Genomic DNA, 56,209 nt, shown 5'->3' with positions numbered 1-56,209 from the left:
CACTTCCTTGCTGGTCGCGTGGGTGGGAACGGCCGAGCGTTGGAGAGACTAGGCGCGACGGTGCATGAAGTCCATGTAAAAGTGCAAAATTTCGACAGAGATCGCGCAAGTACGTCGGATCGACGGACCTGCCCGGGTCAGCCCCCGGCGCGCAGCTCCAGGCCCGCCGGGATCGCCGCGAAGGTGCGGGCCAGCCGGGCGGTCAGGCTGCTCCGGTCTCCGCGGTCGGTCGAGTGGACCCAGTCCCGGGCGGACACGCTCCAGGCGGTGATGGTCAGTTGGGCGAGTACCCGCAGGCGCAGGTCGTCGGCGGGCAGGTCCAGCCGCTCGGCCAGCCGGGCGATGATCTGCTGCTCGACCTCGTTCCGGTAGTGCGCCATGTACGAGAGCAACGCCGGTGTGCTGCGGACCAGTTCGCGGGTCGCCGCGTAGCGCTCGTCCCAGTCCGGGTCCAGTGCGGCGGTCACCTCGGCCAGCACGCCCTGCAGCTCGGCGAGGACCAGTCCGGTCAGTGGCCGCTCGGCCAGTGCGGCCAGGCAGGCCGACCAGAGCTCGACCTCGGCCTCGATCGCCACCGCCTCCTTGGCCGGGAAGGTGCGGAAGAACGTGGACTTGGAGACCTCGACCGCGTCGACCAGCTCCTCCAGCGTGGTCGCATCGAAGCCCTGCTCACCGAACAGGCGCAGGGCCGCGTCGGCCAACGCCCGGCGGGTGCGCAGCTTCTTGCGCTCACGGAGCGGCAGCGAGCGGTCCTGGGGGCGCGGGGCGGCGGTCATGGCGACACCCTATCCGGCGGCGACCCTCGGGAGCGGTAGCTCCTGAGGCTCGAAAGCGACCTATTGCCAAATGAGACCGAGTGCCAATATGGTCCGAGCACACCGACAACGAGGGGGCGTCATCATGGACGACCGACTGCAGGAGCTGTTCGACCGCAACGAGATCACCGACCTGATCTCCCGTCAGGGCCGCTGGCTGGACGAGGGGGTGACCGGCGACGGGCGCGATCTGTTCACCGAGGACGCCGTCGCCGAGACCCCGGGCGGTCTGGTCCAGGGCGTGCACCGGCTGGTCGCCCAGGCCAGGCACAACCACACCGAGGACACCCGGACCCAGCACTCGATCACCGACGTGCTGATCGAGCGGGACGGCGACCGCGCCTCGGTCCGGGCCAACCTGCGGGTGGCCTTCGCCCCGCTCACCGGCCCCGACGGCCCGCGCTTCATGGGTGGCGTCTACCGCTGGGAGGTCGTCCGGACGCCGCAGGGCTGGCGCTTCGCCAAGGTCCAGGCCACACCGGTCTGGCGGCACGGCGACTGGAACGAGAGCAATCTGCCGTCTGCCGTCCGGGCTACTGCTCCGGCAGCGTGACCGCGTCGACCACGTCCCGCAGGTCGTACCGGCGGCGGTGGGCCGTGCGCTGCCGCTCGGCGCCGCCGCCGTGGCCACGCAGCTCTGTCCACAGGCTGTGGACGGTCGCGGTGTCCCCGGCGGCGGCCAGGCCGGGGGCGATCCGGCGGAGCAGGCGTTCGACCAGCTCGACGGCGGGGGCGGGGGTGCCGGTGGTCAGGTCGACCCCGGCGCCGGTCAGGCCGTCCCGGGCGGCCCGCCAGTGCGCGGCCCGGAGCAGCGGATCGGATACCTGGGGCGGCCGGACGCCCCGGGCGGCCTCGGCCAGCAGCACGGCGGCCAGTGCGCGGGCCAGCCCGGCCAGCAGGACGACCACCCCGGGGTCGGCGTTCACGTCGCAGACCCGGATCTCCACGGTCGGGAAGGTCTCGGAGGGCCGGGCGTGCCAGTAGGCCATCCGTCGGTCGAGCAACAGCCCCGTCTCCACCAGCCGGTCCAGCAGCGCGTCGTACTCGGCGGCGTCGGCGAGCAACGGGGTCGGCCCGGCGCCCGGGAACTGGGCCCAGCGCAGTGTGCGCCAGCCCGCGTAGCCGGTGTCCCGGCCGTCGTGGAAGGGCGAGTTGGCGGCGATCGCCTGCAGCGTCGGCAGCCAGGGACGGAGGTGGTTGGCGAGCTGGACGGCGCTCTCCCGGTCCGGCACGCCGAGGTGGATGTGACAGCCGGCCACGCCCGCGCCCTGGTCGCCGTGCACCAGCGGCCCGTACTCGGTGACCATCCGCCGGTACCGGTCCTGGTTGCTGACGTCGAGTCGGGTGACGGAGGGGATCACCATGGTGCCGGAGGCCACCGCCCGGCAGTCCGCCTGCTCGGCCGCGGCGGCGATGCCCGCGCGCAGCCGGCGCAGTTCACCGTGCAGCTGGTCCAGGGTGTGCACCGGTACGGTCCGGGTCTCCACCATGGTCGGGAACAGCTCGCAGCCGACCTGGTCGCCGAGCAGTTCGGCGGCGGTCTTCAGGACGGTCGGCGCGGCCCCGACGGCGGCCCGGCTGTACCGGTCGGCGAGCAGGAACTCCTCCTCCACCCCGATGGTCGGCACCTGGCCCGCATCGGATTCCGACATCGTCCACCGCCCGTTTCCGCGCTTCCGCCGTCGCTGGGCAGTCTGCCCGGCTGTCGGTGGGCGAACCACCGGACACGCCTGCCCGATCGGGTGGAGCCGGAGCTCAGTGGCGGTTGCCCAGCGCGAACAGCAGGATCACGAACCCGGCGAAGGCGTGCGTACCGGCGATGTAGATGGAGGCCCGGACCAGCATCTGGCGGCGCCTGCTCTTCTCGTCCCGGACGGCGGCGCTCCGGACGGGCTCACCCTGGACGACATCACCCTGGACGACGTCGCTGCGAACGGCCTCGCTCATCGTCGGGCTCCTTCGGGTCGCGGCCGGGTCTCAGATCCCGAGTGTACGGGCGCGGGCGGCGGCCCGGTCGAGCAGCCGGTGGACGTCCGCCTGCCGGGTGGCCGGGTCGTCGTTGTACTCGTCGGGGGAGCTGACGGGGTGTCCGCTCGCGTGCAGCACCTCCATCACCTGGATCCGTGCCCGGCGGGCGTCCCCGGGCGAGCCGAAGCCATGGGCCAGGACGGCGGCCTGTGCGCCGAGCAGGCAGACCCGGCCCTCGGCGTCCCACATGGTGCCCTGCACCCAGCCGGCCGCGGCCAGGTACCGGGAGGTCAGCGACAGGTGCCCGGCGATGCCCACCACGGTCGGTGCCGGGGGCCTGCGCAGCAGGCGGTCCAGCAGGGTCGGGGCCGGCGGGCGGTGCTCCGCGTACCAGGGCTGCCGGATGCTGCCGAGCGGGCAGACGTAGGGCAGGTCCGGGCGGACCGGCGGCGGGACGGTGGCGAGGTACGCCTCGATCTCGGCGACCAGGCCGGAGCTGTCGAGGGTGAGCAAGGGCGGGGGAATTAACTGCTTATGGGGTGATTTCACCCTTTCTTGATACCCGACGCGTCCGCGCCGTGCCACGGCCGACGCGCGGGTGGCCCCGTTGCGGAGGAATCGGGAATCCGGCCGTTCGCCGTGGGTGGGCGCGGGTAGCGTGCTGGTATGTGGATCTCCTGGGTGACCGTGCCGACGCCGCTGCCGAGCGGGCCGCTGCGGCTGGCCGTCACCGAGCAGGGAGTGGCGGCGGTCTCGTACCACGGCGACGCGATCACGGGTGTGCCCGGCCGGGTGGGGATACCGGAGTGTGCGGACGAGAGCCGGGCCGGGCTGGTGCGGGCCCGGCTGGCGGAGTACTTCGAAGGTCGGCGGACGGAGCTGGAGCTGCCGATCGACTGGCGGTTCACCACCGGGCCGCATCGCACCGTGCTGCAGACCCTGACCGCCCAGGCCGGCTACGGGCAGACCCTCACCTACGGCGAACTCGGCGCCCGCAGTGGGGTGTTCGAGGACTTCACGGACGGTGGATGGACGGCGGCCCGGACGGTGGGCAAGATGATGGGCGCCAATCCGCTCTGCCTGCTGGTGCCCTGCCACCGGGTGGTCGCCTCGGACGGCATCGGTGGCTTCGGCGGCGGGCCGCGCGGCCTGGAGATCAAGCGCTGGCTGCTCACCCTGGAGGGCGTGCTGCCGCCGACCCTGGACTGGAACGGCCCCGGCTGACCCGAGGCCGGCCCGGCCCCGCGTGTCAGACCAGTGCGGCCATCGGCTTCGGCTGGTGCACGGCCGCCACCGGCAGGGGCAGGAGCTCCGGCTCGGGCAGGGTCTCCGGCTGGCGCGGCGCTGCACCGAGTGACGGCAGGATCGGCTGGATGGCGGCCACCAACGCGTAGTCCTCGCCCAGCAGTTCGTCGGCGGGCGGCAGTGCCGGCAGCCGGCCGAGCGCCAGCTGGACGGCGGCCAGCGGCAGGTTGAGCCCGCACAGCCGCAGCTGGTGCAGACCCCCCGAGGGCCGGGTGTTGATGTCCAGCAGCACCGGCACTCCCCGGTGGTGGCGGAACTGCACGTTGGAGAGGTAGGCCATCCCGAAGGTCTCGATCAGCCGCCGGGTCGGCTCCAGGTACACCGGGTCGACGGTGAAGCTCCGGCGGCGGCTGCGCTTGCTGCGGCCGACGGCGGCCAGCAGCCGGCCGTCCGGGTCGGCGAGGCAGTCCACCGAGACCTCGGGGCCCTCCAGGTAGGGCATCACCAGCAGGTCGACCGGCTCGGGGGCGGCGGCGATCGCGTCAGCCAGCTGGTCGAGCTGCACGCTGCCGCTGGGCCAGCCGGCCAGCTGCCCCAGCTGGAACGGCTCCCGGGTGATGGTGCGGAAGCCCTCGCCGCCCGCGCCGCTGGCCGGCTTGAGGCAGGGCTGCTCCCCGGCGTACTCCAACTCCTCCACCGCGCGCAGCAGTTCGTCGGCGGTCCGGACGTGGTGCCAGCTCGGCACCGGCAGCCCGGCGGCCGCCATCGCGACGTAGCCGTCCACCTTGCTCTCGAAGGTGGCGATCGCCTGGGCGGGCGGGCAGATCAATTCGGTGCCCCGGGCGGTGAACTCGGCGCGGCGCCGCGCGATCGCGAGCTGGTGCAGCCGGGGGAGGAAGACGTCGATCCGGTGCCGGTCGCAGAAGTCCAGGGCGAACTCCACGTACGCCTCGGCGGACAGGCCGTCCGGCTCCAGCAGGCCGTGGTCGGCGGCCGCCAGGACGGGGGAGTCGGCGTCCACGTGGGTGGCGTAGACCTCCACCGGCGCCGCCCGCAGCAGGTCAATGAAGAAGACGTTCTCGGCGTAGGTGCGGTTCAGCCAGACGCGGGTGGGGGCGATCAACAGAGGTCTCCCTGGAAAAGGGCAGCAAGAAGAGTGGGAGGGCGTCCGGCAGAGGATGGCCGATCGGCCTTGACTGCGCCCTTGAAGTGGCACCTTAGCGCTCTCGGCCGAACGGATGAACGGGGGGTGGCGGCCGATCCGCGGCGTCAACCGGGGGAATCGCCGGGCTTCCGTCAACTCACTTGAATTGCTGGCCAGTTGGCCTGGTGGTCGACAGGTTTCCGGGATGTGAATTCTTCGACGGTCCGAGTGCGACGGCGTACGCGATGCACAGAAACGGCGTAGTCGGAGCGAGAACGTCCGAACAATCACTGATTCGGGTGAGCCCGGTGGCATTTGTCGATCAGCTGAGCCCGGCCGGCCGCCACTATGAACCACGCAACGCGATCCGTCCATCATGCCCGCATCGTGCTCGCGGAGAGGCCTTCGATGTCCATCGAAACCAATGTCGGTATCCCCCACCAGGGCGGGGAGTCACCGGCCGCGGCCGGTGTGCGCCCACAGAGCCTCGGGACCGAGGCCGCCCGACAACTGGCGACCACCACCAAGTCCGCCCCGCAGATGCAGGAGATCAGCGACCGCTGGCTGCTCAAGGTGCTGCCCTGGGTCGAGGTCGCGGGCGGCGCCTACCGGGTGAACCGGCGGCTGAGCCACGCCGTCGGCCAGGGCCGGGTGGGATTCGAGCAGACCGGCTCCGAGGTCCGGGTGGTGGCGCCGACGCTGCGGGAGATCCCGCTGCTCCGCGACTTCCCGGACGACCGGCTGCTGGTCGAGCTGGCGGGCCGGTGCACCGCCCGTACGGTCGCCCCCGGCGAGCTGCTGGCGGAGGCCGGGCAGCCGGTCGACGAGGTGTTTCTGATCGCGCACGGCAAACTCGACCGGCTGGGCGTCGGCAGGTACGGCGAGACCACGGTGCTCGGGATGTCGGCCGACGGCGACCAGCTGGGGGACGAGGCTCTCGGGCAGTCCGACCCGCTCTGGCCGTACGCCGTCCGGGCCGTCACGGCGGGCACCGTGCTGGCGCTGCCCCGGGCGGCCTTCCAGGAGCTGGCCGGGCGTTCCCCCGCGCTGCGCGAGCAGCTCGAGCGGTATGCGGCGGGCGCCCGACAGGCCGTCAACAAGTACGGCGAGGCGCAGATCGAGCTGTCGGCCGGCCACCGGGGTGAGGTCGAACTGCCGAGCACCTTCGTGGACTACGAGCTGCGGCCGCGCGAGTACGAGCTGAGCCTGGCTCAGACCGTGCTCCGGGTGCACACCCGGGTCGCCGACCTCTACAACGGGCCGATGAACCAGACCGAGCAGCAGCTCCGGCTGACCATCGAGGCGCTGCGCGAGCGCCAGGAGTACGAGCTGGTCAACAACCCCGAGTTCGGCCTGCTGGCGACCGCCGCGTACGAGCAGCGGATCTCCACCCACTCGGGGCCGCCGACCCCGGACGACATGGACGACCTGCTCAGCCGGCGCCGGAGCACCCGGTTCTACCTGGCGCACCCGAGGGCGATCGCGGCGATCGGCCGGGAGGCCAGCAAGCGCGGCCTGTACCCGGAGGCGGTCGAGCTGGACGGGCAGCGGGTGACCGCCTGGCGCGGGGTGCCGATCCTGCCCTGCAACAAGATCCCGATCAGCAAGGGGCAGACCACCTCGATCCTGGCGATGCGGACCGGGGAGAACAGCGAGGGGGTGATCGGGCTGCGGCAGACCGGTCTTCCGGACGAGTACGAGCCCGGTCTTTCGGTGCGGTTCATGGGGATCGACGAGAAGGCGATCACCTCCTACCTGGTGAGCACCTACTACTCCGCGGCGGTGCTGGTGCCCAACGCGGTCGGTGTGCTGGAGAACGTCGACATCGCGCACCGGGGCTGACCGCACCGGAGCCGGCGGTACCGAGGCTGCGGGCGGTCCGCGCGCAGCCACTTCATCTGGGGGAGGACGGACATGGGGATCTTCACGATCGAGCGGGACAGCCGCGAGGGGGCCGAGGCCATCGAGGTGCTGGCCCGCTCCCGGGCGGTGGTGGACCCGGTGCTGCGGGCGGCCGTCGAGTCGCTGCCCGCCTCGATGCGGCGGGTCTCGGGGTACCACTTCGGATGGTGGGAGGCGGACGGCGTGCCGTCGACCGCCGGTTCGGGCAAGGCGATCCGGCCGGCCCTGGTGCTGGCCGCGGCCCAGGCGGTCGGGGCCACCGGGCCCGCTGTGGCGGTCCGGGCGGCGGCCGCCGTCGAGCTGGTGCACAACTTCACCCTGCTGCACGACGACGTCATCGACCGGGACGACACCCGGCGCCACCGCCCCACCGCCTGGCGGGTGTTCGGCGTCACCGAGGCGATCCTGGCGGGCGACGCGATGCACTCGCTGGCCCTGCGGGTGCTCGCGGAGGACGAGCACCCGGCCGCCGCGACGGCGGTCCGGCGGCTGGCCGACTGTGTGGTCGAGCTCTGCGAGGGCCAGCAGGCGGACTGCGCCTTCGAGCAGCGCGACGACGTCACCCTGGCCGAGTGCCTGGCCATGGCCGAGGCCAAGACCGGCGCCCTGCTCGGTAGTGCCTGCGCGATCGGTGCGCTCTACGGTGGCGCGGGGGAGCAGGCGGCGGCCGCGCTGGACGCGTTCGGCCGGGAGATCGGGCTGGCCTTCCAGCTGATCGACGACCTGATCGGCATCTGGGGCGACCCGGCGGTCACCGGCAAGCCGGTCGGCGCCGACCTGGCCGCCAGGAAGAAGTCCCTGCCGGTGGTCTTCGCACTCGCCTCCGGCAACCCGGGCAGTGCCCGGCTGGCCGAACTCTACGCACTGGAACGCCCGTTGACCGCCGTCGAGCTGCGCGAGGCGGCCGCTTCGGTGGACCAGGCCGGCGGCCGGGCCTGGGCCCAGAGCGAGTCCTGTGAGCGGATGGCGGCCGCGATCGCCCACCTGGCGGACGCCGTCCCCGACCCGTCGGCGGCCGACGACCTGCTGGCCCTCGCGGAGCTGGTCACCCGACGGGCGTACTGAGCTCCTGCGTCGTGGGCGGCACCGCTCAGGTCGAGCAGTGCCGCCCACCGCCGTTCAGCCCTCGGACCGACCCAGTGCGGTCAGCAGCTGCTGCTCCTTCGCCCGGTCGATCCCGAGCTCGGTGCTGCCCTGCCGGTAGGGGGCGTCGGCGGGGCCACGCTGCTGGATCCAGGCCCAGGTGTCGGCGACCGTGTCGGCCAGCGGGCGGGTGCGCAGTCCGGCCGCCGCGGCCTTCGCGGCGTCGGCGGTCCAGATGCCCGCCCAGTCGGGCGAGGTCGGGCTCCAGAGCGGCAGCTCGGTCCACGGCGACACCGCCGCCTCGGTGAGCAACTCGTCCGGCGCCCAGGCCAGTTCGGCCCCGCTGCCGGTGGCGGTCACACAGGCTTCGAGCATCCCGCGCATGGTGCTGGTGCCGGGCAGCGCGGTGGTGACGTACCGTCCGGCGTCGCCCCGCTCCAGCAGGTCGAGCCCGAAGGCGGCGAAGTCCCGGGCGTCGATCAGCTGGAGCTCGCGCTCCGGGTCGCCACCCGCGAGCACCCTGCCGCCCTCGGCGATCCGCTCCAGCCACCAGGGCAGCCGGCCCACGTTCTCGTACGGGCCGATCAGCAGGCCGCAGTTCAGGATCAGCGACCGCTCGGGCCCGAACACCTCCAGTACCGCCCGCTCGCAGCCGGCCTTGAGGTGGTTGCCGGGCGGCTGGTCGGCCGGGGTGTCGGCGGGGCAGGGCTGGGTGGCAGTGTCCTCGTCGACCGACACGGCGGGCCAGTCGGTGAAGGCGTGCACGGAGGAGACGAAGGTGTAGTGCCCGGTATGGTCGCGCAGCGTCCGGGCGGCCAGCGAGACCGCGTACGGCTGCTGCCCGGCACTGTCCACCACGGCGTCCCAGTGGCGGCCGTCGACCAGCCGGGCCAGGTCCTCGGGGGAGTTGCGGTCGCCCCGGACGGCTTCGACGCCGGGCTGGTCGGGGCCGGAGAGGCCGCGGTTGAAGGTGGTGACCCGGTGGCCACGCTGCAGGGCTTCGGACACGTAGGCGCGGCCGAGGAAGGACGAGCCGCCGATCACGAGGAGGTTCATGCCGTTCAGCCTGCGCCGCTCGGGCTGCCACCGGAAGCGAGGTTCGCCCTGGGCAAAGCGGGTTCGCCGAGAGCTGACGCTCCGTCCGACATGCCGGTCGACCATGGGCGACATAGCATCCGTTCCGTATGGTCTGTGACGTTATGTCCGATCTGGGGAGTGCGGCAGCATGGGAAACCCGGTACTGGTGGATCCGGCGACGGTGCGCAGGACGGCGGCGGAGGGCTGGATCTGGGGATTCAGCCTGTTGGAGAACTACCGCACCCTCTACCCGCAGGCCGTCGACCAGGCGGATCCGCGGTACGTCGGCGGCTTCGGTGTGTTCCGGCACTACCCGCAGCCCTCTACCCCGGCCAACACCGACGTGGTCACCCCGAACAACGACACCCCGTACTCCTGGGCCTGGCTCGACCTGCGGGCCGAGCCGTGGGTGATCGAGGTCCCGGCCGTGGACCGCTACTACGTGATCCCGCTGCACGACCTGGACACCCCGTACGTCGGCTTCGTCGGCACCCGCACCACCGGCGGGTCGGCCGGCCGCTACCTGGTCACCGGGCCCGGGCACCGGGACGTCCCGGCGGACGGCTTCGACGGGGTGCTGCGCGCCGACACCGAGCTGGTCGGCATCGTCGGCCGCACCTACCTGGCCGGCCCGGAGGACGTCCCCGAGCTGGAGCGGATCCAGCAGCAGTACGCCCTTCGGCCGCTCAGCGCGCACCGGGGCGCCGAGCCGCCGCCCGCCGCTCCCGAGCCGGTCTGGCCGGTCTGGCGGGAGGAGATCCGGGACACCCTGGAGTTCTTCGTCCTGCTGGACTTCCTGCTCGGCTTCTTCCCGGCCCGGCCGGCCGGCACCGCCCTCCCCGCCGAGCTGGACCTGCGCCGCCGACTGGCCGAACTCGGCATCGGTGGCGGGGACTTCGAGCCCGCCACGCTGACCGCCGAGCTGCGCGAGTCGGTCACCCAGGGCATCGCGGACGGCCGGGCGGAGCTGGAGCGGGCCGCCGCCGGGACGGTCGGCAACACCGGCCTGTTCGGCACCCGGGCCGAGCTGGGCGAGGACTTCCTGAAGCGTGCGGTCGGCGCCTACAAGGGCCTGTACGGCCTGCCGTCCGCCGAGGCCTGGTACGGCGGCTGGGTGGCCGACAGCGAGGGCAACCGCCCGCCGAACGCCTCGGACCGCGACTACGTGCTGCACTTCCCGCCCGACCGGCTGCCCCCGGCCCGGTTCTTCTGGTCCGCCACCATGTACGGCCTGCCCGACCGGCTGCTGGTGGACAACCCGCTGCAGCGGTACTCGATCGGCGATCGCACCCCGGGTCTGGTGTACGACCCGGACGGCGGCCTGACCCTGCACGTCCGGCACAAGCGCCCGGCCAACGCCGAGCACAGTGCCAACTGGCTGCCCGCCCCCGACGGTCCGTTCAGCATCGTCATCCGGCTCTACGGCCCCGACCAGCGTGTCCTGGACGGGACTTGGACCATCCCGCCGCTCACCCCGCGCGAGCCGGAGGTGGTCGGGGCATGATCGAGGCCAATCTCGAAGCCCTGGCGGCCGACGCCTACGTCTACGGCTACCCGATGGTTTTCGACCTCACCATGGTCGACCGGTGCCGACGACAGGGCATGGGCAGCCTGCCCGCCACCGACTTCAACCGCTTCGGCCACGCCGACCGACTCGCCACGGCCGGGACCGAGTTCGTCTCCGTGAACAACGACACCGTCTACTCGGTCGCCCAACTCGACCTCTCCGGCGGCCCGTTGGTTCTGGACGTGCCGGACACCGACGGCGCCTACCTGGTGCTCCAGTTCGTCGACGCCTGGACCGACAACTTCGCCTACCTGGGCCGCCGGGCCACCGGCACCGGTGCGCAGCGCCGCCTGCTGGTGCCCCCGCACTGGCACGGCACCCCCGAGCCCGGGCTCGAGGTGATCGAGTGCCCGACCACGGTCGCCACCGTGGTGGGCCGCAACGCCTGTGAGGGGCCGGCCGACCTGCCCCGGGTGCGCGAGCTCCAGCGCCGACTGACCCTGACCCCGCTGGAGCCGGGCGGGGTGTACGCGGGCCTGCCCGAGCCCGACCCCGAGGTGCCGGAGCAGCTCCGCTTCCTGGAGCAACTCCGGCTCTGGATGGCACAGTTCCCGCCTGCCGCGCCCGATGTCGAGTACCAGCAGCGGTTCGCCCCGCTCGGTCTGCTGGACGTCGGCGCCTCGCCCTACCGCAACCCCGCCCCCGACTGGGCGACCGCGCTGGCCACCGGCCTGGCCGAGGGCCGCCGCCGGGTCGAGGAGGCAGGCCGCCCCGACCCCGACCTGCCGGGCGGCGAGTGGGTGCTGAACCTGCACCTCTTCGACTACAACCTGGACCACTTCGGCCCCGGCACCCTGGACGACCCGCAGTGGCGGATCCCCGACCGCCGGGCCGCCTACCTGACCCGCGCGGTCGCCGCCCGGACCGGGCTCTGGGGCAACCACGCCTACGAGGCGGCGTACGCGATGACTGTCCAGGACGCCGAGGGGAGGACGCTCACCGGCGCTCGCTCGTACACCCTGCGCTTCGAGGAACCGCCGCCGGTGGACGCGTTCTGGTCGCTCACCATGTACGACGCCACCGACTACTACCTGGTGGCCAACCCGATCGACCGCTATTCGATCGGCGACCGCACGCCGGGCCTGGTGTACGCACCGGACGGCTCGCTCACCCTGGTGGTCCAGCACCGGCGGCCGGAGGACCCGGCCGAGGCGGCCAACTGGCTGCCCGCCCCCGAAGGGGACTTCCGCCCGGTGATCCGGCTCTACCAGCCGGGCGCCGCCGTCCTGGACGGTACGTACCGGCTGCCGCCGCTGCAGCCGCGCTGACCGTACTCTTCGCCTCGCTGTAACACCCCGCAGCCTTCACCGCGTCAGACAGGTGTGAGCAGGTGGCAGCAGGCGGGGGAGTGGTGAGGGTGGGAAACCGGAGCGGGCGCGACCGGGACGAGCGGTACCTGGAGTTCGCGGCGGCAGGCGCGGGCCAGCTCTACCGCTCGGCCTGTCTGCTGACCGGCGGGGACACCCACCTCGCCGAGGACCTGGTGCAGGAGACCCTCGGCCGGATGTACGCGCTCTGGCGCCGCTCCGGCTGGCTGCTCGGCGGCCGGTCGATCGACAACCCGGCCGGGTACGCCCAGCGGGTCCTGTTCCGCACCTACCTGAGCCACCAGCGACGGCGCAGCAGTACCGAGCGCCCGACCGGCGAACTCCCCGACCGGGCCGGGCCGGACGGCGACGACGGCACCCTGCGGCTGACCCTGCTCGAAGCGCTCGCCCGACTCTCCGCCCAGGACCGGGCGGTGCTGGTGCTGCGCTACTGGGAGGACGTCAGCATCGAGCAGACCGCCGAGATCCTGCACTCCAACTCCGGTGCCGTACGTACCCGGAGCTCCCGCGCGCTGGTCCGCCTCCGCGCTCTGCTCGGCGACTCGCTGGCCGAGCTGGCCGGGCACTGAGCGCCTGTTCCGACTGCCGGGCCGCCAGGGCCGGTCTGACCCTTCCGAGAGACGGTGATCCGTGATGTCCGAACACTCCGACTTCGAGGGCGAGTTGACCCGGGCCCTGCGCCGGGCCGGTACGGCCTTCGAACCCGACCAGCACGGCCTCACCCTCGGCGGAGCCGCCCGGGGGCGCCGGATGCGCCGCCGGTCGTTCACCGTGACGGGTGGCGCGGCGGCCGTGCTGCTGCTGGCGGCCGGCACGGCGGCCGTCGCGGGACTGCCCGGCGGCGCCGCCCGCCCGGTGCCCCCGGCGTCCAGTGCCTCACCGTCCGCACCCGGTCTGACGGCCCCGCAGCTGGTCGCCGCGCTGACCTCGCACCTGACCGGTCTCCAGGTGCTCGACTCCGAGGCGATCGACACCGCCGAGTCCGTGCGCACCGGGCTGCCGCCCAGGCTGTCGGTCACCGTGGACGACGGCCGGGGCCGGGCCTTGGTGACGGTCACCGTGAACCGGCTGCAGGCGCAGGAGGGCCACCGGTCCAAGACCGACTGCCCGGCCGAGCCGTCCGCGACCGAGATCTGCGAACAGAGCCGGACGGCGGACGGCGGCACGCTCACCCTCCGCCGCGACCAGCTGCCAGGCGGGGACCCGAAGCGGATCTGGTCGGCCTCGTTGGACGCTCCCGACGGGCGGTGGGTGAACGTCAGTTCGTACAACTTCGCCAACATGGTCGACCAGAACACCACCCGGGCGGAGCCCCCCCTGACGGTGGCTCAGCTCGGGGTGATCGCCGCCGACCCGGTCTGGCGTCCCGCCTTCGAGGCGATCCCGGCGGGTGGGCTGACCCAGGTCGTCCCGCCGCCGGTGCTCGCCGGGGAGCGGATCGCGGCCATCGTCCAACCGCTGCTCCCCGCCGGGGCGGTGGCCGACCAGCTCAGGCCGACCGCCGACAACCTGCACCTGCGGGTGAACACGGGCGGGGTGGACGTCCACCTGCGGGACTGGCGGAAGCCGCCGATGGGCACGCCGGCCGACGAGTTCGCCGGGGCCGAACGGCTGGCGGACGGCACCCTGCTGCTCGCCAGGACCGAACCGTTCGGCGGACCGAGCTACCGCAACGTGGTTGTGCTGCTCCGTCCGGACCGGCTGCGGGTCACGGTCTCGGCGCTCAACCCACCGGTCGTCGAGGGCCGGACGCCCGTCTCCACGCCGGTGCTGACGCTCGACCAGGTCCGCGCCCTGGCCCTCGCGGTGGTGGCGGAGGCGGCCCCGCTGCCGTAACCCGGTCACGGGGTCTCCGGGGCGGCGGGGGAGGCCGGGGCCGAGGCGGACGGCGAACCGGTTGGAGTCGGGGCGGGGGTGGAGGTCGGGCTCGGGCCGGGCTCGGGCGAGCCGGTCGGGGTGCTGCTGGGCGAGGGGCTCGGGGAGCCGCTGGGCGTCGGCGACGGGCTGTCGCTCGCCCCGGGGGTGGGGGACTGGGACGGGATGCCCCGGTCCGAAGGGCCGCCCTCCAGGGTGACCACGGCCTGGGACGGGGGCAGGGCGATCCGGGCCCGCCACTGGTGGTCCGGGGCCCGGGACTGATCGACCGTCACGGTGACGGTGATCCGCTGGGCCGGGGCCAGGGTGCCGGAGTCGCGGCTCAGCCGCAGCCAGTCGGCGTCCACCTCCGCGTGCCAGTGGATCGTGGTGCCACCGGAGTTGACCAGGGTGATCACCGTCCGCTCGCCGAACTCCTGGGCCCCGACGGTCAACTGGCCGGGAGCCGCAGGCACCACCTCGGCCGGGGCCTCCGGCCTGGGGGTGGCGTTGCCCAGCCGGGTGGCACCGTGTCCCGGCACCTGGACCGCCGGGCCCAGCACGGACGGCAGCAACGTTTCTGCGCCCGTGGTGACCGAACCGGCCAGCTCAAGGCCGTGCTCCGAGCCGACCGACGGCACCTCGCGGACCGACGGCCCGGCGGACGGCTTCGCAGGCGTCTCCACCCGCACCGAGGAGACCGCCGCCGCCCCCGACACACCGTCATCGCTGCGGTGCGCGCCCCAGAGCGCCACCACCGGAGCCGTCAGCACCGCCGCCAGCACACCCGTGGTCACCACCCGCTGACGCACCGCCAGACCACCGAGCCGACTCGGCGCCCGGTGCCGGGGGAAGCCCCGCTGGTCGAACCGGAGCGCGCCCTCCTCGGGCCCGGCCGGCCGCCGGGACACCATCCGGGCCCGCAGCTCCTCCGGCGCGGGCAGCAAGGGCAGCCCGGGCAGTGCCGCCAGACCGCGGCCCAGCTCGCCGGAGACCCGCTCCGCCGTACCCCGGCAGGTCGGGCAGTCCACCAGGTGGCGGACCAGCTCGCGGCGCAGCGCCGGGCCGAGCACCCACTCCCGCCAGCTCTCCGCCCCGGCCCCGCCCAGCTCGGCCAGCACCGGGCAGCTGCCCACGCCGAGCACCAGCAGCGCGACCCGGGTCCGCCACACCTCCGCCTCGGCGGCGGCCAGCAGCTCGTCACCCGCCACCCTGGACAGCCCCAGCACGGCGGCCACCTCGTCCGGCCCGAGCCGGTGGCGCACCGCCAGCTCCAGCGCCTCGCGCTGCTCCGGCGGCGTCCCGGCCGCCTCCGGCCAGGCCAGTGAAGCCAGCTCCCGCCGCTGCTCAGGCCCAGGGGCCGGCTGGCCCTGGGCCAGCCGCTGCAGACAGCAGTGCCGCGCCAGCGAGTACAGCCAGGCCCGGCGCAACGCCGGATCGGCCAGCCGTTCGCCGTGCCGCAGCGCGAGGTCGCGCACCTCGCGGACCGCCGCAACGGTGGCGCCGTGCTCGCAGAGAACGGAGAGACAGTACGTGAACAGCCCGTCGGCGTACTGGTCGTAGGCCGCCGCCGTGGACGTGGGGGAAGTCGTCACCCGTCCGACGCTAGGCACCCGGCCGAACGACGGGGCTGATTCGGGCCCCTTGTACTTCTTTCGGGTAACAACACCACCCGACCGAGAACCTTTGGGAGGTACCCACTCCGAGCCCCGAAGTACTTGTCGGTGCCAGCCGCTACGGTGTGCCCCATGGCTGCCCGCACCAAGACCACCGCCAAAGCTCGCCCGGCGTACCGCTGCACCGAGTGCGGCAACCAACTGCCCAAGTGGGTCGGCCGCTGCCCCGAGTGCAACGCCTGGGGCACCGTGGAGGAGTACGGCGCGGTCCCGATCCGGACCACCGCCGCCGGCCCGGTCAGCACCCCCGCGATGCCGATCGGCCAGATCGACGGCAAGGTCGCGACCGCCCGTACCACCGGCGTACCCGAGCTCGACCGGGTGCTCGGCGGTGGCCTGGTGCCCGGCGCGGTGGTGCTGCTGGCGGGCGAGCCCGGTGTCGGCAAGTCGACCCTGCTGCTGGACGTGGCGGCCAAGGCGGCCAGTGACCAGCACCGCACCCTCTACGTGACCGGAGAGGAGTCGGCCAGCCAGGTCCGGCTGCGCGCCGACCGGATCAACGCGCTCTCCGACCACCTCTACCTGGCCGCCGAGTCCGACCTCGGTGCGGTGCTCGGCCACATCGACGCGGTCAACCCCGGCCTGCTGGTGCTGGACTCGGTGCAGACCATCGCCTCCGCCGAGCTGGACGGCGCGCCCGGCGGTCCGGCCCAGGTCCGCGAGGTGGCGGGTGCGCTGATCCGGGCCTCCAAGGACCGCGGGATGGCGACGCTGCTGGTCGGCCACGTCACCAAGGACGGTTCGATCGCCGGGCCCCGGCTGCTGGAGCACCTGGTGGACGTGGTGCTGAGCTTCGAGGGTGACCGGCACGCCCGGCTGCGGATCATCCGTGGCATCAAGAACCGCTACGGCGCCACCGACGAGGTCGGCTGCTTCGAGCTGCACGACGAGGGCATCATCGGCCTGGCCGACCCGTCCGGGCTGTTCCTGACCCGGCGTGACAAGCCGGTCCCCGGTACCTGTCTGACCGTCACCCTGGAGGGCCGCCGGCCGCTGGTGGCCGAGGTGCAGGCGCTGATGGTCGACTCGCAGATCCCGTCCCCGCGCCGGACCACCTCCGGCCTGGAGTCGCCCCGGATCGCGATGATCCTGGCGGTGGTCGAGCGGCACGGCGGCGTCAAGCTCGGCAAGCAGGACATCTACACCGCGACGGTCGGCGGCGTGAAGCTCACCGAGCCGTCCGCCGACCTGGCGATCGCGCTCGCGGTGGCCAGCTCCTCCTCGGACACCCCGCTGCCGAACGGCCTGGTGGCGATCGGCGAGGTCGGCCTGGCGGGCGAGGTCCGCCGGGTGACGGGTGTTCAGCGGCGGCTCGCCGAGGCGCACCGGCTGGGCTTCACGCACGCCCTGGTCCCGCCGGATCCTGGCAAGGTCCCGCGCGGGATGAAGGTGGTCGAGGTGGCCGACATCGGCGAGGCCCTGCGGGCCATCCCGGGCCGCCGCAAGGCCGCCGCGAAGCCCCGTACCGAGGCCGCCGGGGGCCCGCCCGCCCCGCGCCCGGCACCGGTCGCCGCACCCGCCGTGGCCTACCCGGAGGAGCTCATGCAGGGCTGGGAACCGGTCGACTCGGAAGAACTCAACTGACCCGGACCTCCTTATTGCCGAACGCCGTTAGACTTTCCCCTGTTTAATCGGCATGAAGTGCAGTAATGAGAGACAGACCGTCGGGCACCACGCCACGCGGTCCGGGTCGACCGGAGGAGTCACGTGGCAGCCAGCGACCGGGCGGACAAGTCCCCCCGCGAGGAGGCCCTGCTGCGGGCTTCCCTCACAGCCATCGCGCCGGGGACGGGTCTGCGCGACGGTCTGGAGCGGGTGCTCCGGGCCAACACCGGCGGGCTGATCGTGCTCGGCTTCGACAAGACGGTGGACTCCATCTCCACCGGCGGCTTCGTGCTGGACGTCGAGTTCACCGCCACCCGGCTGCGCGAACTGTGCAAGCTGGACGGTGCGGTGGTCCTGGACAAGGACATCACCAAGATCCTCCGGGCTGGGGTGCACCTGATGCCCGACTCGACCATCCCCACCGACGAGACCGGCACCCGGCACCGCACCGCCGAGCGGGTCAACCGGCAGACCGGCTTCCCGGTGGTCGCGGTCTCGCACTCGATGCGGCTGATCGCGATGTACGTGAACGGGACCCGCCGGGTGCTGGAGGACTCCACCACCGTGCTCTCCCGGGCCAACCAGGCGCTGGCCACCCTGGAGCGCTACAAGCTCCGCCTCGACGAGGTGGCCGGCACCCTCTCCGCGCTGGAGATCGAGGACCTGGTCACCGTCCGGGACGTCACCGCGGTCGCCCAGCGGCTGGAGATGGTCCGGCTGATCGCGGCCGAGATCGCGGGCTACGTGCTCGAACTCGGCACCGACGGCCGACTGCTCTCGCTCCAGCTGGACGAGCTGATCGCTGGCGTCGAGCCCGAACGCGAACTGGTCGCCCGGGACTACTTCCCCGAGCGGGCCGCCAAGCGCGGCAAGACCGTCCCCGAGGTGCTCGCCGACCTGGAGGCGCTCACCCACGCGGAGCTGCTCGACCTGCAGACCGTCGCCAAGGCCTTCGGCTACCCCGGCACGCCGGAGTCGCTGGACTCGGCGGTCTCGCCGCGCGGCTACCGCCTGCTGGCCAAGGTGCCCCGGCTGCCCAACACCGTCATCGAGCGGCTGGTCGAGCACTTCGGCGGTCTGCAGAAGCTGCTGGCCGCCAGCATCGACGACCTGCAGACGGTCGAGGGCGTCGGCGAGACCCGGGCCCGCTCGGTCCGCGAGGGGCTGTCGCGGCTCGCAGAATCGTCCATCCTGGAGCGCTACGTCTGACCCTGGCGCTGGTCCTGACTCCGACCCGCGCCTGGCGCTGACCCGGGGTCAGGTATCCGTCGGGTCGGTCGGCTTCGCCGCGTAGAGCAGGCTGAGCATCGTGACGTCCACGGCGTCCGGGGCGGAGCTGTCGCCCTCGGCGGCCAGTTCGTCGAAGATGGCACCGAGCTTTTTGCGCAACTGGACCACCCGCTCGGGACGCAGCCGCAGGCTGAAGTGGTTGAACATGGCGGGTGAGGCGGGCAGACCCGGGGCGATGTTCGGCAGGTCGAGCCGGTCCGCCAGGTAGTGGCTGCGGAAGTCGGCGCGGACCAGGTCAAGCGCGGCGAGCAGCGGGCCGATCGCCTCGTGCCGGTCGATGCTGCCGTCGGCGAAGACCTGGCCGGAGAGGCGCAGTGTCTTCTGGGCCGGCCGGTAGCGGCTCTCGGTGATGCCGGACACCACCCTGGTCCCGGCCACCATGATCAACGCGGTCTGTTCGAGCTGCTTGATGTGCCGGTAGAGCTTGGTCGGCGGTTCGTCGAGCGCGACGGCGATCTCCTTGACCGTCAGCGGTTGCGGGTCCCGCTGCATCAGCGCGTTCAGGATCGCCAGCCGCATGGGGTCGGCCAGTGCCTTCAGCGTTGCCAGGTCGCCGACTTCACGCTCACTCAGTTGCTCGTCCACTGGTTCATTAACCCATGAACGTCAACGCTTGTGCAAACAATCACCCTTCTGCAACCATTCACTCAAGCGTGAATGGTTGCAGAAGGGTGACCGTGCACGCTCGGGTGAACGGGGTGGGGCATGACCGCGCAGCAGCAGCTGGACGAGGTCGGGGCGCACGAGGTTGGGGAGTGCGAAGCCGGGGAGCGCGAGGTCGACCGGAGCACGGCGGTACCCCTGCGCCGCAACTGGCGTTACCAGGCGATGTGGAGCGGAGCCGCCGCCTCGATGCTCGGCACGATGGTCGCCGACACCGCCTACCCGCTCCTACTGCTGGCGATGACCGGGTCCGCGCTGCTCGCCGGAGCGTTCGGTGCGGTCCAGTTCACGGCCTCGCTGCTGTTCGGCCTGCACGGCGGCGCCCTCGCCGACCGCCGCGACCGCCGCCTGATCCTGATCGTGGCCGACACCGTCCGGGTGCTTGCCACCCTCTCCGTCCCGGCCGCACTCTGGCTGGACCGCCTCACCGTCTGGCACGCCCTGCTGGTCGCCGCCGTCATCGGCGCCACCATCGCCTATGCGGGCCCGGTCCGGACGCTGGCGGTCCGTTCGCTGGTGCCGCCCTCCCAGCTCCGGCAGGCGCTCACCCAGGACGAGGTGCGGGTCAACGGCGCGGTTCTGCTCGGTCCGCCGCTGGCCGGACTGCTGCTCGGCCTCGGCCGGGCCGTTCCCTTCCTCGCCACCGCCCTCACCTCGCTCTACTCCCTGGCCACGGCCTGCCTGGTCCGGTTCGAGAGCCGCCCGGCCGACCTGGAGGGCAGCGGCGAGCAGAGTGCGGGCCGGGAGAACGGCAGCGCCTTGGCGGGCCTCCGCCAGCTCTGGGGCAACCCGGTGATGCGGTCGATCGTCGGTGTGGTCGCCGTGATCAATCTGGTCGGCGCCGCGACGCTGCTGCCGCTGATGGTCCTGCTCCGGGATGGCGGCACCTCGACCACGGGTACCGGCCTGGTGCTGACGGGCGAGGCGGTCGGCGGGCTGCTCGGCGCCCTGCTGGTCCGTCCGCTGCACCGGCACCTGCGCCCCGGGCGGCTGCTGCTGGCCGTCACCTGGGCCATGGTTCCGCTGCTGCTGACCCCCGCGCTGGTCAGCGGCCCGGTCGCGCTCTTCCTGATGCTGCTGGTGGTCTCGCTCGGCGTGCCCGCGCTGCGGGTGATGGTGGATCTGCTGATCTTCCAACAGGTGCCGGACGCCCTGCGCGGCCGGGTGATCGCCGCGACCATGACGCTGTTCATGCTCGGCGTACCGCTGGGCAGCTTCGCCGGCGGACTGCTGCTCGGCCAGCTCCGGCCGGTCGTGGTCCTCCAGCTGCTGACCGCCCTGCTCGCCGTCGCCCTGCTGCCCGCCACCTTCAACCGCTCCCTGCGGCAGGCAGTCTGGCCCGCCCGGGCACAGTAGGTGTCGGGTCAGTCCTCCAGGCGGATCGACGTACGGGCCGCAACCGGGCCGCCCGCCGGGCCGTTGAGGGTGGCCTGGACGAGGTAGCGGCCGACCGGGGCCGGGGTGGTGTCCGGGGTGGCGCACTGGGGCTTGCTGCGACCGCGCTCCCAGGTGAACGTCTCGGTCAGGCCGGCGCCCGCGCCGAGCTGGACCCAGGTGTCCTGACGCTCCGTCGGGCAGTCGCCGGAGGACCAGATCCGCTCGTTGGACTCGGCCAGGGTGACGACCACCGTGGAGGCCGTCCGGCCGAGGTTGACCCGGCAGGTGCCCGTGGACGTGTTCCGTACGGTGAGCGAGAGCCGGGGCTTGTCCTTGGCCTTGTAGGCGTCCTGACTGCCCGCCAGCTCCAGCGAGACCTGGGAGGCGGTGCAGACCGGCAGGGCCATCACCTCGGCGGTGTTCACCGGAGGGGGAGTGCTGCTGCCCCCCGAAGTGCCACCCGCGCCGCCGCCTGACGCCGTGCCAGACGTGCCTGACGTGCCTGCGGTGCCCGTAGTCCCGGTGCCGCCCGTGGTCAGGCTGACCTCGCCGCCGCCGGAGCCCGAGACCCCGCCGGTGGCGGTCGAGCCGCCGGAGCCGCCGCTGCCGCCCGGCCGGGTGGTGATCGCCGGTCCGGTGGGGTCGGCGCCAGGGGTGATCGACTGGGCCGGGGCGGGTTGGGCCGCCTTGCCCCGGCCGGATTTCCCGTCGCCGCTGGGGCGCGTGACCAGCCAGAGGACCAGCGCGAGGAGGGCTGTCAGGGCCACGAGCACGACGATGCGCCGTCGCCAGTAGATCGAGGCCGGCAGCGGTCCCACGGGTTGACGCAGAGAAGGCACGCGCAAACTCTACGAGACCCGGCACACCCGATGGTGCATCAACACCGCTGCTGGGCCGGTTCCTTCACATCATCCGTGTTTTGCTCCGGACGGGGGAGCGGGGTGGCCCGTGGCGAGGGCCACCCCAGGGACCTCTACCGGATGAAGTCCTTGAACTCTTCGTAGCTGATCTCCTGGTCATTGTCCGCGTCGGCGAACGCGAAGGTCTGCGCCGCGTTGGCATCGCTCACCGCAGGGATCTTCTGAAGGTAGGACTTCAGCTCGGAGGCGGTGATGAAACCGTCCCCATCAGTGTCGATCTCGTTGAACTGGCGGCGGGCGTGCTCTTCCGTTGCCATTGTCTGCTCCTTTGTGAGGCGCCGAATTCTGACTGCGGAAATCATAGATGCGGTCGGTATCCGTTTGTCTACGCTCTGCAAATTATCAATTTGTTGTTATTGGTCAACTATTCCCCTGGACGGAGCAGAGCGGCCCGCATGGCAGGATGGACGCCCCATGGCTGCCACTTCCGTGACCCCCGCCCCGCTGCTGCACTCGACCGTTCTCGACTGGTACGAGGCCAACGCCCGCGACCTTCCCTGGCGTACCCCGGAGGCTTCGCCCTGGGCCGTGATGGTCAGTGAGTTCATGCTCCAGCAGACCCCGGTGAAGCGGGTGCTGCCCGCGTACGCCGCCTGGTTGGAACGCTGGCCCACCCCGGCCGACCTGGCTGCGGACGCGCCGGGTGAGGCGGTCCGGATGTGGGGCAGGCTCGGATATCCGCGCCGGGCGCTGCGGCTGCACGCCGCCGCCGTCGCGATCACCCGCGAGCACGGTGGCCGGGTCCCCGACGACCACGCCGCACTGCTCGCGCTGCCGGGTGTCGGTGAGTACACCGCCGCGGCGGTCGCCTCGTTCGCCTTCCGGCAGCGCCATGTGGTGCTGGACACCAACGTCCGCCGGGTGTTCGCCCGCGCGGTCGAGGGGGTGGAGTACCCGGCGCAGGCCACCACGGCCGCCGAGCGGCGGACCGCGACCGGCCTGCTGCCCGCCGACACCGGCACCGCCGCCGCCTGGGCGGTCGGTGTGATGGAACTCGGCGCGCTGGTCTGCACCGCGCGCAGCCCCGGCTGCGACGGCTGCCCGCTGCGCCGGCACTGCGCCTGGCAGGCGGCCGGCTGCCCGCCGTACCAGGGCCCGCCCCGCCGGGGGCAGACGTACGAGGGGACGGACCGTCAGGTCCGGGGCAAGCTGCTCGCCGTCCTGCGGGACGCGCACGGCGAGGTCCCGCAGGCCCGGCTCGACGCGGTCTGGCCGGACCAGGTCCAGCGGGCCCGGGCGCTCGACGGCCTGGTCGCCGACGGGCTGGTCGAGCCGGTCGCCCAAGGCGTGTACCGGCTCCCGCAGTAGCTCTCGCGCACCCGGCCCCGGAACGACGGATGCCCGGGCCACCCCACACGGGGCGGCCCGGGCATCTGTCGTGGTGTCAGACCGCGGCAGCCTCGAGCGACTTCTCGGCGGGCTCGTCGCCCGCACCGCGCAGCGGCGTCTCGCGCATGAAGAGTGCGGCCGCCACGGCGACCAGGCTGATCACCGCACCCCACAGGAAGACGGTGTGCATGCCGTTGGCGACGGCGTGGTGGTACGCGTCCTGGAACTGCGCGGGCAGGGCGCGCAGCGCGTCCGGGCCGAGCTGGCCGTGGCCGCCGGGGACCTGTGCGCCGGAGGAGGCCATGGTCGAGGTGACCTGGTTGTTGAACAGGGCGCCGAACAGGGCGACTCCGAACGAGCCGCCGATGGTGCGGAACAGGGTGGCGGTGGAGCTGGCCACGCCCATGTCCTTGAGCTCGACGCTGTTCTGCGCGACCAGCATGGTGATCTGCATCAGGAAGCCCATACCGGCGCCGAGCACCACCATGTAGCAGGCCGAGGTGAACTGGCTGGTGTCGGTGCCGAGGGTGGAGAGCAGCAGCGAGCCGCCGGCCATCACGGTGGTACCGATGATCGGGAAGACCCGGTACTTGCCGGTCTTGGTGACGATCCCGCCGACCACCAGCGAGATGACCAGCATGCCGAACATCATCGGCATCAGCAGCAGCCCGGAGTTGGTCGCCGAGGCGCCCTGCACGGTCTGCTGGTAGAGCGGCAGGAAGGTGACGGCGCCGAACATCGCGAAGCCGACGATGAACCCGATCACCGAGACCAGCGCGAAGTTCCGGTTGCGGAACAGGCCGAGCGGCAGCATCGGCTCCTCGGCCCGCTGCTCGACGTAGCAGAAGCCGATCAGCGAGGCGGCGGCGAGCGCGGTCAGGCCGAGGATCTGCTTGGAGCCCCAGGCGTACTCCTGGCCGCCCCAGGTGGTGATCAGGACCAGCGAGGTGATGCCGGCGGTGAGCAGGATCGCGCCGAGGTAGTCGATCTTCGCGGTGGAGCGGACCTTGGGCAGCTTGAGCGTCACCACGATGAAGGCGAGCGCGACGATGCCGAGCGGCAGGTTGATGTAGAAGGTCCAGTGCCAGCTCAGGTGGTCGGTGATGAAACCGCCGACCAGCGGGCCGCCGATGGTGGCCAGCGCCATCACGGCCGCGAACATGCCCTGGTACTTGCCGCGGTCGCGCGGCAGCACTAGCGCGCCCATGATCGACATCACGCCGACCATCAGGCCGCCCGCGCCCAGGCCCTGGATCGCGCGGAAGGCGATCAGCTGGGTCATGGTCTGCGAGAGCCCGGAGAGCGCCGAGCCGAGCAGGAAGATCCCGATCGAGATCAGGAAGGTGCCCTTGCGGCCGTACAGGTCGCCGAGCTTGCCCCAGATCGGGGTGGAGGCCGCGGTGGCCAGGGTGTACGAGGTGACCACCCAGGAGAGGTGCTCGGCGCCGCCGAGGTCTCCGACGATGGTGGGCATCGCGGTGCCCACGATCAGGTTGTCCAGCATCGCCAGGAGCATGGCGACCACCAGACCGATCATCACCAGCCGGATCTCGCGCGGGCTGCGCGGCGTCGGATCGGCCTCCGGCACCTCGGCCGCCGCCGGGGTGTCGACCTGCTGTTTCGGCATGCTTCTGTCTCCCGCTGCGGTACCGGTGGCTAACTTACTTGCCGACCGGCTAGTGAATGGACCTCTGGCACGGTAAGTTGTCCGTATGCTGGGCGTCAAGCCGATTACTCGCTTACGAGCCCGGTTGCAGGGAGAATGCGAGCCCGGAGATCCGGGACACCGCACTCTCCACCCCGATCGCAGTCCTGAGGCAGGCCGCCAACTCATGAGCACCGCGCAGAGCCCCCGTACCGACACCAGGGCGCGGATCATCGACGTGGCGCTGGAGCTGTTCGCCGAGCAGGGGTACGAGAAGACCTCGCTGCGCGAGATCGCTGATCGGCTCGGGGTCACCAAGGCCGCGCTGTACTACCACTTCAAGACCAAGGACGACATCGTCCACGGCATCGTGGAGAGCATGGCCGCGCCGATCGACGAGGCGATCGCCTGGGGCGAGGGCCGGCCCTGGTCGCCGGAGCTGCGGGACGAGCTGGTCCGCCGGTTCGCCGCCGGAATGACCGAGCGGGCACCGCTGCTGCGGTTCTTCCACGAGAACCAGCCGTCGCTGCGGGAGTCCGCGGCGGGGCTGAAGTTCAAGGCCCGGATGTTCGCGATGATCCGGCTGGTGCACGGCCCTGACGCGAGTTTCCAGAACCGGCTGCGCGCCGCGATGGCACTGTTCTCGATCAACACCGCGCTGTTCCTGCTCAAGCAGGACCAGGAGGGTGGGCCCGACCCGGCCTGTGCGGGTCACGAGCCGGCCGCCACCCTGGCGGAGGCGACCGACGCGGCGCTTGAGGTCGCGTTGGAGATCGCCGGGCTGATCGACCCCGCCTGACCCCGCCTTCCCCCACCCGGCCCGGCTCCTCCGCCCCGATCCGTCGGGGCGGAGCCGGGCCGGGGCGCTACCGCCGGCTGTGCCAGCCGCCCGCGCCCTCGGCGGGCGATCCACCGACGCTGAGGAGATCGTCGGCCTCCGGTCCGTCGAGCTCCCGGCCCGCGCCGAGCGAGGACGTCAGACCGGCTCCTTCCACGTCGACGTTCGGCAGCAGCCGTCCCAGCCAGCCGGGCAGCCACCAGGCCTTGTCGCCGAGCAGTGCGAGCACCGCGGGCACGATCGTCATGCGCACCAGGAACGCGTCGAAGAGGACGGAGATGCCCAGCCCGAAGCCGATCATCTTCACCATCTGCTCGCTGGAACCGATGAAGCCCGAGAAGACCGAGATCATGATCACGGCCGCCGCGGTGACCACCCGGGCCCCGTGGCGGAACCCGGTGACGATCGCCTGCCTGGCGGGCTCACCACCGACGTACGCCTCGCGCATGCGGGTCACGAGGAAGACCTCGTAGTCCATCGCCAGGCCGAACACCAGGCCCACCATGAAGATCGGCATCATCGACATGATGGGGCCAGGCTGCTCCACGCCGAAGACCGGGGCGAGCCAGCCCCACTGGAACACCGCCACGACGGCGCCGAGCGCGGCGAGCACCGACAGCAGGAAGCCGAGCGCCGCCTTCAGTGGCACCAGGATCGAGCGGAAGACGATCACGAGGAGCAGGAACGCCAGACCGACCACCAGTGCCAGGTACGGCACGAGCGCGTCGTTCAGCTTCTGCGAGAAGTCGATGTTCATGGCGGTGGCGCCGGAGATCATCAGCTCGGCGCCGGTCTCGGCCTTGAGGTCCTTGCCCGTGGCGCGGATCGCCTGGACGACCTCCTCGGTGTCCACCGAGCTCGGCTTGTACCGGGAGACGACGGTGAGCAGCGCCGTGTCACCGGCATCGTTGAACATCGCCGGGGAGACCTTCGCGACTCCGGCCGTACGCCTCACCCGCTCCGCGACGCCGTCCGCCGAGGCCTTCGGATCGGCTGCGTGCCTGACGTCGACAACCGCGATCAGCGGGCCGTTGAAACCCGGCCCGAAACCCTCCGAGAGGAGGTCGTAGGCCTTGCGCTGGGTGCTTGCGGGGGCCTGGGAGCTGCCGTCGGGCAGGCCCAGTTCGAGTGAGGCGACCGGGATCGCGGTCGCGCCGAGTCCGAGGACCGCGGCGAGCAGGACCGCCACCGGGTGGCGCAGTACGAAGCCCGCCCAGCGGGTGCCCGCGTTCGGCTTCGCGGGCCCGGCCGACGCGCTGCCCGGCTGGGCGATCTCCCGCCGGGCCCGGCGGCCGTGCACGCGCTTGCCGACGTAGCCGAGCAGCGCCGGGATCATGGTGAGTGCGATCAGGACCGCGATCGCGACCGTGCCGGCCGCCGCGCCGCCCATCTTGGTGAGCATCGGGAGATTGACCACGGCCAGGCCGGCCAGCGCGATCACCACGGTGAGGCCGGCGAAGACCACGGCCGACCCGGCCGTGCCCACGGCCCGGCCCATCGCCTCCTCCCGTTCCCAGCCGTCGGCGAGTTCGGCGCGGTAGCGGGAGACGATGAACAGCGCGTAGTCGATGCCGACCGCCAGGCCGATCATCATGGCCAGCGTCGAACTGTCGGTGCCCAGGTCGAGCGCCTTGGCGAGGGCGGTGACGGAGCAGACCCCGATGCCGACCCCGATGAGCGCGGTGAGCAGCGGCAGCCCGGCGGCCACCAGGGAACCGAAGGTGACGACGAGGACCACGGCCGCCATCGCGATGCCGATGAACTCGGTGCCGCCGGCCTCCGGATCCGCCTGGAGCGCGTCGCCGCCGAGCTCGACGGTGAGCCCGGAGGCCCGCGCCCGGGCGACCGTCTGCTGGAGGGCGTCGCGGTCGGCGTCCTTCAGCTCCGGGGGAGAGACCTTGTAGTCGACCGAGGTGTAGGCGATCGTGCCGTCCTCGCTGACGGTCTTCTCTGCGAACGGGTCGGAGGCCGAATCGACCTGCGCCGAGCTGGACTTGAGCTCGGCGACGGTCTTCTCGATCTTCTCCCGGGTGGCGGCGTCGGCGACCGTGCCGCCTGCTCCGGCCTTGAAGACGACCCGGGCGGTGGCACCGTCCGCGTTCATACCCGGGAAGCGCTCGTCGAGCAGGTCGAACGCCTTCTGCGCTTCGGTGCCGGGGATCGAGAAGGAACTGTCGACGGCGGTGGGCGCGTTGGCCGCCGCCACGCCCGCGAGGACGAGCAGCGCGACCCACAGGAGAGCGACGAAGTTGCGTCGCCGGTAGGAGAATTTTCCGAGTCGATAAAGGAACGTGGCCACGGAGGCATACTTCCGTTCGGGTCGTGGACTTGATGGGAAGCCGGTGCGGGCGCAGCGGGAGGCACGCGGTCCTGGCGGAGGCAGTGGTCACTCCGTGGACTGATGGTCAGTCAGTTTGCATGGGTCTGACGGGTGTTCGGGTCGGCCGCTGCCGAGTGGAGCCCGAAGGCCCTGCCGTCCAGGGGCCCGAGGTCCGTGATCGGACCGCGGGCCCCCCGGTCACAGGCTGATGCCGCCGTCGATGGTGATGGTGGCGCCGGTGATGAACGCCGCCTCGTCGCTCGCCAGGAAGGCGATCAGCGAGGCCACCTCGGCCGGCTCGCCGAACCGGCCGAGGGCGGTCAACGGCAGGAGGGGTACGTCCATCGGCCCGTCCTCGTCGAGCATCGCGGTTCTGATCGGGCCGGGCGAGATCAGGTTGACCGTGGTGCCCTTGGGGCCGAAGTCGCGGGCGAGCCCCTTGGTCATGCCGATCAGTGCCGACTTCGTCATGCCGTACAGGGCGCCGCCGGGCTGTGGGAACCAGTGGGCCCCGACGCTGCCGATGTTGATGATCCGCCCGCCCTCGCCGAGGTGCGGTTCCGCGGCGCGCGCGCCGAGGAAGGCGGCCCGCAGGTTCACGGCGAGGATACGGTCCACCTCCGCCTCCGAGATGTCCTTCAGCGGGCCGCCCATAAGGATCCCGGCGTTGTTGACCAGGATGTCCAGCCGGCCGTACTCCGTGACGGTCCGTTCGACCGCCTCGGCGACGGCAGCAGGGTCACCCGCGTCAGCGCGTACCGCTGTCGCCCTGCGCCCCGTGGCCTCTATCCGCCGCGCCACCTCCGAGGCGTCGTCGGGGGAGCTCGCGTAGGTCAGCACCACGTCGGCACCGTCCCGTGCGAGCCGTTCGGCGGTGGCGGCGCCGATACCCCGGCTGGCCCCGGTCACCAGGGCGACCTTTCCGGTCAGGTCGGCCATTTCAATTCCCTTCGACGAATTATCGTTTTCGCGCGCACGCTGCCGACCCCGGGATTATCCGGGTCCGTTCTTTCGGTGCATGGCGGGCGCAATCCTGATACTGCTTTCGGGGCTGATCAGGCCATCATGAATCCGACCCCGCGTATGGTGATGATCCAGTCATTCCGGCCGAGTTTGGTCCGGATGCTGCTGACGTGGGTGTCGATGGTCCTTCTGGACCACGAGTCGCCCCAGACCTGCCGCATTATCGTCTCCCGGGAGAGGACGGTGCCGGGATGGGAGGCCAACAGGTGGAGGAGTTCGAACTCCTTTTTGGTGGTCTTGATCGTCCGGTCCTTCAGCGTCACCTCGCGCCGGCCGGTGTCGATACGCAGCGAACCGTGTTCGATGACACGTTCCGCATTCCGGCCGACCCGTACCCGGCGCATCACCGCGTCGATCCGAGCGGCCAGTTCGTGGGATCCGCACGGCTTGACCACGTAGTCGTCCGCGCCTGCCCGCAGCCCGAGGACCGCGTCCCGTTCGGCCCCGCGGGCCGTGATGGCGATGATCGGCGTGTCCGAGGCGGCCCGGATCATCCGGCAGACCTCCAGCCCGTCCCGGTCGGCCAGATCGAGGCCGAGCAGTACCAGGTCGACCTCCCGGAAGGCGTCGAGCGCCTCCCGTCCCGTGGAGACCGCACTCACCTTGCATCCGTAGAAGCTCAAACCCTGTCCGAAGATCTCCCTGTCCCGGTTGTCGCTCTCGACGATGAGCACACGCCACGTGATGTCCGTGCCGATGTCCTCGATCGTCTCTGTCGTTGGCTGCATGAAGCCATTGCGCATGTTTATGGCACCCCCGATGCCTACATGTTCAACACTGCGACGGGCGCGAGCCGCGACGCAATGGTTCAATCAGAAACTTCTCTGCGGTGCGCTCCTGTTTCGCGCGCGAGCCCCGTTGTTCGCGCGCGGCGGTTGTTTACGCGGAGTCGATTATGTCTGAAATCGACGTTTAAGGAGACTGTCTTTATCCTCACATACGGCCTGGCGGTGATCAACGTGCGCCAGTGGATTGGCCGGAAACAGACTCCCATTCGTGGGTCCCGGCGTGCCTTACGGGAGGATATGGATCGCAGTCGGCGTGTCAAAGTATTTCTTGAGGGGTCACGTCGTGGGCCGTCCCGGCGGGACTGCTGCCGACGTTGCCGACGCCCCGGCCTGGGGACCCACCGTTGCAGCCCCCGCCGGACCCGGGCCAGGTGCTCCGCCGGGCTTCCCGCGCAGCGGGACCTCCTTGACGGCGAGCGCCGCGAAGAACGCTGCGGCGCAGATGACGGCGGCGACCAGGAAGATGTTCTGGGTGCCCTCGGCGACCGCGCCCAGGTAGGCGTCCCGGGCGCCCGCCGGAAGGCCGGCCAGGGCGGAGGCGCTGAGCTCCAGGTCGGAGTCGCCCGTGCCGGAGCCGGGCAGGTGGTTCTCCAGGGCCCGGGTGAACAGGGAGCCGAACACGGCCACGCCCAGCGAACCGCCGATGGTCCTGAAGAGGGTGACGCCCGCCGAGGCGACGCCCATGTCCTTCATCTCGACGCTGTTCTGCGCGATGGTCGTGGTCATCTGCATCAGGAAGCCCAACCCGACGCCGACCAGGACCATGTAGAGGCTGGTCAGGAGGCGGGAGGTGTCCGTGTCCATGGTCGACAGCAGGAACAGGCCGACGGAGAGGCAGGCCGACCCCACGATCGGGAAGATCTTGTACTTGCCGGTGCGGGACATCACCTTGCCGACGATGTTGGACACCAGGGCGATGGGCGCCACCATCGGCAGCAGCAGCAGGCCGGAGCTGGTCGCGTCCGCGCCCTGCACGCTCTGCTGGAACACCGGCAGGTACAGGGTCGCGCCGAACATGGCCGCGCCGGCGGCACAGACCATGATCGAGGCCATCTTGTAGTTGCCGGTCGCGAACACCCGCAGCGGCAGCACCGGTTCGGGTGCGCGCTTCTGCGAGGCGACGAAGGCGAACAGGCCGACGAGGGCGGTCGCGAACAGGCCGATGATCTGCCACGAACCCCAGGCGTAGGTGTTGCCGGCCCAGGTCGCGGCCAGCACGACGGAGCTGATGGTGATGGTCATGAGGACGATGCCGAGCCAGTCGATCTTCGCCTTGGTCCGCTGGCGGGGCAGCTTCAGCATGACCTGGCACCAGACGAACGTGACCAGGCCGAGGGGCAGGTTGACGTAGAACGCCCAGCGCCACCCCAGGTGACCGGTGATCAGACCGCCGAGCAGCGGCCCGCCGACCGTGCCCACGGCCATCACGGTGGCGGTCATGCCCTGGTAGCGGCCGCGCTCGCGCGGTGCGACCAGCGAACCGATCAGGGCGAAGGCCAGCGAGGCCAGGCCGCCGGCGCCGAGGCCCTGGATCACCCGGAAGGCGATCAGCTGCGACATGGACTGGGCGGCACCGGAGGCGACCGAACCGATCAGGAAGACCGCGATCGCCGTGAGGTAGGCGTGCTTGCGCCCGTACAGGTCACCGCACTTGCCCCAGACGGGCGTGGAGACGGCGGTGGCGAGCGCGTACGCGGTCACCACCCAGGAGATGTGGTCCAGGCCGCCGAGGTCGCCGACGATCGTCAGCATCGAGGTGCTGACGATCGTGTTGTCGAGCATCGCCAGCAGCATTCCGAGCATCACGCCGAGCAGGGTCCAGCGGATGTTGGCCGGCGTGGTGACCGGCTCCGAGGGGGGCACGCCGACCGGAGAGGTCGGGGATGACGTAGACACGACAGACGTCCTTTCGGTGACGCCGAAGGCGTGCGGAAGGGTGAGGGGAGTGCGGTGACACGGGGAGTGGCGATGTCCGGCCACTCGTGCCCCACCAGAACAGCACACTCGATTCAAAAGTGCAACGAGGCAATGTTTTGAGTGAGGCACCCTGGAGGTACGATCCACCTATGACCGACACAGTGATGGGCCGCCGTGAGCGGAAGAAGGCAGCCACCCGCCAGGCGCTGGCCGATGCGGCGCTGGAGCTCTTCCTCGAGCGCGGGTACGACAAGGTCGGGGTGAAGGACATCGCGGACGCGGCCGACGTCTCCACCACGACCCTCTTCAAGCACTTCGCCAGCAAGGAGGCGCTGGTCTTCGACGAGGACGCCGCGAACGAGGCGGTGCTGGTGGGTGCCGTCCGCAACCGCGCGCCGGGTCAGTCGATCCCGGCGGCCCTGCGCGAGGTGATCCTGCGGCTCAGGAGCGATGCCGAGCCCGACGATCCGCGCGTCATCGCCTTCCTCGAACTGGTCAACTCCACCCAGGCGTTGCGCGAGTACGCGCACCGGATGTGGATGCGGCACCAGAGCGCGGTCGCGCACGCCATCGCCGAGGAACTCGGCGTTCCCGTCGACGATGCGCGGTGCGCGGCGCTGGCGCTCTTCGCGCTGGAGGCGCCGAGCCTGCTCGAAGGGCGCGACGGCGATCCGCAGGGCGTCCTGGGCGGCGCCTTCGAGCTGCTGGAGCGCGGCTGGGCGGGCCTGTTCGGCCCGGAAGCCTGAGGCGCGTCGGCTCTCTGACGCCCCGTCGACTCCTCATGCCCCGTCGGCTACGGGACGGGTGAGGTCATGAGGGCGCGCAGCCGCCGCGCCGCGCCCTCGGCGGCCGAGGCGGCGCGCGAGCGCATCTCGTACTCGTAGACGAGGACGGCCGTGTCGTCGCCGGCGACCGCCGCCAGGACGGCCCGGGCGAGATCCGCGCCGTCGCGTAACGCCAGATCCGCCCCCCGGTCGAACGGCTGGATCGGATGGGCCGCCTCCCCGACCAGGGTCACCCCGGAGACGTGCCGCCACGCGGGCGGCCCCGGCAGTGCGTACACCGGGCGCACCACGAGGACTCCGTCGCTCTTCCGGAGGGCGTACAGCAGCCGCTCGTCCCAGCCGTCGAACACCTCCAGCAGCTGACTGCGCAGCACGGCCTGGTTCCGGGCCGCCAGGCCGCAGGAGATCCACCAGCTCTCGGGGGCGCGGAAGACGGCGTGCAGGCCGACGCTGCCGCCGCCGTCCCGCTGGGCGAGCAGTACGCGGTCGGTGTCCCGCGCCACCAGGGTGCCGGCGCCCACCAGCCAGGCGAGGTCGACATGGCGGGTGTCGACCGCGTCGCAGCCGGCCTCGACCGACATGACGCCCGTATAGCCGGGCGTGGCGCGGCAGAGCAGTGCCCGCACCCGGGACCAGGCGCCGTCGGCGCCGATGACCAGGTCGTAGTCCTCCCGGCGGCCGTCGCTGAAGTGCAGTCGCCACCGGCCGCCGCTGCGCTCGGTGACGTCGACGACGAAGTGCCGCCAGGACACCGTCCGCACGTCGAGGGAGTCCAGCAGGAGGGCCCGCAGCCGCCCGCGGTCGATCACCGCGTTCTGCTCCTCGGCCCACCCCTCCGCCGACCCCTCCGCTGACTCCGGGCCCGGCCGGTCGGGCGGCGGATCGTGGTGCAGCAGCGCGGCGGTGAAGGGGTCGAAGACCCGCAGCTCCCGGCCGGCCGGCCGACAGGAGGCGCGGAACCGATCGGTCAGCCGGGCCGCCGCGAGCGCGGCCTGCCCCAGGTCGGCGCGGAGCTGGACGCTGCCCCGCTGCGGCCGCGCGCCACCTTCCGGTTCCCGTTCGAAGACGGACACGGACACCCCGTGCGCCTGCAGCACGCGTGCGCAGGCCAGCCCTCCCAAGCCCGAGCCGACGATCGCGATCCGCGGGTACCCGGCCGACTGCACTGGGCGTCCCCTTTCGAAGCTGGTAGTCCGACGCTCCAACAAAACCACACTCGGTACGTAAGTGCAATGACTTCACTTTCTGTACTACTGAACCCATGGGGTGGGAGAGCGGTGCCTGACATGTTCTGCGCGAAGAGTTGACACTTCCTGGACACTCCGCGACGGGTGCCGAGCCTATGTTTTCCGGGACGCCCGATAACGAGCCGGTTCCCACTGAGAGGGACTATTCGTGAGCCAGACTCCCACTGTCGACAATGTGAACGACGCGCTCGGAACTGCCGCCGAAGCGGCGGACCTTCCGACGTATCCGGTAACCCGGACATGCCCTTATTCGGCGCCTCCCGTGTACGAGGAGGTCCGAAACGGTGAGCGCCCCAAGAAGGTGCGCATGCAGGACGGAAACCCGGCCTGGATGCTCACCCGTTACGAGGACGTCCGCTCGGTTCTCGCCGACCCCCGGTTCAGCGCGGACCGGCTCGCCCCCGGATTCCCGATCCTGGCCCCCGGTCAGCGCGAGGGCCTCTCCCGGCAGCCGAAGTTCATGCTGAGCATGGACGGCAAGGAGCACAACGACGCCCGCCGCCCGGTGATCAGCGAGTTCTCCGTGCGCAGGGTCGCCACCATGCGGCCGCGCATCCAGGAGATCGTCGACGACGCGATCGACGAGCTCCTGAAGCAGCCCCAGCCCGCCGACCTGGTGAAGTGGATCGGCCACCCGGTGCCGGCCATGATGGTCGCGGAACTCGTCGGGGCACCGCTGGAGCAGCAGCCCTATTTCCGTGACCTCACCTCCAGGATTCTGGCGAAGGGGGTCACCTGGGAAGAGCGCTTCGAGATTTCCAAGACGCTGCGCAAATTCATGGACGAGCTCATTGCGAGCAAAGCCGAGAATCCCGGTGACGACCTGCTGAGCCGTCAGATCATCCAGCAGCGGGAAGAGCACGGCGAGGTCAACTTCGAGGGCCTTTCCGCTCTCGCGCACCTGCTGCTGTTCGCCGGCCACGACTCCAGCGCCGGGCTGATCTCCCTCGGCGTCTACACCTTCCTCACCAACCCCGAGCAGCGCGCGGCGGTCATGGCGGAGCCGAAGGAGCGCATCCCGCTGGCCATCGAGGAGATGCTGCGGTTCTACTCGATCACCGACATCGGCGCGGCCCGGGTGGCGCTGGAGGACGTCGAGATCGGTGGTGTGACGATCCGGGCCGGTGAGGGTGTGATCGCCTCCGTCTACGCCGCCAACCACGACCCCGAGGTCTTCGAGAACCCGGGCGAGCTGGACCTGCTGCGCGGCGACCGGCACCACGTCGCCTTCGGCTACGGGCCGCACCAGTGCCTGGCGCAGAACCTGTCGCGCCTGGAGCTGGAGGTCGTCTTCGAGACCCTCTTCCGCCGCATCCCCACCCTGCAGCTCGCGGTCGACGTGGACGAACTCCCGTTCAAGTACGACTCGGTGGTCTTCGGACTGCACGCGCTCCCGGTCACCTGGTGAGGGGCGGGTCATGCGGATAGCGAAACACGACGAGCGCTGCGTCGGCTCCGGCCAGTGCGTGCTCACCGAACCCGCGGTGTTCTCGCAGGACGACAACGGCGTCGTCCTGCTGCTCACCGACCGGCCCGAGGGCCCGGCCGCGGAAGGGGCGCGCAAGGCGGTGTTCGTCTGCCCCACCAAGTCTCTTTCCATCATGGAGGATTGATGCGCACGACGGTGACTCTGACGAGGACGGCCGCCGAGTCGGAGCAGGACATCACGGGGGCGTTCGCCAGGTTCGACGCCTCCGGCGCGCCCGCCTCGGTGGGGACGCTGCGACGCCAACTGTTCGGCTACCACGGCCTGCTGGTCCACATTCAGGACTTCACGGACGAGCAGACGACGGCGCCGGGCATCGGGCTGAAGGACGACGCCGACTACGGCCGGCTGGTCGAGGACCTCGCCCCGCTGGTGTCCGCGTACGAGGACGGTGCCGAGTTCGCGCCGCTGGACGCGATGGCGACCCGCTTCTACGCCTGGCAGGGGAAGCCCGTGCAGGCGGGGGAGGTCCTGCACAGCACGGTCATCGTGAACCGGATGGACCCGGTGGTGATCCCCGAGGTGTCGCGGCTGTTCGCCGAGCTCGACGCCACCGACTTCCCGCACCACATGGGCACCCGCCGCCGCCAGCTGTTCAACCTCGGCGGCGTCTACTTCCACATCCAGGACTTCGTGCTGGCCGACGGGTACGCGCTCATCGACCAGGCGTGGAAGGAGGCCGACCCCCGGTTCATCAAGATCTGCCGGGAGCTGGAGCCGCTGGTCAAGGTGTACGACCCGGCCACCTGGCGCTCCACCGCCGACCAGGTCGGCACCCGCTTCTACAGCTGGGAGGCCTCGGCATGAGCGCCAGGCGCGTGGTCATCACCGGGATGGAGGTGCTCGCCCCCGGCGGGGTCGGCACCAAGGCCTTCTGGAGTCTGCTGAGCGAGGGCCGCACGGCCACCAGGACGATCACCTTCTTCGACCCCACCCAGTTCCGCTCCCGGGTCGCCGCGGAGATCGACTTCGATCCCTACGCGCACGGCCTGACCCCGCAGGAGGTCCGGCGGATGGACCGCGCCGCGCAGTTCGCCCTGGTGGCGGCGCGCGGGGCGGTCGCCGACAGCGGTCTGGACACCGGAACGCTCGACCCCTACCGGATCGGCGTCACCATCGGCAGCGCCGTGGGCGCCACGATGAGCCTGGACCAGGACTACCGCACGGTGAGCGACGGCGGCCGGCTCGACCTGGTCGACCACAGCTACGCCGACCCGTTCTTCTACGACTACTTCGTGCCGAGCTCGTTCGCGGCCGAGGTCGCCCGGTCGGTGGGTGCCCAGGGCCCGGTCAGCATGGTGTCGGCCGGTTGCACCTCCGGGCTCGACTCGGTCGGCTACGCCGTCGAGCTGATCCGCGAGGGCTCGGCCGACGTCGTGATCGCCGGCGCCAGCGACGCACCGATCTCGCCGATCACCATGGCCTGCTTCGACGCGATCAAGGCGACCACGCCGCGGTACGACGACCCCGCGCACGCCTCCCGTCCGTTCGACGGCACCCGCAACGGGTTCGTGCTCGGCGAGGGTTCGGCGGTGTTCGTCCTGGAGGAGCTGGAGAGCGCGCGGCGCCGCGGGGCCCGGATCCACGCCGAGATCGCGGGGTACGCGACCCGGAGCAACGCGTACCACATGACGGGCCTGCGCCCCGACGGCGCGGAGATGGCGCAGGCCATCACCGCGGCCCTGGACGAGGCCCGGATGGACCCCACGGCCGTCCACTACATCAACGCGCACGGCTCGGGGACCAAGCAGAACGACCGGCACGAGACCGCCGCGTTCAAGCGCAGCCTGGGCGACCACGCCTACCGCACGCCGGTGAGCTCCATCAAGTCCATGGTGGGGCACTCGCTGGGCGCGATCGGTTCCATCGAGATCGCCGCGTCCGTCCTGGCGATCAGTCACAACACCGTCCCACCGACGGCGAACCTGCACACCCCCGACCCCGAGTGCGACCTGGACTACGTGCCGCTGACCGCTCGCGAGCAGGTCGTCGACACCGTCCTCACGGTCGGCAGCGGCTTCGGCGGATTCCAGAGCGCCATGGTGCTGACCCAACCGGAAAGGAGCGTCGCATGACGGCCTCAGTGGTGGTGACGGGACTGGGCGTGACCGCGCCCAACGGGCTCGGCGCGCGGGACTACTGGAACGCGACGCTGGCCGGCAAGAGTGCCATCGGACCGCTCACCCACTTCGACGCCTCGCCGTACCCGGCGAAGCTCGCCGGGGAGATCACCGGCTTCACGGCCGAGGACCACCTGCCGAGCCGGCTGATGCCGCAGACGGACCGGGTGACCCGGCTCTCCCTGGTCGCCGCGGACTGGGCCCTGGCGGACGCGCAGGTGCGGCCGGCCGAGCTGCCCGAGTTCGACATGGGCGTGAGCACCGCCAGCTCGGCGGGCGGCTTCGAGTTCAGCCAGCGCGAGCTGAAGAACCTCTGGAGCAAGGGCGGCCAGTACGTCAGCGCCTACCAGTCCTTCGCCTGGTTCTACGCGGTCAACACCGGCCAGATCTCGATCCGCAACGGCATGAAGGGCCCCAGCGGCGTCGTCGTCACCGACCAGTCCGGCGGCCTGGACGCGGTGGCCCAGGCCCGCCGCCAGATCCGCAAGGGCACCCGGCTGGTGGTGGCCGGCGCGGTGGACGCCCTGCTCTGCTCCTGGGGCTGGGTGGGTCTGCACACCAGCGGCCGGCTCAGCACCGCCGCCGAACCCACCCACGCCTACCTCCCGTTCGACGACCGGGCCGACGGCCATGTGGCCGGTGAGGGCGGCGCGCTGCTCATCACCGAGTCGGCGGAGTCGGCACGCGCCCGCGGCGCCAAGGTGTACGGCGAGATCGCCGGGTACGCCGCCACCTTCGACGGGCGGGAGCCCGGGCTGCGCAAGGCCGTCGAACTCGCCCTCGCCGACGCCCGGGTGCTGCCCTCCGAGGTGGACGTCGTCTTCGCCGACGCGGCGGCCGATCCCGAGCTCGACCGGATCGAGGCCGAGACGCTGGTCGCGGTCTTCGGCCCGCGCGGGGTCCCGGTCACCGCCCCCAAGACGATGACCGGCCGCCTGTACGCGGGGGGTGCCGCCCTGGACCTGGCCACGGCCTTCCTCGCCCTGGAGGACGGCGTGATCCCGCCGACCGTCCACATCGAGGCTGCCGAGCGCTTCGGCCTCGACCTGGTCGTCTCCCAGCCGCGCCCGGCCGCGCTGCGCACGGCGCTGGTGCTGGCCCGGGGCCACGGCGGCTTCAACTCGGCCATGGTCGTGCGCTCCTGACTCCCCATCGGTCACCTCACCCCACACCCAGTCAAGAAAGCGAAGCCCCCATGTCACAGACCTTCACCCTCGACGACCTCAAGCGGATCCTCCTCGAAGGCTCCGGCGCCCCCGAGGGCACCGGCCTCAGCGGGGACGTCCTCGACACCGAGTTCAGCGACATCGGCTACGACTCGCTCGCGCTGCTGGAGACCGCAGGCCGGGTCGAGCGCGAGTACGGCATCGAGCTGGACGAGGCCGTCGTCGGCGACGCCAGCACCCCGCGCGCCTTCCTGGCGGCCGTCTCCGCGCACCTGATGACGCCCGCAGCCTGAGCCAGAAGCCCACACGCAGAGAAGAGAAGTCATGACACAGCAGGAGCGTCGGGTCGTCCTGGTGACCGGTGCCACCAGTGGAATCGGTCTGGCCGTCACCCGGCTGCTGGCCGGCCAGGGCCACCAGGTGTTCATCGGGTCGCGCACCGAGGACAAGGTCCTCACGACCGTCAAGCAGCTCCGGGAGGAAGGGCTCGACGTCGATGGTGTGGTGCTCGACGTGCGGTCCCGGGACTCGATCCGCGGGTACGTCCAGGCCGCCGTCGACCGGTTCGGCCAGGTCGACGTGCTCGTCAACAACGCGGGGATCAGTGGCGGCGGAGTCACCGCCGACATCGCCGACGAGCTGTGGGACAACCTGATCGAGACCAACCTCAACAGCGTGTTCCGGCTGACCCGTGAGGTGCTGACCACGGGCGGGCTGCGGCACCGGAGTTGGGGCCGCATCATCAACATCGCCTCGACCGCGGGCAAGCAGGGCGTGGTCCTGGGCGCCCCGTACTCCGCCTCCAAGCACGGCGTGGTCGGCTTCACCAAGGCACTCGGCAACGAGCTGGCCCCCACCGGCATCACGGTCAACGCGGTCTGCCCCGGCTACGTAGAGACCCCGATGGCCGAGCGCGTCCGGCAGAACTACAGCCGGCTGTCCGGCGCCACGGAGGAGGCGGTGCTGGAGAAGTTCCAGGCCAAGATCCCGCTGGGCCGCTACTCGACCCCGGAGGAGGTGGCCGGGCTGGTCGGCTACCTGGTCTCCGACACGGCGGCCGCCATCACCTCCCAGGCCCTGAACGTCTGCGGCGGGCTCGGCAATTTCTGAGCCCCAGACCCGTCCTTCCCCGAGCTCCGAGGAGTCCAACATGCCGTCCGAGCTGCACGAGTCCGGACACGAGATCAAGATCTCGGCCCCGGCCGAGACCGTCTACCGCCTGCTGGCGGAGGCTACGAGCTGGCCCCAGGTGTTCCCCCCGAGCATCTACGTCGACCACCTGGAGCGCGGCGAGCGGGAGGAGCGGATCCGGATCTGGGCGACGGCGGGCGACACCGTCAAGAACTGGACCTCGCACCGCACCCTGGACCCGGAGAACCTCCGGATCCGGTTCCGGCAGGAGGTCAGCACGCCTCCGGTGGCCGCGATGGGCGGTGCCTGGCTGATCGAGGCGCTGCCGTCCGGGGAGACGCTGGTCCGGCTGGACCACGACTACCGGGCCGTCGACGCCGACAGTCTCGGCTGGCTCGACGACGTGGTGGACCGCAACTCCCGCACAGAGCTGGACTCGCTCAAGGCGATCGCCGAGTCGGCCGGCGCCGTGGACGAGCTGACCTGCTCGTTCGAGGACACCGTGCACATCAGGGGCGCCGCCCGGGACGTGTACGAGTTCATCTACCGGGCGGACCTGTGGACCGAGCGGCTGCCACACGTCCTCGCGGTGCGTCTCGACGAGCCGGCCGAGGGACTGCAGACCCTGGAGATGGACACCCGCTCCAAGGACGGCAGTTCGCACACCACGAAGTCGCACCGGGTCGGGCTGCCGCCGTACCAGATCGCGTACAAGCAGGTCACCCTCCCCGCGCTGATCACGCTGCACACGGGGTACTGGACGATCACCCCGACGGACGACGGCGTCACGGCCTCCTCCCAGCACACCTTCACGGTCGACACCGCGAAGATCGCCGGGATCCTGGGGGCGGACGCGACCGTCCAGGACGCGATCGACTTCGTCCGTACCGCGCTCAGCACCAACAGCCTGGCGACGCTGGGCATCGCCAAGTCGTACGCGGAGGGGCTCGCCGGGGGCGACCGGCCGTGACGGTGGCGCAGCTGGCCGGTCCGGGGACGGCGACGGCGACGGCGGAGACCCGGAGCATCACCCTGGACGCGGGCGGGATCACCCTCTCCGCCCTGCTCGCCCGCCCGTCCAACGCTCCGTGCCGGGCGATGGTGGTCGCCCTGCACGGAGCGGGGATGAGCGCGGCGTACTTCGGCGGACCGGCCCATCCGGAGACCTCGTTCCTGTCCCTCGCCGCGGACCTCGGCTTCGCGGCGGTGGCCGTGGACCGGCCCGGCTACGGGCACTCGGCCCGGCAGCTGCCCGAAGGGCAGGGGATCGCGGACCAGGCGGCCACCCTGGCGGCGGCCCTGCGCGGTCTGGCGGCCCGGTACGACACCGGTGCCGGGATCTTCCTGCTCGCGCACTCGTTCGGCGGCAAGGCGGCGCTGCGGATCGCGGCGGACGGCGCGGTGCCGGGGCTGCTGGGCCTGGACATCTCCGGCTGCGGCGACGAGTACGCGGCGCCGCCGGTGGCGGAGGCCCCGCGCGGCGGCCGGAACTGGCGCCTCAACTGGGGGCCGCTGCGCCTCTACCCGCCGGGGACGTTCCAGGCCGGTGGCACGGTCGTGGCGCCCGTGCCGCCGCGTGAGCTCGCGGACGCCGTCCGCTGGCAGGAGGAGTTCGCCGACCTGGCGGGGCGGATCCGGGTGCCGGTCCGGCTCACCTTCGCCGAGCACGAGTCGTGGTGGCGGCACGACCAGCAGGCCGTGGCACGGCTGCGGTCCCGGTTGAGTGCGTCACCCCGGGTCGTGATCGACCACCAACCCGATGCGGGCCACAACATCAGCCTCGGCTGGACGGCGCGCGCGTACCACCTCAGGACACTCGGCTTCGTGGAGGAGTGCGCGGGCCGCAGAGGAGCCGGAAAGGATCACCGAACATGACACAGGACATCGTCGGGGTGTGGCACCTGGAGGCCTTCCACGACCTGGACGAGGCCGGGCGGCCCGTGGGCGAGGGCCCGCTGGGCCCCGCGCCCGAGGGAATGCTGGTCTACACGCCCGACGGCCACGTCTCGGTGAGCATGATGCCGACGACCCCCGGCCCCGGCCCCTCCTACATGGGGTACGCGGGCGAGTGGTGGGTGACCGAGGGTCAGGTCGTGCATCGCATCCGGATCTCCTCGCGCGCCGACTGGATCGGCGTCGAGCAGACCCGGGACGCCGTGCTCGACGGTGACCTGCTCACCGTCCGCGCCACCCGGGAGGTCGACGCCCGTCAGCAGCGTCGGGTGCTCGTGTGGCGCAGGGCCGGGCAGTCCGGGACGGCGTGATGGGCACCCCGGTGCACCCGGCGGTCCCGTCGGCCGAGGGCGACGAGCACCCGCTGGTGGCCGCCCTGAGCATCTTCGCCCCCGGTGCCCTGCGGACAGCCGGCTCCGGGCCGGCCCGCGAGTCGGCCGAGTGGCCGGCCCCGCAGCCGGGCCGGCGGGTGCCCCGGCAGCGCACCCGGCTGAGGGCGAGGACCGGATGACACCGGGCCCGATCCCTCCGCAGACCCGGTTCCTCGCCCACGACCTGGACACCCCCGGGTCCGAGGAGCTCGCCGAGGCGGTCTTCCGGGCACTGCCCGCGCCCGAGCGCGAGCGGGTCCTGAGGCTGCACCGGCCGTCGGACCGGACCCGGTCGCTGGTCGCCCGGTGGCTGGCCCGCCGGGCCGCCTCCGACCTGGTGGGTGAGCCGTGGACGGCGCTGCGGCTGGCCCGCCACGCCGACGGCCGCCCCCGGGTGGAGGCCCACCCCGAGCTGTCGCTGAGCATCGCGCACAGCGGCCGCTACACGATGGCGGCCGTGGCGGTGGGCGCGGTGGTCGGGATCGACACCGAGCAGGTCTCGCGGGTGGCGGCGCTGCCCGACAGCACCTTCCTCACCCCCGCCGAGCGGGCGGCCCTGCGGCCGGCCACCGAGGAGCACCGGGCGGCCCTGTGGGTGCTGAAGGAGGCGGCGGTGAAGCTGACCGGCGAGGGTCTGCGCGGCGGTCTGCGGCGGATCGGCTTCGAGCCGCAGGGGGAGTGCCTGCCCTACGTCGCCCGGACGCCGTACACCCCGGCGGAGTTCAGGGCCGTCCGGCTGCGCGGTGGATACGTCGCCGCGGTGGGGGTCTCCTCGGGCACCCCACCCCAGCGGCCGGAGTTCGTCGGCGGACCGGCGCCGACCGCCGACGAGCGGGCGCAGGGCCACCACGAGGAGCCGGAGCCCCACATCTGGCGCAGCGTCAACTGACCCGCCCCGGTCGGCCTTTCCCTCCACCCCCGAACCCCCGACGGCCGGCGTGCCGTCGCCTGCCGGACCCTTCCGCCGTGGCGACGCCCCCCGGCACGGACCAGCGAAGGCGCCGACGCGTCGAGGCGGACCCCCGGCCTCCGCGCAGAGCGGCACCCCGGGCACGGCGACGCACGCGGCCGTCGGGACGAACGGATCAAGCGGACGGGCCGTCACCCGCCGCCGACTCCGCACACACGAGGGCCCCGTCCAGCCGGACGGGGCCCTCGTCGAGTCGTGCGTCTGTCGTACGGGATCAGAAGTCGGTGACGCCGCGCGCCGAGAGGAAGGCGATCGGGTCGATCACGGCGCCGTACTTGTTCGCGCTGCGGATCTCGAAGTGCAGGTGCGGACCGGTGGAGTTGCCGGTGGTGCCGGCCTTGCCGATCTGCTGACCCGCCGTCACGGTCTGCCCGGCGCGCACCGAGACCGAGGACAGGTGCGCGTACTCGGCGAAGTGACCGTCGGAGAGCCGCAGCACCACCTCGTTGCCGTACGCACCGTCGTACCCGGCCGAGACCACGGTGGCGTCGCCGACCGCGAGCAGCGGGGTGCCGACGGACACCGCGAAGTCCACGCCGGTGTGATAGCCGGCGGCGTAGTCGGGGTTCTTCACGCCGTACGGGTTGCTGATCGGCTTGCCGGGGGTGGGCGCGGACCAGGCCGGGGCGGGCGCGGGTGCGGGCGCCGGGGTGGGCGCGGCCGCAGGCTCCGGTGCGGGAGCCGGTGCGGGGGCGGGCTCGGGCGCCGGGGCGGGGGCCAGGTTGTCCGCGACCGTCACCGTGTGCTGCGAGGAGGCGGAGCCGGGCAGCTCGTACGGGCTGGGCGCGGCGACCTGCACCAGGGCGGCCTGCTGCGGGCCGCCGTGGGCGGCGGAGCCGAACGCGGCGGAGGTGAAGGCCGAGGTGCCCGGGGTGGTCGGCAGCACGGTCTGCGCGGAAGCGGTCGCGGGCATCAGCAGTGCGCCGCCGGCCAGCGTCAGAGCGCCGCTCCAGGCCACTACCGTCCGGCGTTCCCGCACCCAGGCGGTGACACGGTGAAGGGAAGACATCGGGCGACGACACCTCGTGGGTCGGGAACAGGGGGACCAGTCAGATGTAAACGGTCACCGCGGGTGCCCCAAAATGGTGTGACCTACTACGGCGTGTAGTCAGTAAGGGTGCGCAACTTTTCAGCGGGTGGAGTAATGATCTTCTGATCGGACTGCCCAATCGGGCGAACCGGGCATATTGCCCCACCGGCCCCGGTCTACTACCGAGCCCCGTATCAGCCGCCGAGGGTGTGACGAGCCCCACCGGAGGGCCTGGTCTACCCGCGCCGATCGGGCCGCAACCGTGAACCGGGTCACAGCATCGCGGTCACCCCTATCCGGGGCGGATTCGCTGTCCAGTTCGTGGGCCCCCGTGCCAGGCTGATCAGCGTCCGCAGCACGCCCAGCCCCGAGCCACCCCGTCCCCCCTACCGGAGGAACTCCGATGGCGGCACCACAGCTCAAGCCCGGCACGTCCTGGACCGAGACCTACGCCCGCTGCGTCCAGGCCGCGCCCGAAGCCTTCACCCCCGACCGGCTGCTCAACCTGGTGCGCGGTGAGTGGCGCGCCGTCGGCACGCCGGGCGAGCACACCACCCCGCTAGACGGCACCGCGATCCCGGGCCCGCCCCGGATCGGTGTCGAGGAGGCCGAGGCCGCCGTCGCGTTCGCGATCGAGCAGCACGCCACCTGGTCCCGGGTGCCGCTGGACGAGCGCAAGGCCCGGGTGGCCGCTGCGGTCGAGGGTCTGGCCGAGCAGCGCGACCTGCTCGCCCTGCTGCTGGTCTGGGAGATCGGCAAGCCCTGGCGCCTGGCCTGCGCGGACGTGGACCGGGCACTGGACGGGGTGCGCTGGTACCTGGAGCAGATCGACCGTCAGCTGGCCGGCCGCACCCCGCTGCCCGGACCGGTCTCCAACATCGCCAGCTGGAACTACCCGATGAGCGTGCAGGTGCACGCCGAGCTGGTGCAGCTGCTGGCGGGCAACGCGGTGGTCGCCAAAACCCCCTCCCAGGGTGGTTTCCACTGCCTCACCCTCGCGCACGCGGTGATGCACCGGGCCGGACTGCCGGTCACCCTGCTCTCCGGCATGGGCGGGCAGATCGGCGACGCGCTGATCCGCTCGGCCGGCCTGGGTGCGCTGGCCTTCGTCGGCGGCCGGGCCAACGGCCGCAAGGCCGCCACCACGCTGGCCGACCTGAACCGCCGTCACTTCCTGGAGCAGGAGGGCCTGAACGCCTGGGGCATCTGGGACTACAGCGACTGGGCGGCGCTCGGCGCGCACCTGAAGAAGGGTTTCGAGTACGCCAAGCAGCGCTGCACCGCGTACCCGCGCTACGTGGTGCAGCGCTCGCTGTTCCCGGCCTTCCTGGAGACCTACCTCGGCGTGCTGGACGAGCTGCGGTTCGGCCACCCGCTGGCCGTCGCCGACCCGGCCGACCCGCTGCCCGACCTCGACTTCGGCCCGGTCATCCACGCCGCCAAGGCGGCCGAGCTGCGCGGCCACTTCGACGCCGCAGTGGCCGCCAGGGCGGTCCCGCTGCGCCGGGGCAGCCTGGCCGACGGCCTGTTCCTGCCCGGTCAGTCGCTGGACGCCTACCTCGCCCCGGCGGCCGTGCTCGACCCGCCGGCCAGCTGGGCGCTGCACCACTCCGAGCCGTTCGGCCCGCTGGACTCGATCGTGCTGGTTGACACCGAGGCCGAGCTGCTGGCGGCGATGAACGCGGGCAACGGCTCGCTGGTCGCCTCGCTGGCCACCGACGACCCCGCCTTCGCCGACCGGGTCGGGCCCGATCTGCTGGCCTTCAAGGTCGGCATCAACAAGCCGCGCAGCCGGGGTGACCGGGATGAGGTGTTCGGCGGGCTCGGCGCGTCCTGGAAGGGTGCCTTCGTCGGCGGTGACCTGCTGGTCCAGGCCGTGACCTACGGGGCGGAAGGGGCGGACGAGAAGCTGTACGGCAACTTCCCGTCGTACTCGCTCTACCCGCCGCGCTAATCACTGGAGGGGCCGCCAGGGGTGAGGCAGGATCGGTCGCATGACCGAACCTGAGCTCACCACACGCGAGCGACGCTTCCACGCTTTCCACCGCTGCGGCCGACTGCTCTCGGGCACTCGGCCGCAGTCGGTCCGCGACCGGCTGGCCACCCTGACCGCCGACGCGGACCTCTCCGGGTACGACCTGGACCGGTCGCAGGACCTCTACGGGGACGGTGTGATCCGGGCCCTGGAGGAGCAGGTCGCCGATCTGCTCGGCAAGCCGGACGCGGCCTTCTTCCCCACCGGCACGATGGCCCAGCAGGTCGCCCTCAGATACTGGGCCGACCGCAGCGGCAACCGCACGGTGGCGATGCACCCGCTGTCGCACCCCGAGCTGTGGGAGCACCGGGCGTACCAGCGCCTCGGCGGGCTGACCTCGGTCTGGCCGACCGAGGAGCCCCGGGTGCCCACGCCGGACGAACTGCGGGACTGCGAGGAGAAGTTCGGCACCCTGATGCTCGAACTCCCGCTCCGGGACGCCGGGTTCATCCTGCCCAGCTGGGACGAGCTGGTCGCGGCGGTCGGTGCGGTGGAGGGGGTGCACGTCCACCTGGACGGGGCCAGGATCTGGGAGTCGGTCTACCACCTGGGCCACTCGCTGCCGGAGATCGCCGCCCTCGGCGACTCGATCTACGTCTCCTTCTACAAGACCCTGGAGGGCATCAGCGGGGCCGCCCTGGCCGGCTCGGCCGACTTCGTCCGGGAGGCCAAGGTCTGGCGGCACCGGTACGGCGGCTCGCTCTACCAGCAGTGGCCGGTCGCGCTCAGCGCCCTGGCCGGCCTGGAGCGCACGCTGCCCAGGCTGGAGTCGTACGTCGCGCAGGCCAAGGTGGTCGCCGACACGCTGCGGAAAATCCCCGGCGCCCGGTTGGTCCCGGAGGCCCCGCACACCCACCAGTTCCAGCTCTGGCTGCCGTACGGCGCCGGGGAGTTGACCGAGGCCACGCTCCGGCTGGCCGAGGAGCAGGGCGTCGGCCTGTTCGGCTGGTGGGACGAGCCGGGGCCGGTGCCCGGCCACTCGATGACCGAGATGACGATCGCGTCCGCCGCCCTGGAGTGGACGCCGGAGGAGATCGAGGAGGCGGTGGCGGCCTTCCTGGAGCTGCTGCGTTGACCCGGTCCCGAAGATCGGCGACCGGCGGCTAGGGTTCGCTACGTGCGTGTACTGCTGGTGGAAGACGACGAGCCGGTCGCCGAGTCGTTGCGGCGCGGGCTGCTGAGGTACGGCTTCGAGGTCGAGTGGGTGACCACCGGGCAGGCGGCGCTGAGCGTGTCGGTGCCGCCCGATCTGGTGCTCCTCGACCTCGGGCTGCCCGACACGGACGGGCTGGACGTCTGCCGGGCGCTGCGGGCCAGGGGCGATGTGCCGATCATCGTGATCAGTGCTCGCAGCGACGAGACGGACCGGGTGGTCGGGCTGGAGGTGGGCGCCGACGACTACGTCTCCAAGCCGTTCGGGGTGCGAGAGGTGATCGCCCGGATCAGGGCGGTGATGCGCAGGGTGCAGCCCAAGCAGCAGGCCCTGCAAGGCCCCGACCGCTACGGGCCGCTGCTCACCCTGGACCGCAAGGCGGCCCGGGTCCGGCTGGCCGGGGCCGAGGTGGCGCTCAGCCCGAAGGAGTACGACCTGCTGGCCTTCCTCACCGAGGAGCCGGGTGCGCTGATGTCCCGGGAGCAGATCATGGAGGCGGTCTGGGACGCCAACTGGTTCGGCCCGACCAAGACACTGGACGTCCATGTGGCAGCGCTGCGAAGGAAGTTGGCCGGGGCCGTGCTGATCGAGGCGGTGCGCGGGGTGGGCTTCCGGCTGGTGGTCCAGGAGCAGCCGGAGTGATCCGCCGACTGATCGTCAGCTACGTCCTGCTGGTCGCGGTCGCGCTGGCCGCCTTCACCGTGCCGGTGGCGTTCACGCTGACCGCCCAACTGCGCGGGGAGACCGAGCAGTTGGTGCGCCGTGAGGCCGCCACCATGGCACTGCTGCTGGCCGACCGGGACGCACCGGCCCGGCAGGCGTTGGCCCGGGTGGCGGAGGCGTACGCGGAGGAGATGCCGGGGACGGTCGAGCTGTTCGCGGTGGACGGTGCCCCGGTGTCGCCGCTGCGGGTCGCCCGGCCGGACGACCCGGCCCTCGCCCGGGCCCTCGGCGAAGGGCGCAGCACCGTCGACTGGGGCTCCTGGCCGGTCTGGGGGCCCGAGTTGGTGGTCACCGTGCCGGCCCGCGCCCAGGGTGCCCCGGAGCGGATCGTCGGCGCGGTGCAGATCCGGTACGCGACCGCCGATCTGAGCGAACGGCTGTGGTGGATCTGGGGGTTCCGGGCCGTACTGGCCGCCGGGGTGCTGTCGGTGGCGGCCGGTGTCGGCGCGATCGTGGCCCGCAGGCTGACCCGGCCGCTGCGCCAGCTCAACGAGATGGCCAGCCGGTTCGGCAACGGTGACCTCACGGCGCGCTCGCCGGTCACCGGACCGCACGAGACCCGCACCCTGGCCCTGACGCTCAACCAGGGCGCCGAGCGGCTGGACACCCTGGTCGCCTCGCAGCGGATCTTCGTCGCGGACGCCTCGCACCAGTTGCGCACCCCGCTGACCGCGTTGCGGCTCTCGCTGGACAACATCGCGGACGGGGTCGACGACGAGTATGTGCGCGAGGACGTCGAGTCGGCCACCGCCGAGGTGGTCCGGATGAGCCGGCTGGTCAGCGGCCTGCTGGTGCTGGCCAGAGCCGAGGCCAAGGTCTCCGCCCCCGAGCCGCTGGTGCTGCGCGAACTGGTCGGCGAGCGGCTGGCCGTCTGGCGCCCGGCCGCCGAGGAACGCGGGGTGCGCATCGTGCTGGCAGGTGACGCGGACGAGCGGCAGCGGGTGCTGGTGGGCCCGGGCAACCTCGACCAGGTGCTGGACAACGTGCTCTCCAACGCCCTGGAGGTCTCGCCGGACCGGAGCATCATCACCGTCCGCCTGGAGACCCCGGCCGGTGCGGGGGACGAGGTGGTGCTGGAGATCCTGGACCAGGGGCCGGGGATGTCCGCCGCCGAGCAGGCCCGCGCGTTCGACCGGTTCTGGCGGGGGCAGGGCCTGACCGGCCGTTCCGGCTCGGGCCTCGGGCTCGCCATCGTCCACCGGCTGGTGACGGACGACGGCGGCAGCGTAACCCTGCGGGACGCCCCCGGGGGCGGGCTGGACGTCCGGATCGGCCTGCGGGCGGCGCTCCGGGTCAGCCCTCGGCCGGCAGCACCGAGGAGTGGTGGTTGACGATCAGCCACTTGCCGCCGCGCTTCTCGTACTCGTACGTGTAGCGGGCCTCGACCGGCTTGGTCACGCCGGTCTGCGGGTCGGTGAGGTGGAAGCGGTAGACACCGGCGTCGATGGCCGAGTCCTTGTCCAAAATGTTGATCACCGAGCGGATCTTCTCGCCCTTCGGCTTCTTCTGCAGGAAGTGCTCGAAGTAGTCGGCTATCTCCGCGTGGTTGGTGCGGATCCGCGGTGAGGCGGTGGGCAGCAGCACCGCATCGTCCGCGTACCGGTCGGCGACCTGCTCCGGGTCGCCGGTCTGCAGGGCGGCGTTCCACTGGTCGAACAGCGCGGCGATCTCCTGCTCGGTGGCCTTGCCGCGCCTTTCCTCCCCGGCCTGGGCCATACCGACGGTCACGGTGCCGATCGCGGCCACGGCGACGGCGGCGGCGATGGCGGCACGGGTGGCGGTCCGACGCTTCATCAGAACTCCTCTTCGGCTGGGTCTTCGATGTGTCCCACCCTCTCGTCCGCCCGGTTAGCGCCCGTACAGCGGACGTCCAAGACCTGACCAAGGAGCTGCCAAGGCTGAGCCCGGACGGCTCCGTGGAGGTCGGCAACGACGACCTCGGCAGCCCGACCGGGTTCTGACTGTGGCGAGCCGCGTGGCGGCCGTCCGTGGCCTCTCACGCCTCACCGTCGGCTGAACGCACCTCGGCCCCGCCGGGACGAATCCCAGCGGGGCCGAAGTCACCTGCTTACCACGTCAGTTGAGCTGAGCTCACTTGCCGGGGCTGACCAGGACCAGGGTCTCGAGCTTGTTCCAGCTCTCGTAGAGGACCGAGATCGCGGTGTTGGTGTTGGGCACCTGGACGCTGCTGTACTGGTTCTCAGCGGACCAGTACTTGTTCTTCGCGTCGTTGAACGAGCTGACGCCCCGCGAGGAGGGGATGGTGGTCAGCACGTCGGCCTTGGGGAGCTTCAGGCCGTCGGTGCGCTCGAACCCGAAGGTCGAGTCGTAGCCCTGCAGACGCGGACGCATCGCGGTGCCGTCGGCCCACTTGAGGGTCTCGGGGTGCGAGTCGACCGGCAGGATCAGGCCCTGGCCGGGGTGGTTGGTGACGTTGTTGTCGCTCTGCGACTTGTCCCACAGCCAGATCAGGAGGCCGTTCTGGTTCGCGTAGTGCGTGACCCAGTCGGGCTTGGCGGTCGAACCGAAGGAGTACGGGCCGGTCTTGAGGGTCTCGTCGTACGAGATGTACTGACGGTTCTCGACCAGGTAGTGCTGCTCGTAGTCCTTCGAGAAGCTGCCGTTGATCCGCGAGAAGCCGACCGCGGTCCAGCCGTTGTCGCCGTTCTCCACCGTGTCGGTGAAGACCGGGGCACCGTTCGCGCTGACGACGATGTTGTCGAGCGCGAGGCCCTTGAGGTGCACGCCACCGTCGGTGGTGTAGTGGAACCGGACCTTGACGGCCTTGCCGGCGTAGGCGTCCAGCGAGTAGGACAGGTCGCCCCACTTGCCGGCCGAGTCACCGGTCAGACCGGCGTTGCCGGCCGGGTCGGCCGGGATGGCCGTGCCGTTGAACGTGCCGTTGACGGCAGTCCACTTGGTGCCACCGTCGGTCGAGACCTCGGCGTAGGCGTAGTCGTAGTCCTGCTCGATGTCGTACCAGGCCTTGGCCGACAGGCTGGCCGAGGTCTTACCGGTCAGGTCGACGTCACGGGCCACCGAGACGTTCAGGTCGTCGGCGCTACCGCTCCACCACTCGCCGGCACCCTCGAACGGGGTGTTGATGACGGTGGTGACGGTCTTCTTCGGCAGGTCGACCACCAGCGCTTGCGGGCGCTTGGTGTTGTACTCCGCCGGGCCGAGCAGGTGCGCGGAGTACTTGCCCGCGGCGCCCTTCTCGTACTTGAGCCAGCCGAGCTGCAGCTTGCTCCAGGCGTCGAGGTCGGCCGGCTTGTCACCGATGCTGTTCTTGCCGGTGCCGAGCCAGGAACCCGAGGACATCAGCGACCAGAAGCCGACCGAGTTGTCGATCCCGCTGCCCGAGGTGTCGTACAGGTCCGGCAGACCGAGGTCGTGGCCGTACTCGTGCGCGAACACACCGAGGCCACCGTTCTCGGCCTGCATGGTGTAGTCACCGGCCCAGATGCCGGTGCCGCCGACCGGGGTGCCACCCAGCTTGTTGTTGTCCGGGCCGGTCTGGCCCTGCAGGGTGCCGTAGGCGTAGGAGCGGTGGGCCCAGAGCGCGTCGGTGCCCTGGACGCCGCCACCGGCGGACTGGTCCTCACCGGCGTGCACGATCTGGAAGTGGTCGATGTAACCGTCGGGCTCGTTGAAGTTGCCGTCGTGGTCGAAGTCGTACCGGTCCCACTGGTCGTACTGGGCGATCTGCGCCTTGATCTGAGCGTCCGTCTGGCCCTTGGCCTTCTCGGCCGCGACCCAGGCGTTGATGCCGTCACGGATCAGGTCCTGCGCGTTGTTGCAGACGTGCTGACCGCAGTAGTCCGAGCCGTAACGGGCCTCGTTCCACGGCACCTTCACCCAGTCGGTGACCTGGCCGTCGACCGAGTAACGGCCGGAGGACTGACGCTCGTAGTAGGTCTTGAGCGAGTCCTTGGTGGTGCTGAAGTACATGTCCTGGTAGTGCTCGCGGTTGTAGTCCGCGCGCCAGTCCGTGGAGTTGTCCTTCGTGCGGTCCGGCTCCGCGATCATGTTGCGCTGCGGGCCGGGCTGACCACCGTACTTGACGTTGCCGTTGGGCAGCTTGGTGGTGCTGTCGACCTGGTCGCTGAACTCGACCAGGACGGTGAAGATCTTGTCCGTGCGCTCACGGGCGAGCTCGACGAACTTGTCGCGGCCCAGCTTGATGCTGGTGCTGCCACCGTGGGTCTCGACCTTGGCGGTGCCGTTCACCAGCTGCTCGATGGCGGCCTTCTGCTCGGCCTCCATCTTGCCGGTCAGCGGACCCGGCAGGTTGTGGTCCGCCTGTGAGTTCTGCACAGCGTCGGCCGGGTCGTTCGTGACCGTGACCGGCGCGGCGGTAGCCGTAGCCGGCAGCATTCCCGCGCCGAGAGCGGCGATTACCGCCACGGCAGCGGTCGCCGCAGCGGCCTTCTTGGATATCTTCAACGTGGTGACGTCCTCCCCATACCGGCCGAGCTCATGGCCCCGCCGGTGAACCAATGAAAGACAGGTGGACGACATTTGATCCAAGCGTGAGCAAAAAAGAAAGACCTTGACCATGACATGGCCACGGCGCTATGCTCCGCCGCTTCTATCACCTGATCATCTGTCAAATGCCGGGGCGGAACCGCCCGCTGGGCGCATCCATCGCATCCGAACCGCTCTGGCTATCCGTCGAACGGCGGGGAGTACCGTGCGGTTCATCACAGGAATTGTGACCTGAGGATGAACGGGGCGGGCATGGCAAAAGGGCCCCTGCCCTGGCGCTATGGCCAGTGCAGGGGCCCTTTCGGAGCCGGTGCCGTTACCCGGTTGCTGTTACTTGGTCAGATCAGGACCGGCCGAGGCGACCGCCGCGGGAGAGTCCGCCACCGGCGACTTCTCCTCGCCGCGGAAGGTGAACGTGGCTTCCTTGCCCTCACCCTCGACCCCGACGACCACGATGTGGCCGGCTCGCAGCTCGCCGAAGAGGATCTTCTCCGACAGGTGGTCCTCGATCTCGCGCTGGATGGTGCGCCGCAGCGGACGCGCACCCAGCAGCGGGTCGTAACCACGCTTGGCCAGCAGCTTCTTGGCCTCGACGCTGAGCTCCAGGCCCATGTCGCGGTCCTTGAGCCGGCCGTCCACCTTGTCGATCATCAGGTCGACGATCTGGATGATGTCGTCCTCGGACAGCTGGTGGAAGACCACGATGTCGTCGACACGGTTCAGGAACTCGGGGCGGAAGTGCTGCTTGAGCTCTTCGCTGACCTTCGCCTTCATCCGCTCGTACCCGGTGGCGGCGTCACCCGTGGCCGCGAAGCCGAGGTTGAAGCCCTTGGAGATGTCCCGGGTGCCGAGGTTGGTGGTCATGATGATGACGGTGTTCTTGAAGTCGACAACTCGACCCTGGGAGTCGGTCAGACGACCGTCCTCCAGGATCTGCAGCAGCGAGTTGAAGATGTCCGGGTGGGCCTTCTCGACCTCGTCGAAGAGAACCACCGAGAACGGCTTGCGGCGCACCTTCTCGGTGAGCTGGCCGCCCTCCTCGTACCCGACATAGCCGGGAGGCGAGCCGAACAGCCGCGAGACGGTGTGCTTCTCGCTGAACTCCGACATGTCGAGGGAGATCAGCGCGTCCTCGTCGCCGAACAGGAACTGCGCCAGCGTCTTGGAGAGCTCGGTCTTACCGACACCGGACGGACCGGCGAAGATGAACGAACCGCCGGGACGCTTCGGGTCCTTGAGGCCCGCACGCGTACGCCGGATCGCCTTCGAGAGCGCCTTGATGGCGTCCGTCTGGCCGATGACGCGCTTGTGCAGCTCGTCCTCCATGCGCAGCAGGCGGGAGGACTCCTCCTCGGTGAGCTTGAAGACCGGGATGCCGGTGGCGGTGGCCAGGACCTCCGCGATCAGCTCCTCGTCCACCTCGGCGACGACGTCCATGTCGCCGGCCTTCCACTCCTTCTCCCGCTTCGCCTTCGCGGTGAGGAGTTGCTTCTCGTCGTCGCGCAGCGAGGCGGCCTTCTCGAAGTCCTGCGCGTCGATCGCGCTCTCCTTCTCCCGGCGCACGTCGGCGATCTTCTCGTCGAACTCGCGCAGGTCCGGCGGCGCGGTCATCCGGCGGATCCGCATCCGGGAACCGGCCTCGTCGATCAGGTCGATCGCCTTGTCCGGCAGGAAGCGGTCCGAGATGTACCGGTCCGCCAGGGTGGCGGCGGCGACCAGCGCGGCATCGGTGATGGACACCCGGTGGTGCGCCTCGTAGCGGTCCCGCAGACCCTTGAGGATCTCGATGGTGTGCGGCAGCGACGGCTCCGCGACCTGGATCGGCTGGAACCGGCGCTCGAGCGCGGCGTCCTTCTCCAGGTGCTTGCGGTACTCGTCCAGCGTGGTGGCACCGATGGTCTGGAGCTCACCGCGGGCCAGCATCGGCTTGAGGATCGACGCTGCGTCGATCGCACCCTCGGCGGCGCCCGCGCCGACCAGGGTGTGCAGCTCGTCGATGAACAGGATGATGTCGCCGCGGGTGCGGATCTCCTTGAGCACCTTCTTCAGGCGCTCCTCGAAGTCACCGCGGTAGCGGGAGCCCGCGACCAGCGCGCCGAGGTCGAGGGTGTAGAGCTGCTTGTCCTTCAGCGTCTCCGGGACCTCGCCCTTGACGATCGCCTGGGCCAGGCCCTCGACCACGGCGGTCTTGCCGACGCCGGGCTCGCCGATCAGCACGGGGTTGTTCTTGGTGCGGCGGGACAGCACCTGCATGACCCGCTCGATCTCCTTCTCGCGCCCGATCACCGGGTCGAGCTTGGCCTCGCGGGCGGCCTGGGTGAGGTTGCGCCCGAACTGGTCAAGGACCAGCGAGGTGGAGGGGGTGCCCTCGGCGGGGCCGCCGGCCGTGGCCGACTCCTTGCCGGTGCCCTGGTAACCGGAGAGCAGCTGGATGACCTGCTGACGCACCCGGTTGAGGTCGGCACCCAGCTTCACCAGGACCTGGGCGGCGACGCCCTCGCCCTCGCGGATGAGGCCGAGCAGGATGTGCTCGGTGCCGATGTAGTTGTGGCCGAGCTGAAGGGCCTCGCGGAGCGACAGCTCCAGGACCTTCTTCGCCCGAGGTGTGAAGGGAATGTGGCCGGACGGGGCCTGCTGGCCCTGACCGATGATCTCTTCGACCTGCTGGCGGACGGCCTCAAGAGAGATCCCGAGGCTCTCCAGGGCCTTGGCGGCGACACCCTCGCCCTCGTGGATCAGGCCCAGGAGGATGTGCTCGGTGCCGATGTAGTTGTGGTTGAGCATCCGGGCTTCTTCCTGAGCCAGGACGACAACCCGCCGCGCGCGGTCGGTGAACCTCTCGAACATCGTTTATCGCTCCTCAGAGCGGTCGGGCAGTTCGGGGACTGTCCCCGCCCTGTCCTTCCGCATGCTAGTCCCGCTCAGCGGCGCGGCTCACGGATCAACTCCACCCTCGTGGAGCCTTTCATGCTGCGCGACCAGCCGACACCATTCCCAACCTGATGCTGGGAGACGGTGTTCCCACAGCAGGGCCTGATGCACCCGATACCGCTACGCCATCGGCGAACAACGCCCACCGAGGACTCGGACAGCTGGTCTCGCGATCTGCTCGGCCGGGGCTCTTGGCCCCACCCACCTGCATTCATACCCGGTATTCCGGCGAGTTTCGCGCAGTTTCCCCGGTGGCGGTGTTCGCCTGGCGAGAAGTCCACCGTGGCTGACGGTGGATCAGATCGGGCTCGCGGCCGTTCAGGTGGTGGCCGCGTGACCGCTCCGCCCCTCCAGCGTTGCACAGCCCATGACGGTTCCGTCGGTCCTGACCGGGCTCTGCCCCATCCCGCTCACCGCACTGCTGGACTCCGACCGGGTCGAGGTGCGCCGCCCGGTCGGGCTGGCGTCGCTCGCCCGGCTGGACCGCCTCGGGCGGCCGTCGGGGCCGGTGGTGGCCCGGGGTGACCGGGTCGCCTTCCTGCTCGCACCGGACACCGCGGAGGCGGTGCCGGAGCTGCTGCACTGGCTGGGCTGGGGAGCCGAGCTGAGGCTCGGCCTCACCGCCCGGGCGGCCGAGCCGCCCCGGGTGCCACGGCCGCGGGGCGCGGAGGAGGCTCCTCCACGCCCCGCGCCACGCCCCGAGGGCCGACCGGCGGTCTGGCTGCGCCCGGCCGGACCGGTTACCGGACTGGACCTGCGCTCGCCCGATCTGCTGCGACTGCTCGACTGTCTGGCCGATGCCTGCGCCCGGGACCTGATGGGGCTGGCACCGGCTTCCTGACCTCAGGTCAGGAGGGGTTCGCCAGCTCGTACGCCTCGCGCACGTTGCTCGGGACACGGCCGCGGTCGTTGACGTCGAAGCCGTTCTCCTTGGCCCACGCGCGGATCTTCGCGGTGTCCGGCGCACCCGCCGCCGGGCGGCCCGCGCCGCGGGCGGTGCCCCGACGCGCCCCGGCCAGTCGGCCGCTCTGCTTGCGGCCCTTGTCGACATACGGGGCCAGCAGCCCGCGCAGCTTGTCCGCGTTCGCGCTCTTCAGGTCGATCTCGTAGGCCACGCCGTCCAGGGCGAACGTCACGGTCTCGTCCGCCGAGCCGCCGTCGAGATCGTCTTCAAGAATGACCTGCACCCTCTGTGCCACGGGCTTCCCTTTCCGCTAAACGACGCATTGCTTAGAGAAAGGAAAGC

The 56,209-nt window shown here is 71.4% G+C and carries 52 protein-coding genes; 31 read left to right on the top strand and 21 right to left on the bottom strand.

All coding sequences use genetic code 11. From position 1 onward, the window contains the following. Positions 1 to 137 precede the first annotated feature (137 nt). Positions 138 to 776 (bottom strand): TetR family transcriptional regulator, encoded by a 639-nt coding sequence (locus tag ASC99_RS14060; protein WP_057231809.1) that lies wholly within the window; start codon positions 774 to 776, stop codon positions 138 to 140. 124 nt (positions 777 to 900) lie between these two features. On the opposite strand from ASC99_RS14060, the gene ASC99_RS14055 reads away from it, so the two are divergent. Beyond that, positions 901 to 1,368, top strand: a complete 468-nt coding sequence (locus ASC99_RS14055; protein ID WP_057231807.1) for a nuclear transport factor 2 family protein — start codon at positions 901 to 903, stop codon at positions 1,366 to 1,368. Here the strand turns inward: ASC99_RS14055 and ASC99_RS14050 are convergent. From ASC99_RS14050 to ASC99_RS38485, 3 genes are all read right to left on the bottom strand, one after another. Then, positions 1,349 to 2,467 carry a glutamate--cysteine ligase gene (locus ASC99_RS14050; RefSeq protein ID WP_057231805.1) on the bottom strand — a complete coding sequence of 373 codons (1,119 nt, stop codon included), beginning with the start codon at positions 2,465 to 2,467 and terminating at the stop codon, positions 1,349 to 1,351. The genes ASC99_RS14055 and ASC99_RS14050 overlap by 20 nt on opposite strands. A gap of 103 nt (positions 2,468 to 2,570) precedes the next feature. Further along, positions 2,571 to 2,762 carry a DUF6126 family protein gene (locus ASC99_RS14045; protein ID WP_057231803.1) on the bottom strand — a complete coding sequence of 64 codons (192 nt, stop codon included), beginning with the start codon at positions 2,760 to 2,762 and terminating at the stop codon, positions 2,571 to 2,573. A gap of 30 nt (positions 2,763 to 2,792) precedes the next feature. After that, entirely contained in the window at positions 2,793 to 3,296 is a 504-nt protein-coding gene (locus ASC99_RS38485) for a hypothetical protein (protein WP_057231801.1), read from the bottom strand. Positions 3,297 to 3,449: 153 nt separating this feature from the next. Between ASC99_RS38485 and ASC99_RS14035 the strand changes: the two genes are divergently transcribed. After that, entirely contained in the window at positions 3,450 to 4,007 is a 558-nt protein-coding gene (locus ASC99_RS14035; protein ID WP_057231800.1) for a methylated-DNA--[protein]-cysteine S-methyltransferase, read from the top strand. Between the two features lie 25 nt (positions 4,008 to 4,032). Here ASC99_RS14035 and ASC99_RS14030 read toward each other — a convergent pair whose 3' ends face one another. Continuing rightward, positions 4,033 to 5,151, bottom strand: coding sequence for an ATP-grasp domain-containing protein (locus ASC99_RS14030; protein ID WP_063857074.1), 1,119 nt, complete (start codon positions 5,149 to 5,151; stop codon positions 4,033 to 4,035). A gap of 429 nt (positions 5,152 to 5,580) precedes the next feature. On the opposite strand from ASC99_RS14030, the gene ASC99_RS14025 reads away from it, so the two are divergent. Together ASC99_RS14025 and ASC99_RS14020 are read left to right on the top strand one after the other, a co-directional pair. Next, on the top strand, positions 5,581 to 7,014 hold the full coding sequence (locus ASC99_RS14025; RefSeq protein ID WP_082598305.1) for a family 2B encapsulin nanocompartment shell protein: 1,434 nt from the start codon (positions 5,581 to 5,583) through the stop codon (positions 7,012 to 7,014). Between the two features lie 72 nt (positions 7,015 to 7,086). Then, a complete protein-coding gene (locus tag ASC99_RS14020) occupies positions 7,087 to 8,139 on the top strand; it encodes a family 2 encapsulin nanocompartment cargo protein polyprenyl transferase (RefSeq protein ID WP_057231798.1) in 1,053 nt (350 codons plus the stop codon). 54 nt (positions 8,140 to 8,193) lie between these two features. Here the strand turns inward: ASC99_RS14020 and ASC99_RS14015 are convergent, their stop codons facing one another. After that, positions 8,194 to 9,213 (bottom strand): NAD-dependent epimerase/dehydratase family protein, encoded by a 1,020-nt coding sequence (locus tag ASC99_RS14015; RefSeq protein ID WP_057231796.1) that lies wholly within the window; start codon positions 9,211 to 9,213, stop codon positions 8,194 to 8,196. Between the two features lie 169 nt (positions 9,214 to 9,382). Here ASC99_RS14015 and ASC99_RS14010 point away from each other — a divergent pair, with 169 nt between their 5' ends. The 4 genes from ASC99_RS14010 (at position 9,383) to ASC99_RS13995 (ending at position 13,965) form a co-directional block, all read left to right on the top strand. Further along, positions 9,383 to 10,738: a DUF1254 domain-containing protein gene (locus ASC99_RS14010; protein WP_057231794.1), complete on the top strand. Its 1,356-nt coding sequence runs from the start codon at positions 9,383 to 9,385 to the stop codon at positions 10,736 to 10,738. Beyond that, positions 10,735 to 12,069, top strand: a complete 1,335-nt coding sequence (locus tag ASC99_RS14005) for a DUF1254 domain-containing protein (RefSeq protein ID WP_200948329.1) — start codon at positions 10,735 to 10,737, stop codon at positions 12,067 to 12,069. The genes ASC99_RS14010 and ASC99_RS14005 overlap by 4 nt, the downstream gene beginning before the upstream one ends. Positions 12,070 to 12,152: 83 nt before the next feature. Beyond that, the gene (locus tag ASC99_RS14000) at positions 12,153 to 12,698 is read left to right on the top strand and encodes a SigE family RNA polymerase sigma factor (protein WP_369824191.1); all 546 of its coding nucleotides are present in this window, start codon (positions 12,153 to 12,155) and stop codon (positions 12,696 to 12,698) included. Positions 12,699 to 12,762: 64 nt separating this feature from the next. Beyond that, positions 12,763 to 13,965, top strand: a complete 1,203-nt coding sequence (locus ASC99_RS13995) for a hypothetical protein (RefSeq protein ID WP_057231789.1) — start codon at positions 12,763 to 12,765, stop codon at positions 13,963 to 13,965. Positions 13,966 to 13,970: 5 nt separating this feature from the next. Here the strand turns inward: ASC99_RS13995 and ASC99_RS13990 are convergent, their stop codons facing one another. Next, positions 13,971 to 15,578 (bottom strand): sigma-70 family RNA polymerase sigma factor, encoded by a 1,608-nt coding sequence (locus tag ASC99_RS13990; protein ID WP_057231788.1) that lies wholly within the window; start codon positions 15,576 to 15,578, stop codon positions 13,971 to 13,973. A gap of 153 nt (positions 15,579 to 15,731) precedes the next feature. On the opposite strand from ASC99_RS13990, the gene radA reads away from it, so the two are divergent. Beyond that, positions 15,732 to 17,243, top strand: coding sequence for a DNA repair protein RadA (radA, locus tag ASC99_RS13985; RefSeq protein WP_057231785.1), 1,512 nt, complete (start codon positions 15,732 to 15,734; stop codon positions 17,241 to 17,243). Between the two features lie 171 nt (positions 17,244 to 17,414). After that, positions 17,415 to 18,473, top strand: coding sequence for a DNA integrity scanning diadenylate cyclase DisA (gene disA / locus ASC99_RS13980; RefSeq protein ID WP_057232179.1), 1,059 nt, complete (start codon positions 17,415 to 17,417; stop codon positions 18,471 to 18,473). A 48-nt stretch (positions 18,474 to 18,521) separates the two neighbouring features. Here the strand turns inward: disA and ASC99_RS13975 are convergent, their stop codons facing one another. Continuing rightward, positions 18,522 to 19,139 (bottom strand): helix-turn-helix domain-containing protein, encoded by a 618-nt coding sequence (locus tag ASC99_RS13975; RefSeq protein ID WP_057231782.1) that lies wholly within the window; start codon positions 19,137 to 19,139, stop codon positions 18,522 to 18,524. A 120-nt stretch (positions 19,140 to 19,259) separates the two neighbouring features. On the opposite strand from ASC99_RS13975, the gene ASC99_RS13970 reads away from it, so the two are divergent. Beyond that, complete coding sequence (locus tag ASC99_RS13970; RefSeq protein WP_082598304.1) at positions 19,260 to 20,573, top strand: MFS transporter; 1,314 nt, start codon at positions 19,260 to 19,262, stop codon at positions 20,571 to 20,573. Between the two features lie 8 nt (positions 20,574 to 20,581). Here the strand turns inward: ASC99_RS13970 and ASC99_RS13965 are convergent, their stop codons facing one another. Beyond that, positions 20,582 to 21,433: a hypothetical protein gene (locus ASC99_RS13965; RefSeq protein ID WP_063857072.1), complete on the bottom strand. Its 852-nt coding sequence runs from the start codon at positions 21,431 to 21,433 to the stop codon at positions 20,582 to 20,584. 134 nt (positions 21,434 to 21,567) lie between these two features. Next, complete coding sequence (locus tag ASC99_RS13960) at positions 21,568 to 21,816, bottom strand: EF-hand domain-containing protein (RefSeq protein WP_082598303.1); 249 nt, start codon at positions 21,814 to 21,816, stop codon at positions 21,568 to 21,570. A 112-nt stretch (positions 21,817 to 21,928) separates the two neighbouring features. Here ASC99_RS13960 and ASC99_RS13955 point away from each other — a divergent pair, with 112 nt between their 5' ends. Then, positions 21,929 to 22,822 carry an A/G-specific adenine glycosylase gene (locus tag ASC99_RS13955; RefSeq protein WP_057231776.1) on the top strand — a complete coding sequence of 298 codons (894 nt, stop codon included), beginning with the start codon at positions 21,929 to 21,931 and terminating at the stop codon, positions 22,820 to 22,822. 76 nt (positions 22,823 to 22,898) lie between these two features. Here the strand turns inward: ASC99_RS13955 and ASC99_RS13950 are convergent, their stop codons facing one another. After that, on the bottom strand, positions 22,899 to 24,470 hold the full coding sequence (locus tag ASC99_RS13950; RefSeq protein ID WP_082598302.1) for an MDR family MFS transporter: 1,572 nt from the start codon (positions 24,468 to 24,470) through the stop codon (positions 22,899 to 22,901). A gap of 205 nt (positions 24,471 to 24,675) precedes the next feature. Between ASC99_RS13950 and ASC99_RS13945 the strand changes: the two genes are divergently transcribed. Next, positions 24,676 to 25,287, top strand: a complete 612-nt coding sequence (locus ASC99_RS13945) for a TetR/AcrR family transcriptional regulator (RefSeq protein ID WP_057231774.1) — start codon at positions 24,676 to 24,678, stop codon at positions 25,285 to 25,287. A gap of 67 nt (positions 25,288 to 25,354) precedes the next feature. Here ASC99_RS13945 and ASC99_RS13940 read toward each other — a convergent pair whose 3' ends face one another. From ASC99_RS13940 to ASC99_RS13925, 4 genes are all read right to left on the bottom strand, one after another. Then, complete coding sequence (locus ASC99_RS13940) at positions 25,355 to 27,625, bottom strand: MMPL family transporter (RefSeq protein WP_057231772.1); 2,271 nt, start codon at positions 27,623 to 27,625, stop codon at positions 25,355 to 25,357. 219 nt (positions 27,626 to 27,844) lie between these two features. Further along, entirely contained in the window at positions 27,845 to 28,585 is a 741-nt protein-coding gene (locus ASC99_RS13935) for an SDR family NAD(P)-dependent oxidoreductase (RefSeq protein ID WP_057231770.1), read from the bottom strand. Positions 28,586 to 28,701: 116 nt separating this feature from the next. Continuing rightward, positions 28,702 to 29,481: a response regulator transcription factor gene (locus ASC99_RS13930; protein WP_235502493.1), complete on the bottom strand. Its 780-nt coding sequence runs from the start codon at positions 29,479 to 29,481 to the stop codon at positions 28,702 to 28,704. A 252-nt stretch (positions 29,482 to 29,733) separates the two neighbouring features. After that, on the bottom strand, positions 29,734 to 31,260 hold the full coding sequence (locus tag ASC99_RS13925; protein WP_082598337.1) for an MDR family MFS transporter: 1,527 nt from the start codon (positions 31,258 to 31,260) through the stop codon (positions 29,734 to 29,736). A 263-nt stretch (positions 31,261 to 31,523) separates the two neighbouring features. Between ASC99_RS13925 and ASC99_RS13920 the strand changes: the two genes are divergently transcribed. Beyond that, on the top strand, positions 31,524 to 32,120 hold the full coding sequence (locus tag ASC99_RS13920; protein WP_057231765.1) for a TetR/AcrR family transcriptional regulator: 597 nt from the start codon (positions 31,524 to 31,526) through the stop codon (positions 32,118 to 32,120). A gap of 47 nt (positions 32,121 to 32,167) precedes the next feature. Here the strand turns inward: ASC99_RS13920 and ASC99_RS13915 are convergent, their stop codons facing one another. Next, the gene (locus tag ASC99_RS13915; protein WP_057231763.1) at positions 32,168 to 33,325 is read right to left on the bottom strand and encodes an NAD(P)/FAD-dependent oxidoreductase; all 1,158 of its coding nucleotides are present in this window, start codon (positions 33,323 to 33,325) and stop codon (positions 32,168 to 32,170) included. A 388-nt stretch (positions 33,326 to 33,713) separates the two neighbouring features. On the opposite strand from ASC99_RS13915, the gene ASC99_RS13910 reads away from it, so the two are divergent. The 12 genes from ASC99_RS13910 to ASC99_RS13855 are packed head-to-tail and all read left to right on the top strand — an operon-like array spanning position 33,714 to position 42,522. After that, entirely contained in the window at positions 33,714 to 34,814 is a 1,101-nt protein-coding gene (locus tag ASC99_RS13910) for a cytochrome P450 (RefSeq protein ID WP_157531514.1), read from the top strand. 10 nt (positions 34,815 to 34,824) lie between these two features. Continuing rightward, positions 34,825 to 35,019, top strand: a complete 195-nt coding sequence (locus ASC99_RS13905) for a ferredoxin (RefSeq protein ID WP_057231759.1) — start codon at positions 34,825 to 34,827, stop codon at positions 35,017 to 35,019. Beyond that, positions 35,019 to 35,699 (top strand): TcmI family type II polyketide cyclase, encoded by a 681-nt coding sequence (locus tag ASC99_RS42120; RefSeq protein WP_082598301.1) that lies wholly within the window; start codon positions 35,019 to 35,021, stop codon positions 35,697 to 35,699. The genes ASC99_RS13905 and ASC99_RS42120 overlap by 1 nt, the downstream gene beginning before the upstream one ends. Continuing rightward, positions 35,696 to 36,967, top strand: coding sequence for a beta-ketoacyl synthase (locus tag ASC99_RS13895; protein ID WP_057231757.1), 1,272 nt, complete (start codon positions 35,696 to 35,698; stop codon positions 36,965 to 36,967). The genes ASC99_RS42120 and ASC99_RS13895 overlap by 4 nt, the downstream gene beginning before the upstream one ends. Continuing rightward, positions 36,964 to 38,157: a ketosynthase chain-length factor gene (locus tag ASC99_RS13890; protein WP_057231755.1), complete on the top strand. Its 1,194-nt coding sequence runs from the start codon at positions 36,964 to 36,966 to the stop codon at positions 38,155 to 38,157. The genes ASC99_RS13895 and ASC99_RS13890 overlap by 4 nt, the downstream gene beginning before the upstream one ends. Positions 38,158 to 38,207: 50 nt before the next feature. Next, positions 38,208 to 38,471: an acyl carrier protein gene (locus ASC99_RS13885; protein WP_057231753.1), complete on the top strand. Its 264-nt coding sequence runs from the start codon at positions 38,208 to 38,210 to the stop codon at positions 38,469 to 38,471. A 31-nt stretch (positions 38,472 to 38,502) separates the two neighbouring features. Continuing rightward, complete coding sequence (fabG, locus tag ASC99_RS13880) at positions 38,503 to 39,288, top strand: 3-oxoacyl-ACP reductase FabG (RefSeq protein ID WP_057231751.1); 786 nt, start codon at positions 38,503 to 38,505, stop codon at positions 39,286 to 39,288. A gap of 40 nt (positions 39,289 to 39,328) precedes the next feature. Beyond that, the gene (locus ASC99_RS13875) at positions 39,329 to 40,279 is read left to right on the top strand and encodes an aromatase/cyclase (RefSeq protein ID WP_157531513.1); all 951 of its coding nucleotides are present in this window, start codon (positions 39,329 to 39,331) and stop codon (positions 40,277 to 40,279) included. Then, a complete protein-coding gene (locus ASC99_RS13870) occupies positions 40,276 to 41,184 on the top strand; it encodes an alpha/beta hydrolase (protein ID WP_369824189.1) in 909 nt (302 codons plus the stop codon). Before ASC99_RS13875 ends, ASC99_RS13870 begins: the two co-directional genes overlap by 4 nt. Continuing rightward, complete coding sequence (locus tag ASC99_RS13865) at positions 41,181 to 41,573, top strand: lipocalin-like domain-containing protein (RefSeq protein WP_057231749.1); 393 nt, start codon at positions 41,181 to 41,183, stop codon at positions 41,571 to 41,573. Before ASC99_RS13870 ends, ASC99_RS13865 begins: the two co-directional genes overlap by 4 nt. Then, positions 41,573 to 41,773: a hypothetical protein gene (locus ASC99_RS13860; protein ID WP_162257875.1), complete on the top strand. Its 201-nt coding sequence runs from the start codon at positions 41,573 to 41,575 to the stop codon at positions 41,771 to 41,773. The genes ASC99_RS13865 and ASC99_RS13860 overlap by 1 nt, the downstream gene beginning before the upstream one ends. Then, positions 41,770 to 42,522, top strand: a complete 753-nt coding sequence (locus tag ASC99_RS13855; RefSeq protein ID WP_057231744.1) for a 4'-phosphopantetheinyl transferase superfamily protein — start codon at positions 41,770 to 41,772, stop codon at positions 42,520 to 42,522. The genes ASC99_RS13860 and ASC99_RS13855 overlap by 4 nt, the downstream gene beginning before the upstream one ends. 295 nt (positions 42,523 to 42,817) lie before the next feature. Here the strand turns inward: ASC99_RS13855 and ASC99_RS40440 are convergent, their stop codons facing one another. Beyond that, the gene (locus tag ASC99_RS40440; protein WP_082598300.1) at positions 42,818 to 43,612 is read right to left on the bottom strand and encodes a M23 family metallopeptidase; all 795 of its coding nucleotides are present in this window, start codon (positions 43,610 to 43,612) and stop codon (positions 42,818 to 42,820) included. A 424-nt stretch (positions 43,613 to 44,036) separates the two neighbouring features. Between ASC99_RS40440 and ASC99_RS13845 the strand changes: the two genes are divergently transcribed. The 4 genes from ASC99_RS13845 to ASC99_RS13830 are packed head-to-tail and all read left to right on the top strand — an operon-like array spanning position 44,037 to position 48,875. Beyond that, positions 44,037 to 45,587: an aldehyde dehydrogenase family protein gene (locus ASC99_RS13845; RefSeq protein WP_057231740.1), complete on the top strand. Its 1,551-nt coding sequence runs from the start codon at positions 44,037 to 44,039 to the stop codon at positions 45,585 to 45,587. Between the two features lie 40 nt (positions 45,588 to 45,627). Continuing rightward, positions 45,628 to 46,743 (top strand): low specificity L-threonine aldolase, encoded by a 1,116-nt coding sequence (locus ASC99_RS13840; RefSeq protein WP_057231738.1) that lies wholly within the window; start codon positions 45,628 to 45,630, stop codon positions 46,741 to 46,743. Between the two features lie 42 nt (positions 46,744 to 46,785). Beyond that, positions 46,786 to 47,463, top strand: a complete 678-nt coding sequence (locus ASC99_RS13835; RefSeq protein WP_057231736.1) for a response regulator transcription factor — start codon at positions 46,786 to 46,788, stop codon at positions 47,461 to 47,463. Further along, a complete protein-coding gene (locus ASC99_RS13830; RefSeq protein WP_057231734.1) occupies positions 47,460 to 48,875 on the top strand; it encodes a HAMP domain-containing sensor histidine kinase in 1,416 nt (471 codons plus the stop codon). The genes ASC99_RS13835 and ASC99_RS13830 overlap by 4 nt, the downstream gene beginning before the upstream one ends. Here the strand turns inward: ASC99_RS13830 and ASC99_RS13825 are convergent. From ASC99_RS13825 to ASC99_RS13815, 3 genes are all read right to left on the bottom strand, one after another. Next, the gene (locus ASC99_RS13825) at positions 48,838 to 49,338 is read right to left on the bottom strand and encodes an SgcJ/EcaC family oxidoreductase (protein ID WP_057231731.1); all 501 of its coding nucleotides are present in this window, start codon (positions 49,336 to 49,338) and stop codon (positions 48,838 to 48,840) included. The genes ASC99_RS13830 and ASC99_RS13825 overlap by 38 nt on opposite strands. A 297-nt stretch (positions 49,339 to 49,635) precedes the next feature. Beyond that, entirely contained in the window at positions 49,636 to 51,921 is a 2,286-nt protein-coding gene (locus tag ASC99_RS13820) for an immune inhibitor A domain-containing protein (RefSeq protein ID WP_157531544.1), read from the bottom strand. Between the two features lie 441 nt (positions 51,922 to 52,362). Then, a complete protein-coding gene (locus tag ASC99_RS13815) occupies positions 52,363 to 54,879 on the bottom strand; it encodes an ATP-dependent Clp protease ATP-binding subunit (protein WP_057231727.1) in 2,517 nt (838 codons plus the stop codon). Positions 54,880 to 55,330: 451 nt separating this feature from the next. On the opposite strand from ASC99_RS13815, the gene ASC99_RS13810 reads away from it, so the two are divergent. Continuing rightward, positions 55,331 to 55,804, top strand: a complete 474-nt coding sequence (locus tag ASC99_RS13810; RefSeq protein ID WP_057231725.1) for a hypothetical protein — start codon at positions 55,331 to 55,333, stop codon at positions 55,802 to 55,804. A gap of 7 nt (positions 55,805 to 55,811) precedes the next feature. Here ASC99_RS13810 and ASC99_RS13805 read toward each other — a convergent pair whose 3' ends face one another. After that, entirely contained in the window at positions 55,812 to 56,162 is a 351-nt protein-coding gene (locus tag ASC99_RS13805) for an Lsr2 family protein (protein WP_057231724.1), read from the bottom strand. Between the last annotated feature and the right edge of the window lie 47 nt (positions 56,163 to 56,209).

Origin of the sequence: Kitasatospora sp. Root107 (genome assembly GCF_001424875.1) — a bacterium.
Lineage (GTDB): Bacteria > Actinomycetota > Actinomycetes > Streptomycetales > Streptomycetaceae > Kitasatospora.
This window is presented reverse-complemented; position numbering and strand designations above follow the sequence as displayed.

Bases quoted from the DNA above. Each gene is read 5' to 3' on its own strand.
- ASC99_RS13845 (WP_057231740.1), top strand. From the start codon at position 44,037: ATGGCGGCACCACAGCTCAAGCCCGGCACGTCCTGGACCGAGACCTAC.
- ASC99_RS14045 (WP_057231803.1), bottom strand. From the start codon at position 2,762: ATGAGCGAGGCCGTTCGCAGCGACGTCGTCCAGGGTGATGTCGTCCAG.
- ASC99_RS42120 (WP_082598301.1), top strand. From the start codon at position 35,019: ATGCGCACGACGGTGACTCTGACGAGGACGGCCGCCGAGTCGGAGCAG.
- ASC99_RS14050 (WP_057231805.1), bottom strand. From the start codon at position 2,467: ATGTCGGAATCCGATGCGGGCCAGGTGCCGACCATCGGGGTGGAGGAG.
- ASC99_RS13890 (WP_057231755.1), top strand. From the start codon at position 36,964: ATGACGGCCTCAGTGGTGGTGACGGGACTGGGCGTGACCGCGCCCAAC.
- ASC99_RS13905 (WP_057231759.1), top strand. From the start codon at position 34,825: ATGCGGATAGCGAAACACGACGAGCGCTGCGTCGGCTCCGGCCAGTGC.
- ASC99_RS13920 (WP_057231765.1), top strand. From the start codon at position 31,524: ATGACCGACACAGTGATGGGCCGCCGTGAGCGGAAGAAGGCAGCCACC.
- ASC99_RS13810 (WP_057231725.1), top strand. From the start codon at position 55,331: ATGACGGTTCCGTCGGTCCTGACCGGGCTCTGCCCCATCCCGCTCACC.
- ASC99_RS13860 (WP_162257875.1), top strand. From the start codon at position 41,573: ATGGGCACCCCGGTGCACCCGGCGGTCCCGTCGGCCGAGGGCGACGAG.
- ASC99_RS14020 (WP_057231798.1), top strand. From the start codon at position 7,087: ATGGGGATCTTCACGATCGAGCGGGACAGCCGCGAGGGGGCCGAGGCC.
- ASC99_RS14005 (WP_200948329.1), top strand. From the start codon at position 10,735: ATGATCGAGGCCAATCTCGAAGCCCTGGCGGCCGACGCCTACGTCTAC.
- ASC99_RS13865 (WP_057231749.1), top strand. From the start codon at position 41,181: ATGACACAGGACATCGTCGGGGTGTGGCACCTGGAGGCCTTCCACGAC.
- radA (WP_057231785.1), top strand. From the start codon at position 15,732: ATGGCTGCCCGCACCAAGACCACCGCCAAAGCTCGCCCGGCGTACCGC.
- ASC99_RS13935 (WP_057231770.1), bottom strand. From the start codon at position 28,585: ATGGCCGACCTGACCGGAAAGGTCGCCCTGGTGACCGGGGCCAGCCGG.
- ASC99_RS13925 (WP_082598337.1), bottom strand. From the start codon at position 31,260: ATGCTCGGAATGCTGCTGGCGATGCTCGACAACACGATCGTCAGCACC.
- ASC99_RS13960 (WP_082598303.1), bottom strand. From the start codon at position 21,816: ATGATTTCCGCAGTCAGAATTCGGCGCCTCACAAAGGAGCAGACAATG.
- ASC99_RS13855 (WP_057231744.1), top strand. From the start codon at position 41,770: ATGACACCGGGCCCGATCCCTCCGCAGACCCGGTTCCTCGCCCACGAC.
- ASC99_RS14010 (WP_057231794.1), top strand. From the start codon at position 9,383: ATGGGAAACCCGGTACTGGTGGATCCGGCGACGGTGCGCAGGACGGCG.
- ASC99_RS13995 (WP_057231789.1), top strand. From the start codon at position 12,763: ATGTCCGAACACTCCGACTTCGAGGGCGAGTTGACCCGGGCCCTGCGC.
- ASC99_RS13825 (WP_057231731.1), bottom strand. From the start codon at position 49,338: ATGAAGCGTCGGACCGCCACCCGTGCCGCCATCGCCGCCGCCGTCGCC.
- ASC99_RS14060 (WP_057231809.1), bottom strand. From the start codon at position 776: ATGACCGCCGCCCCGCGCCCCCAGGACCGCTCGCTGCCGCTCCGTGAG.
- ASC99_RS13875 (WP_157531513.1), top strand. From the start codon at position 39,329: ATGCCGTCCGAGCTGCACGAGTCCGGACACGAGATCAAGATCTCGGCC.
- ASC99_RS14055 (WP_057231807.1), top strand. From the start codon at position 901: ATGGACGACCGACTGCAGGAGCTGTTCGACCGCAACGAGATCACCGAC.
- ASC99_RS14015 (WP_057231796.1), bottom strand. From the start codon at position 9,213: ATGAACCTCCTCGTGATCGGCGGCTCGTCCTTCCTCGGCCGCGCCTAC.
- ASC99_RS14025 (WP_082598305.1), top strand. From the start codon at position 5,581: ATGTCCATCGAAACCAATGTCGGTATCCCCCACCAGGGCGGGGAGTCA.
- fabG (WP_057231751.1), top strand. From the start codon at position 38,503: ATGACACAGCAGGAGCGTCGGGTCGTCCTGGTGACCGGTGCCACCAGT.
- ASC99_RS40440 (WP_082598300.1), bottom strand. From the start codon at position 43,612: ATGTCTTCCCTTCACCGTGTCACCGCCTGGGTGCGGGAACGCCGGACG.
- ASC99_RS13945 (WP_057231774.1), top strand. From the start codon at position 24,676: ATGAGCACCGCGCAGAGCCCCCGTACCGACACCAGGGCGCGGATCATC.
- ASC99_RS13820 (WP_157531544.1), bottom strand. From the start codon at position 51,921: ATGCTGCCGGCTACGGCTACCGCCGCGCCGGTCACGGTCACGAACGAC.
- ASC99_RS13840 (WP_057231738.1), top strand. From the start codon at position 45,628: ATGACCGAACCTGAGCTCACCACACGCGAGCGACGCTTCCACGCTTTC.
- ASC99_RS14035 (WP_057231800.1), top strand. From the start codon at position 3,450: ATGTGGATCTCCTGGGTGACCGTGCCGACGCCGCTGCCGAGCGGGCCG.
- ASC99_RS13885 (WP_057231753.1), top strand. From the start codon at position 38,208: ATGTCACAGACCTTCACCCTCGACGACCTCAAGCGGATCCTCCTCGAA.
- ASC99_RS13815 (WP_057231727.1), bottom strand. From the start codon at position 54,879: ATGTTCGAGAGGTTCACCGACCGCGCGCGGCGGGTTGTCGTCCTGGCT.
- ASC99_RS13970 (WP_082598304.1), top strand. From the start codon at position 19,260: ATGACCGCGCAGCAGCAGCTGGACGAGGTCGGGGCGCACGAGGTTGGG.
- ASC99_RS13910 (WP_157531514.1), top strand. From the start codon at position 33,714: ATGCAGGACGGAAACCCGGCCTGGATGCTCACCCGTTACGAGGACGTC.
- ASC99_RS13955 (WP_057231776.1), top strand. From the start codon at position 21,929: ATGGCTGCCACTTCCGTGACCCCCGCCCCGCTGCTGCACTCGACCGTT.
- ASC99_RS13895 (WP_057231757.1), top strand. From the start codon at position 35,696: ATGAGCGCCAGGCGCGTGGTCATCACCGGGATGGAGGTGCTCGCCCCC.
- ASC99_RS13950 (WP_082598302.1), bottom strand. From the start codon at position 24,470: ATGCCGAAACAGCAGGTCGACACCCCGGCGGCGGCCGAGGTGCCGGAG.